Source organism: Aphanothece sacrum FPU1, assembly GCF_003864295.1.
GTDB classification, from domain to species: domain Bacteria; phylum Cyanobacteriota; class Cyanobacteriia; order Cyanobacteriales; family Microcystaceae; genus Aphanothece_B; species Aphanothece_B sacrum.
Map to the genome: position 1 here is coordinate 56,988 of NZ_BDQK01000007.1, position 55,528 is coordinate 112,515.

63 protein-coding genes and 1 pseudogene (1 of these 64 running past the window's edge) are annotated in these 55,528 nt (G+C 37.0%); 26 read left to right on the forward strand and 38 right to left on the reverse strand.

Annotation, left to right across the window (positions count from 1 at the left end):
* The 3 genes in view from cpcF to AsFPU1_RS08920 are tightly spaced (at most 47 nt apart) and all read right to left on the reverse strand, a layout consistent with a single transcriptional unit that may run on beyond the window.
* A protein-coding gene (gene cpcF, locus AsFPU1_RS08910) for a C-phycocyanin alpha-cysteine-84 phycocyanobilin lyase subunit CpcF (RefSeq protein WP_124971851.1) crosses the window boundary here: on the reverse strand, positions 1–552 show its 5' portion. 90 nt of this gene lie to the left of the window's left edge; only the first 552 of its 642 coding nucleotides appear in the window; its start codon is at positions 550–552; its stop codon lies beyond the left edge, outside the window.
* Between the two features lie 47 nt (positions 553–599).
* On the reverse strand, positions 600–893 hold the full coding sequence (locus AsFPU1_RS08915; RefSeq protein WP_124971853.1) for a type II toxin-antitoxin system RelE/ParE family toxin: 294 nt from the start codon (positions 891–893) through the stop codon (positions 600–602).
* A complete protein-coding gene (locus tag AsFPU1_RS08920) occupies positions 878–1,066 on the reverse strand; it encodes a hypothetical protein (RefSeq protein WP_124971855.1) in 189 nt (62 codons plus the stop codon). The genes AsFPU1_RS08915 and AsFPU1_RS08920 overlap by 16 nt, the downstream gene beginning before the upstream one ends.
* A 167-nt stretch (positions 1,067–1,233) precedes the next feature.
* Between AsFPU1_RS08920 and trpC the strand changes: the two genes are divergently transcribed.
* The 3 genes from trpC (at position 1,234) to AsFPU1_RS08935 (ending at position 3,963) form a co-directional block, all read left to right on the forward strand.
* The gene (gene trpC / locus AsFPU1_RS08925) at positions 1,234–2,121 is read left to right on the forward strand and encodes an indole-3-glycerol phosphate synthase TrpC (protein WP_124971857.1); all 888 of its coding nucleotides are present in this window, start codon (positions 1,234–1,236) and stop codon (positions 2,119–2,121) included.
* A 112-nt stretch (positions 2,122–2,233) separates the two neighbouring features.
* A complete protein-coding gene (locus tag AsFPU1_RS08930; RefSeq protein WP_227873372.1) occupies positions 2,234–2,524 on the forward strand; it encodes a DUF5340 domain-containing protein in 291 nt (96 codons plus the stop codon).
* A gap of 236 nt (positions 2,525–2,760) precedes the next feature.
* Positions 2,761–3,963 (forward strand): phosphoglycerate kinase, encoded by a 1,203-nt coding sequence (locus tag AsFPU1_RS08935; RefSeq protein ID WP_124971859.1) that lies wholly within the window; start codon positions 2,761–2,763, stop codon positions 3,961–3,963.
* A 122-nt stretch (positions 3,964–4,085) separates the two neighbouring features.
* On the opposite strand, the gene AsFPU1_RS08940 is transcribed toward AsFPU1_RS08935, so the two are convergent.
* The 13 genes from AsFPU1_RS08940 to AsFPU1_RS08995 all read right to left on the reverse strand — a co-directional run bounded on the left by AsFPU1_RS08940 (position 4,086) and on the right by AsFPU1_RS08995 (position 15,779).
* Complete coding sequence (locus AsFPU1_RS08940; RefSeq protein ID WP_124971861.1) at positions 4,086–4,454, reverse strand: hypothetical protein; 369 nt, start codon at positions 4,452–4,454, stop codon at positions 4,086–4,088.
* Positions 4,455–4,487: 33 nt separating this feature from the next.
* A complete protein-coding gene (locus AsFPU1_RS08945) occupies positions 4,488–4,862 on the reverse strand; it encodes a DUF433 domain-containing protein (RefSeq protein ID WP_124971863.1) in 375 nt (124 codons plus the stop codon).
* Between the two features lie 91 nt (positions 4,863–4,953).
* Entirely contained in the window at positions 4,954–5,295 is a 342-nt protein-coding gene (locus tag AsFPU1_RS08950; RefSeq protein WP_124971865.1) for a HepT-like ribonuclease domain-containing protein, read from the reverse strand.
* Positions 5,282–5,632, reverse strand: a complete 351-nt coding sequence (locus AsFPU1_RS08955; RefSeq protein WP_124971867.1) for a nucleotidyltransferase family protein — start codon at positions 5,630–5,632, stop codon at positions 5,282–5,284. Before AsFPU1_RS08955 ends, AsFPU1_RS08950 begins: the two co-directional genes overlap by 14 nt.
* Positions 5,633–5,662: 30 nt before the next feature.
* A complete protein-coding gene (locus AsFPU1_RS08960) occupies positions 5,663–6,460 on the reverse strand; it encodes a Uma2 family endonuclease (protein ID WP_124971869.1) in 798 nt (265 codons plus the stop codon).
* 311 nt (positions 6,461–6,771) lie between these two features.
* A complete protein-coding gene (gene moaA / locus AsFPU1_RS08965; protein ID WP_124971871.1) occupies positions 6,772–7,761 on the reverse strand; it encodes a GTP 3',8-cyclase MoaA in 990 nt (329 codons plus the stop codon).
* Positions 7,762–7,887: 126 nt separating this feature from the next.
* Positions 7,888–9,816 (reverse strand): APC family permease, encoded by a 1,929-nt coding sequence (locus AsFPU1_RS08970; RefSeq protein WP_124971873.1) that lies wholly within the window; start codon positions 9,814–9,816, stop codon positions 7,888–7,890.
* Positions 9,817–9,824: 8 nt separating this feature from the next.
* The gene (locus AsFPU1_RS08975; protein WP_124971875.1) at positions 9,825–10,943 is read right to left on the reverse strand and encodes a TRAP transporter substrate-binding protein; all 1,119 of its coding nucleotides are present in this window, start codon (positions 10,941–10,943) and stop codon (positions 9,825–9,827) included.
* Positions 10,944–11,165: 222 nt separating this feature from the next.
* Complete coding sequence (locus AsFPU1_RS23040; RefSeq protein WP_227873373.1) at positions 11,166–11,282, reverse strand: CU044_2847 family protein; 117 nt, start codon at positions 11,280–11,282, stop codon at positions 11,166–11,168.
* An 8-nt stretch (positions 11,283–11,290) separates the two neighbouring features.
* Complete coding sequence (locus tag AsFPU1_RS08980; RefSeq protein ID WP_124971877.1) at positions 11,291–11,677, reverse strand: type II toxin-antitoxin system VapC family toxin; 387 nt, start codon at positions 11,675–11,677, stop codon at positions 11,291–11,293.
* Complete coding sequence (locus tag AsFPU1_RS08985) at positions 11,674–11,913, reverse strand: type II toxin-antitoxin system Phd/YefM family antitoxin (RefSeq protein ID WP_124971879.1); 240 nt, start codon at positions 11,911–11,913, stop codon at positions 11,674–11,676. The genes AsFPU1_RS08980 and AsFPU1_RS08985 overlap by 4 nt, the downstream gene beginning before the upstream one ends.
* A gap of 319 nt (positions 11,914–12,232) precedes the next feature.
* Entirely contained in the window at positions 12,233–14,194 is a 1,962-nt protein-coding gene (locus AsFPU1_RS08990; RefSeq protein ID WP_124971881.1) for a protein-arginine deiminase family protein, read from the reverse strand.
* 361 nt (positions 14,195–14,555) lie between these two features.
* Positions 14,556–15,779 (reverse strand): vanadium-dependent haloperoxidase, encoded by a 1,224-nt coding sequence (locus AsFPU1_RS08995; protein WP_125061084.1) that lies wholly within the window; start codon positions 15,777–15,779, stop codon positions 14,556–14,558.
* A 364-nt stretch (positions 15,780–16,143) separates the two neighbouring features.
* Here AsFPU1_RS08995 and AsFPU1_RS09000 point away from each other — a divergent pair, with 364 nt between their 5' ends.
* The 4 genes from AsFPU1_RS09000 to AsFPU1_RS09015 all read left to right on the forward strand — a co-directional run bounded on the left by AsFPU1_RS09000 (position 16,144) and on the right by AsFPU1_RS09015 (position 19,698).
* On the forward strand, positions 16,144–16,767 hold the full coding sequence (locus tag AsFPU1_RS09000; RefSeq protein WP_227875713.1) for a TRAP transporter small permease subunit: 624 nt from the start codon (positions 16,144–16,146) through the stop codon (positions 16,765–16,767).
* A 9-nt stretch (positions 16,768–16,776) separates the two neighbouring features.
* On the forward strand, positions 16,777–18,123 hold the full coding sequence (locus tag AsFPU1_RS09005; protein ID WP_125061085.1) for a TRAP transporter large permease: 1,347 nt from the start codon (positions 16,777–16,779) through the stop codon (positions 18,121–18,123).
* A 385-nt stretch (positions 18,124–18,508) separates the two neighbouring features.
* The gene (locus tag AsFPU1_RS09010) at positions 18,509–19,402 is read left to right on the forward strand and encodes a CoB--CoM heterodisulfide reductase iron-sulfur subunit B family protein (RefSeq protein WP_124974151.1); all 894 of its coding nucleotides are present in this window, start codon (positions 18,509–18,511) and stop codon (positions 19,400–19,402) included.
* Positions 19,403–19,413: 11 nt separating this feature from the next.
* Entirely contained in the window at positions 19,414–19,698 is a 285-nt protein-coding gene (locus tag AsFPU1_RS09015; RefSeq protein WP_124974148.1) for an acylphosphatase, read from the forward strand.
* Positions 19,699–20,009: 311 nt separating this feature from the next.
* Here AsFPU1_RS09015 and dnaK read toward each other — a convergent pair whose 3' ends face one another.
* A complete protein-coding gene (dnaK, locus tag AsFPU1_RS09020) occupies positions 20,010–21,920 on the reverse strand; it encodes a molecular chaperone DnaK (protein ID WP_124974145.1) in 1,911 nt (636 codons plus the stop codon).
* A 576-nt stretch (positions 21,921–22,496) separates the two neighbouring features.
* Between dnaK and AsFPU1_RS09025 the strand changes: the two genes are divergently transcribed.
* Positions 22,497–25,079, forward strand: coding sequence for a DUF3536 domain-containing protein (locus tag AsFPU1_RS09025; protein WP_124974143.1), 2,583 nt, complete (start codon positions 22,497–22,499; stop codon positions 25,077–25,079).
* Positions 25,080–25,456: 377 nt separating this feature from the next.
* Positions 25,457–25,702 carry a DUF4926 domain-containing protein gene (locus AsFPU1_RS09030; RefSeq protein ID WP_124974141.1) on the forward strand — a complete coding sequence of 82 codons (246 nt, stop codon included), beginning with the start codon at positions 25,457–25,459 and terminating at the stop codon, positions 25,700–25,702.
* Between the two features lie 150 nt (positions 25,703–25,852).
* Here the strand turns inward: AsFPU1_RS09030 and AsFPU1_RS09035 are convergent, their stop codons facing one another.
* From AsFPU1_RS09035 to hisB, 3 genes are all read right to left on the reverse strand, one after another.
* The gene (locus AsFPU1_RS09035; protein ID WP_124974136.1) at positions 25,853–26,680 is read right to left on the reverse strand and encodes an inositol monophosphatase family protein; all 828 of its coding nucleotides are present in this window, start codon (positions 26,678–26,680) and stop codon (positions 25,853–25,855) included.
* Entirely contained in the window at positions 26,670–27,716 is a 1,047-nt protein-coding gene (gene hisC / locus AsFPU1_RS09040; RefSeq protein WP_124974187.1) for a histidinol-phosphate transaminase, read from the reverse strand. Before hisC ends, AsFPU1_RS09035 begins: the two co-directional genes overlap by 11 nt.
* A 190-nt stretch (positions 27,717–27,906) precedes the next feature.
* Entirely contained in the window at positions 27,907–28,557 is a 651-nt protein-coding gene (gene hisB, locus AsFPU1_RS09045) for an imidazoleglycerol-phosphate dehydratase HisB (protein ID WP_124974133.1), read from the reverse strand.
* Positions 28,558–28,731: 174 nt separating this feature from the next.
* Between hisB and AsFPU1_RS09050 the strand changes: the two genes are divergently transcribed.
* Positions 28,732–28,956, forward strand: a complete 225-nt coding sequence (locus AsFPU1_RS09050; protein WP_124974131.1) for a DUF29 family protein — start codon at positions 28,732–28,734, stop codon at positions 28,954–28,956.
* A 218-nt stretch (positions 28,957–29,174) separates the two neighbouring features.
* Positions 29,175–29,705: a DUF4330 domain-containing protein gene (locus AsFPU1_RS09055; RefSeq protein ID WP_124974129.1), complete on the forward strand. Its 531-nt coding sequence runs from the start codon at positions 29,175–29,177 to the stop codon at positions 29,703–29,705.
* A 17-nt stretch (positions 29,706–29,722) separates the two neighbouring features.
* Here the strand turns inward: AsFPU1_RS09055 and AsFPU1_RS09060 are convergent, their stop codons facing one another.
* The 4 genes from AsFPU1_RS09060 to AsFPU1_RS09075 form a co-directional block, all read right to left on the reverse strand.
* Positions 29,723–30,070 (reverse strand): hypothetical protein, encoded by a 348-nt coding sequence (locus AsFPU1_RS09060; RefSeq protein ID WP_124974127.1) that lies wholly within the window; start codon positions 30,068–30,070, stop codon positions 29,723–29,725.
* Positions 30,071–30,074: 4 nt separating this feature from the next.
* The gene (locus AsFPU1_RS09065) at positions 30,075–30,773 is read right to left on the reverse strand and encodes a DUF3226 domain-containing protein (RefSeq protein WP_124974125.1); all 699 of its coding nucleotides are present in this window, start codon (positions 30,771–30,773) and stop codon (positions 30,075–30,077) included.
* Positions 30,766–31,908 carry an AAA family ATPase gene (locus tag AsFPU1_RS09070; RefSeq protein ID WP_124974124.1) on the reverse strand — a complete coding sequence of 381 codons (1,143 nt, stop codon included), beginning with the start codon at positions 31,906–31,908 and terminating at the stop codon, positions 30,766–30,768. Before AsFPU1_RS09070 ends, AsFPU1_RS09065 begins: the two co-directional genes overlap by 8 nt.
* A 200-nt stretch (positions 31,909–32,108) precedes the next feature.
* Positions 32,109–32,825 carry a biliverdin-producing heme oxygenase gene (locus AsFPU1_RS09075; RefSeq protein WP_124974123.1) on the reverse strand — a complete coding sequence of 239 codons (717 nt, stop codon included), beginning with the start codon at positions 32,823–32,825 and terminating at the stop codon, positions 32,109–32,111.
* A gap of 313 nt (positions 32,826–33,138) precedes the next feature.
* Between AsFPU1_RS09075 and AsFPU1_RS09080 the strand changes: the two genes are divergently transcribed.
* The 4 genes from AsFPU1_RS09080 to AsFPU1_RS09095 all read left to right on the forward strand — a co-directional run bounded on the left by AsFPU1_RS09080 (position 33,139) and on the right by AsFPU1_RS09095 (position 35,316).
* Entirely contained in the window at positions 33,139–33,501 is a 363-nt protein-coding gene (locus tag AsFPU1_RS09080; RefSeq protein ID WP_124974121.1) for an STAS domain-containing protein, read from the forward strand.
* Between the two features lie 82 nt (positions 33,502–33,583).
* Positions 33,584–33,991, forward strand: coding sequence for a Mini-ribonuclease 3 (locus tag AsFPU1_RS09085; RefSeq protein ID WP_193951196.1), 408 nt, complete (start codon positions 33,584–33,586; stop codon positions 33,989–33,991).
* A 21-nt stretch (positions 33,992–34,012) separates the two neighbouring features.
* The gene (rlmB, locus tag AsFPU1_RS09090) at positions 34,013–34,939 is read left to right on the forward strand and encodes a 23S rRNA (guanosine(2251)-2'-O)-methyltransferase RlmB (RefSeq protein WP_124974117.1); all 927 of its coding nucleotides are present in this window, start codon (positions 34,013–34,015) and stop codon (positions 34,937–34,939) included.
* A gap of 92 nt (positions 34,940–35,031) precedes the next feature.
* On the forward strand, positions 35,032–35,316 hold the full coding sequence (locus AsFPU1_RS09095) for a DUF1816 domain-containing protein (protein ID WP_124974184.1): 285 nt from the start codon (positions 35,032–35,034) through the stop codon (positions 35,314–35,316).
* A gap of 68 nt (positions 35,317–35,384) precedes the next feature.
* Here the strand turns inward: AsFPU1_RS09095 and AsFPU1_RS09100 are convergent, their stop codons facing one another.
* Entirely contained in the window at positions 35,385–35,795 is a 411-nt protein-coding gene (locus tag AsFPU1_RS09100; RefSeq protein WP_124974115.1) for a GFA family protein, read from the reverse strand.
* A gap of 199 nt (positions 35,796–35,994) precedes the next feature.
* Here AsFPU1_RS09100 and AsFPU1_RS09105 point away from each other — a divergent pair, with 199 nt between their 5' ends.
* The 3 genes from AsFPU1_RS09105 to AsFPU1_RS09115 all read left to right on the forward strand — a co-directional run bounded on the left by AsFPU1_RS09105 (position 35,995) and on the right by AsFPU1_RS09115 (position 38,143).
* Positions 35,995–36,504, forward strand: coding sequence for a peptidylprolyl isomerase (locus AsFPU1_RS09105; RefSeq protein WP_124974113.1), 510 nt, complete (start codon positions 35,995–35,997; stop codon positions 36,502–36,504).
* Between the two features lie 106 nt (positions 36,505–36,610).
* Positions 36,611–36,835: a HigA family addiction module antitoxin gene (locus AsFPU1_RS23405; RefSeq protein WP_124974181.1), complete on the forward strand. Its 225-nt coding sequence runs from the start codon at positions 36,611–36,613 to the stop codon at positions 36,833–36,835.
* Between the two features lie 51 nt (positions 36,836–36,886).
* Positions 36,887–38,143 carry an MFS transporter gene (locus tag AsFPU1_RS09115; protein ID WP_124974111.1) on the forward strand — a complete coding sequence of 419 codons (1,257 nt, stop codon included), beginning with the start codon at positions 36,887–36,889 and terminating at the stop codon, positions 38,141–38,143.
* Here AsFPU1_RS09115 and AsFPU1_RS09120 read toward each other — a convergent pair whose 3' ends face one another.
* The 3 genes from AsFPU1_RS09120 to AsFPU1_RS09125 form a co-directional block, all read right to left on the reverse strand.
* Positions 38,144–38,338, reverse strand: a complete 195-nt coding sequence (locus AsFPU1_RS09120) for a hypothetical protein (RefSeq protein ID WP_124974109.1) — start codon at positions 38,336–38,338, stop codon at positions 38,144–38,146.
* Between the two features lie 175 nt (positions 38,339–38,513).
* Positions 38,514–38,669, reverse strand: a complete 156-nt coding sequence (locus AsFPU1_RS22575) for a hypothetical protein (protein ID WP_172957486.1) — start codon at positions 38,667–38,669, stop codon at positions 38,514–38,516.
* A 346-nt stretch (positions 38,670–39,015) separates the two neighbouring features.
* The gene (locus AsFPU1_RS09125; protein WP_124974107.1) at positions 39,016–40,635 is read right to left on the reverse strand and encodes a B12-binding domain-containing radical SAM protein; all 1,620 of its coding nucleotides are present in this window, start codon (positions 40,633–40,635) and stop codon (positions 39,016–39,018) included.
* Between the two features lie 109 nt (positions 40,636–40,744).
* On the opposite strand from AsFPU1_RS09125, the gene AsFPU1_RS09130 reads away from it, so the two are divergent.
* A complete protein-coding gene (locus AsFPU1_RS09130; RefSeq protein WP_124974105.1) occupies positions 40,745–41,185 on the forward strand; it encodes a hypothetical protein in 441 nt (146 codons plus the stop codon).
* 23 nt (positions 41,186–41,208) lie between these two features.
* Here the strand turns inward: AsFPU1_RS09130 and AsFPU1_RS09135 are convergent, their stop codons facing one another.
* Both AsFPU1_RS09135 and AsFPU1_RS09140 read right to left on the reverse strand, forming a co-directional pair.
* Complete coding sequence (locus tag AsFPU1_RS09135; protein ID WP_124974178.1) at positions 41,209–42,525, reverse strand: O-antigen ligase family protein; 1,317 nt, start codon at positions 42,523–42,525, stop codon at positions 41,209–41,211.
* Between the two features lie 60 nt (positions 42,526–42,585).
* Positions 42,586–43,416: a YaaW family protein gene (locus AsFPU1_RS09140; protein WP_124974103.1), complete on the reverse strand. Its 831-nt coding sequence runs from the start codon at positions 43,414–43,416 to the stop codon at positions 42,586–42,588.
* Positions 43,417–43,776: 360 nt separating this feature from the next.
* Between AsFPU1_RS09140 and rbp the strand changes: the two genes are divergently transcribed.
* Both rbp and AsFPU1_RS09150 read left to right on the forward strand, forming a co-directional pair.
* A complete protein-coding gene (gene rbp / locus AsFPU1_RS09145) occupies positions 43,777–44,088 on the forward strand; it encodes an RNA-binding regulator (protein ID WP_124974101.1) in 312 nt (103 codons plus the stop codon).
* Positions 44,089–44,332: 244 nt separating this feature from the next.
* Positions 44,333–44,932 carry a TetR/AcrR family transcriptional regulator gene (locus tag AsFPU1_RS09150; protein WP_124974099.1) on the forward strand — a complete coding sequence of 200 codons (600 nt, stop codon included), beginning with the start codon at positions 44,333–44,335 and terminating at the stop codon, positions 44,930–44,932.
* 340 nt (positions 44,933–45,272) lie between these two features.
* Here the strand turns inward: AsFPU1_RS09150 and AsFPU1_RS09155 are convergent, their stop codons facing one another.
* The 3 genes from AsFPU1_RS09155 to AsFPU1_RS09165 all read right to left on the reverse strand — a co-directional run bounded on the left by AsFPU1_RS09155 (position 45,273) and on the right by AsFPU1_RS09165 (position 48,044).
* Positions 45,273–47,036 carry a lipoxygenase family protein gene (locus AsFPU1_RS09155; RefSeq protein ID WP_124974097.1) on the reverse strand — a complete coding sequence of 588 codons (1,764 nt, stop codon included), beginning with the start codon at positions 47,034–47,036 and terminating at the stop codon, positions 45,273–45,275.
* A gap of 331 nt (positions 47,037–47,367) precedes the next feature.
* The gene (gene psaJ / locus AsFPU1_RS09160; protein ID WP_124974095.1) at positions 47,368–47,496 is read right to left on the reverse strand and encodes a photosystem I reaction center subunit IX; all 129 of its coding nucleotides are present in this window, start codon (positions 47,494–47,496) and stop codon (positions 47,368–47,370) included.
* 53 nt (positions 47,497–47,549) lie between these two features.
* The gene (locus AsFPU1_RS09165; RefSeq protein WP_124974093.1) at positions 47,550–48,044 is read right to left on the reverse strand and encodes a Photosystem I reaction center subunit III; all 495 of its coding nucleotides are present in this window, start codon (positions 48,042–48,044) and stop codon (positions 47,550–47,552) included.
* A gap of 149 nt (positions 48,045–48,193) precedes the next feature.
* On the opposite strand from AsFPU1_RS09165, the gene tsaD reads away from it, so the two are divergent.
* From tsaD to AsFPU1_RS09180, 3 genes are all read left to right on the forward strand, one after another.
* Positions 48,194–49,240, forward strand: a complete 1,047-nt coding sequence (tsaD, locus tag AsFPU1_RS09170; RefSeq protein ID WP_124974091.1) for a tRNA (adenosine(37)-N6)-threonylcarbamoyltransferase complex transferase subunit TsaD — start codon at positions 48,194–48,196, stop codon at positions 49,238–49,240.
* A 31-nt stretch (positions 49,241–49,271) separates the two neighbouring features.
* On the forward strand, positions 49,272–49,358 hold the full coding sequence (locus AsFPU1_RS09175; protein WP_227873489.1) for a hypothetical protein: 87 nt from the start codon (positions 49,272–49,274) through the stop codon (positions 49,356–49,358).
* 65 nt (positions 49,359–49,423) lie between these two features.
* The gene (locus AsFPU1_RS09180; protein WP_124974089.1) at positions 49,424–50,368 is read left to right on the forward strand and encodes a ribonuclease Z; all 945 of its coding nucleotides are present in this window, start codon (positions 49,424–49,426) and stop codon (positions 50,366–50,368) included.
* A gap of 332 nt (positions 50,369–50,700) precedes the next feature.
* Here the strand turns inward: AsFPU1_RS09180 and AsFPU1_RS23525 are convergent.
* From AsFPU1_RS23525 to AsFPU1_RS09195, 3 genes and pseudogenes are all read right to left on the reverse strand, one after another.
* Positions 50,701–50,935: pseudogene (locus AsFPU1_RS23525) on the reverse strand (transposase family protein); the annotation flags it as partial.
* Between the two features lie 96 nt (positions 50,936–51,031).
* Positions 51,032–51,394, reverse strand: coding sequence for a helix-turn-helix transcriptional regulator (locus AsFPU1_RS09190; RefSeq protein ID WP_124974087.1), 363 nt, complete (start codon positions 51,392–51,394; stop codon positions 51,032–51,034).
* On the reverse strand, positions 51,391–51,648 hold the full coding sequence (locus tag AsFPU1_RS09195; protein WP_124974085.1) for a type II toxin-antitoxin system RelE family toxin: 258 nt from the start codon (positions 51,646–51,648) through the stop codon (positions 51,391–51,393). Before AsFPU1_RS09195 ends, AsFPU1_RS09190 begins: the two co-directional genes overlap by 4 nt.
* A gap of 195 nt (positions 51,649–51,843) precedes the next feature.
* On the opposite strand from AsFPU1_RS09195, the gene AsFPU1_RS09200 reads away from it, so the two are divergent.
* Positions 51,844–52,278, forward strand: a complete 435-nt coding sequence (locus AsFPU1_RS09200) for a DUF29 domain-containing protein (protein WP_124974083.1) — start codon at positions 51,844–51,846, stop codon at positions 52,276–52,278.
* Between the two features lie 194 nt (positions 52,279–52,472).
* Here the strand turns inward: AsFPU1_RS09200 and AsFPU1_RS09205 are convergent, their stop codons facing one another.
* A complete protein-coding gene (locus tag AsFPU1_RS09205; protein ID WP_124974081.1) occupies positions 52,473–53,465 on the reverse strand; it encodes a CHAD domain-containing protein in 993 nt (330 codons plus the stop codon).
* Between the two features lie 75 nt (positions 53,466–53,540).
* Entirely contained in the window at positions 53,541–54,515 is a 975-nt protein-coding gene (locus tag AsFPU1_RS09210; RefSeq protein ID WP_124974079.1) for a 3'(2'),5'-bisphosphate nucleotidase, read from the reverse strand.
* Between the two features lie 291 nt (positions 54,516–54,806).
* Here AsFPU1_RS09210 and AsFPU1_RS09215 point away from each other — a divergent pair, with 291 nt between their 5' ends.
* Complete coding sequence (locus AsFPU1_RS09215) at positions 54,807–55,127, forward strand: hypothetical protein (protein ID WP_124974077.1); 321 nt, start codon at positions 54,807–54,809, stop codon at positions 55,125–55,127.
* Positions 55,128–55,528: the final 401 nt, after the last annotated feature.

Sequence of the window (55,528 nt, forward strand, 5' to 3'; positions counted from 1 at the left end):
GACAATTGAAAAAGCAAGGGGTTCCTGGGTCTGTTTAAGCACACTGAGCAAAGATTGTAACCCCACAACCGCCCCATAACGTACCACCCATTCAGGGTCTTGAGAAACACCAATTAGGGTATTAATAGCTTGATGTTGCGCTTCTACTAATTCTTCAGTGGGAAACTTGTCCCAACAAATATTACCCAAACCTCTGGCCGCTGCCCGACGAACACTTAAAGAAAAATCGCTGGTAGCGGCTTCTATTAAGTGATGGAGAGACTTAGGGTGGCCAATACCCGCTAAAGCACGAGTCGCCCAAGCTCTGGCCCCATAATTATAACCATCAATTTGTTCTAATAAGGCCGGAACCGCCACATCCCCTAAACTAATTAAACCATCTACGGCTGCTACAGCAGCCCCTGGATTGTTATAAGCTAACACAGTGATTAAAGTGCCAATAGACCCTTCATTAGTGCTATTGGCCAAATCTGTAACCGCATCCAATAACCCCTGAGATGAATCAGCCTTTTCAACCGATTGAATCAGTAAGTTAACGTCTTGATCTTTCATGGTTTACCCATCTTAAATTGTTCAATGTCCTCAAAAATAGGGAACAACTATTCATTAAACCCTAATAATCGTTTGGTATGAACGATCGCGGCTACCGTTACCTCGTTATCTTGGACACGGTAAATGACACGATAGGTATAAGCCAATTTATCTCTAAGGGTGGAATTATCCCCCTCAGAAATAATAGCCCCCGTTAAAGGGTCTTTTTCTAGTTGGCGGGTTGTTTCGATAATTTGGCGGACAACAGCCGCCGCATAAGAAGGCGAGTCGCGGGCTATGTAAGTCGCAATTGCATCCACATCCTCAACCGCTCTAGAAGACCAGATTACTCGATAAGCCATTTGTTTAGCAGCCCCTCGACTTCTTCCTGTTGTAAGATGGTTTCATGATTAGCAATATACAATCCTTGACGAACTTTTTCAAGGACATATAAATGATACTGAATATCTTCAATTGAACAATCATCCGGTAATTGATTTAAGATCGACTGAATTTTTTGTTTAATGGTATTCATAAAGGATATAAGTAGTTTTGATCGGGTTAGAAAGAAGTTAAGATTATTTTTCTTATTTTACCCAGATCTTTTAATCAGTTCCCTACTTTCCACAATTATCGATAGAATATGTTAAGTTCAATGAACCTGGAAACGGTTGCTTAAAACTTCTTAACTAATCAATCCTTATGGAAATCCGCCGACGACACCCCAATCCCTCTATAGAAGTTGAAATAGTGCGCTATCAGGCAACTGTCCCCGATGCTGAACCGCGACATATTCTGGAAGAAATTGTTTGGCATAAAGAAAAAGAAGTCACTCGTCTGCGGGAACGTCTTCCTCTCCTAGAGTTACGCAAACAAGTCAAAGATTTATCTCCCCCTAAAGATTTTTTAGGGGCTATTATCTCAGGTAAAACTCAACCCGCTTTGATCGCAGAAGTTAAAAAAGCCTCCCCCACTAAAGGTGTCATTCGAGAAGATTTTGATCCCGTTGCCATCGCCTCAGCTTATGTTAAAGGTGGGGCTAGTTGTTTATCGGTTCTGACTGATGCTAAATTTTTTCAGGGCAGTTTTGAGAACTTGTCCTTAGTGCGTCAAGCAGTAGATATTCCCCTACTGTGCAAAGAATTTATACTCTATCCCTATCAAATCTATCTGGCCCGCACCAACGGGGCCGATGCTGTTTTACTGATTGCAGCTATTTTAACAGATGTAGACATACAATATTTTGTTAAAATTGTCAAGGGATTGGGCATGACTCCTTTAATTGAAGTCCATTCTCTGACAGAACTTGATCGAGTATTGGCTATTGAAGGGGTATCTTTGATCGGCATTAATAACCGTAATTTAGAAACCTTTGAGGTAGATCTTAACACAACTACTCAATTATTAGCCAGTCGTCGAGATAAAATTGAAGCGTTAGGAATTGTTATGATTAGTGAATCAGGATTACATACCCCTGACGATCTGCAAAAAGTTTATCAGGCAGGTGCTAAGGGAGTGTTAATTGGGGAATCTTTAGTCAAACAACCCGATCCTGCTGGCGCGATCGCTGCCTTATTTTCTGGATTTTAGGGGGAATTTTCCGACAAAATTAGGAACAATTTCTTGCTTTTATTTATCTTCTTGGCAAGAATGAGAATGATATGTCTTTAAGCGACGCACCACTGATAACGAATAATTGCCAATGTCTCCTATGAACCCTCTTCCTTTACCCTCTCTAGTTCACTACGAATTATTACTACAATTGCTAGAACGCAAAACCTTATCTATTGCTTACGAAAAACCTGCCTTACAAGACCAGGTTCAACAACTAATTGTGTCTTTACGCAAGGCCAGAGCGCAACAAAAACAACTAGAAGCCATTTGTCAACAAACTCACATTCCGGTTGAACATCACTGGTCACTTAATAGTATTGATGCTAATTCAGAATCAGGAGAACCACCCTTAAACAGTCCCGAAACTTTGGGGGAATGACCAAACAACACTATAAAACATATTACACGAATAACACGAAAAGCGATCGCACACAATAATTAGCTAAATATTGAAACTAATTCTACTGATTCCTTATTAGACTAGACTGTACAGTTTGATTTTGTGGTAAGTCAGTCCAAACTCCGGATAATACATATATACAAAAAATGAGAACCCCTGGAAGAACCCCCAGGGGTTTAACATTAAGAATGTAATGCATTTAAAGGAAATTGACTATGCCTAAGAAGACTATAGCAAATTTGACAGAAGCTGACTTAGCTGGAAAGCGTGTTTTGGTGCGAGTTGACTTTAATGTCCCCCTTGATGGTACTACTATCACAGACGATACCCGAATTCGGGCCGCCCTTCCTACTATTAAAGATTTACTGTCTAAAGGGGCAAAAGTTATTCTCTGTAGTCACATGGGTCGTCCCAAGGGTAAAGTTGTCCCCAGCATGAGTTTAGGCACTGTAGCAGTCCGTTTATCGGAGTTATTAGGACAACCAGTGGTGATGTGTGATGACTGTGTTGGTGACGCTGTAGTGGCAACCATTGGTAAGCTACAAAATGGTCAGGTTGCTATGTTAGAAAATCTTCGTTTCCATGATGAAGAAGAAGCAAATGACCCTGAATTTGCTAAAAAATTGGCGGCTAATGCGGATTTATATGTTAATGATGCTTTTGGAACTGCTCACCGCGCCCATGCTTCTACTGAAGGGGTGACACATTATCTGAGTCCGAGTGTTGCGGGTTATCTCATTGAGAAAGAATTAACTTATCTCCAAGCTGCTATTGAAAACCCCAAACGTCCCCTAGCTGCTATTATTGGCGGTTCTAAGGTTTCTAGTAAAATTGGCGTCATTGAAACTCTCCTGGAAAAGTGCGATAAATTACTGATTGGTGGGGGTATGATTTTCACTTTTTACAAGGCCCGGGGCTTAAATGTTGGTAAATCTTTAGTAGAAGAAGATAAGTTAGAATTAGCGAAATCTTTGGAAGCTAAGGCCAAAGAAAAAGGGGTAGAATTCTTGTTACCTACTGATGTAGTTTTAGCCGATAATTTTGCTAAAGATGCTAATTCTAAAATTGCCAGCATTGAAAGCATTGAAGATGGTTGGATGGGATTAGATATTGGCCCAGATTCTATTAAAGTGTTTCAAGATGCTTTAGCTGAATGTAAATCCGTGATTTGGAATGGCCCTATGGGTGTATTTGAGTTTGATAAATTCGCTGCTGGAACTGATGCGATCGCTCATACTTTGGCGGGTTTAACGGGTACTGGAACTACTACTATTATTGGGGGTGGTGACTCGGTTGCTGCGGTGGAAAAAGTTGGAGTTGCTGAGAAAATGAGCCACATTTCTACGGGTGGTGGTGCAAGTTTAGAGTTGCTAGAAGGTAAAGTCTTACCAGGTATTGAAGCTTTAGACGAAGCGTAATTTTAGCCTATTCATCACTAATAGGTTTTCGGGGGTACTTGAGGTAAAGTCCCCCTTTTTAAGAGGGATTTAGGGGAATCCAGAAAATATAAAATTATAATTAGTAACCTTTTCCTAGTAGATTAATTTGTGTTTTCTAAGCGTTGAATACGACTTTCTAAACCCCTAATTCTTTCTTCAAGGGTTAAATGATCAGATTCATTCGTAATACTGTAGCCAATTAATTGTTCTATCCGTCTTTCATGACGATTAGAAATTTCCATTAATCGGGTCATTTCTTCTACCATGATTTGAAGGGTTTCTCTTTCCCGTTCCTGTCTGTCTTGTAATTGGATTTGACGTTCCTGTAATTGACGAGAAACAGCTAAAATTTGCTGAATTTGATCTCTGTCTCTGAGTTGATTTTCTTGCAGTTTTAGCTGTCCTTCTTGTAGTTGTCTTTGAACAGCTAACATACCTTCTATAGTTTTTTGTATTTCTTCAAAGGTCATCGATGTTACACTCCTATTAGATATATTTTGTAATTATTGCTTTTTGATTTCTCGCTGAGTTCTGCGTTCCTGAAGTTTGATTCGCACCGCTTCATATTCAGCGCGAGGGGAAGCAGCAGCAATACGCGCGAAGCGTTCACGGTTGCGATCTTCCCAATATTGGCGAGTTTCTTCGGCTGATTGCAAAATTGCTTGATACTCGGCTTCTATCTCTGTCTGATGCGCCTCAATGTAGGAAAGGGCAATCCGCAACTGCTCATCGGTGAGGTTCAATGCGTCACGAATGAATTTAGGGGGATATTGGGCTTTGAGATGATCCATTATATCATAAAGGGTTATGCGTGTCCCCGCGATCGCTAGTCCCCTTTCTGTGCGGACGATAGTTATTTGATTAGGTTGTGAAGTCATAGTCCTAAACCTCCAAAAATTACATATATATTACTTTGCTAAAAAACAAGCTAGGTAAGCTAACACTCATTTAAATTTTATATGATGAAATTTAGGAATCTTGTTGAGGAACAATTTTTGTGAGATTTACCACTAATTCAGGGATATTTATTTGAATAACTAACCAGACGAGTTGAAGATTAATTTCATGATAGTCATGAACTAATTTATTTCGCATTCCAATAATTTTACTATAGGGAATCTCTGGATATTGTTGTTGAAACTCTGGAGAAATACGTCGCATTGCTTCCCCTAAAACAGAAATCTCATAAAGAACAGCAGCTTGAGTTTTAAGATCATTAGCAAACATTTTTTCATCCATTCCAGAGGTAAATTCTAAAATGCGTTGAGCAAAAATTAGAGCATCTAAAATAGAAGCCTTATCTTTCTCCATAAATCACCTCTGCTGTTCCTAAAATATTACGTCGTCTAATCCAATTATGACTAATCTCAATACTATGCTTAAAAATAAGATCTATCTCTCTTTTTACCATTCTTTTTAGTTCTTCTTCGATCTCATCAATTTCAACTAATCCAATTTTTGCTTCTGGTGAGAAAGTTACCAAAAAATCAATATCACTTTCTGCATTAAAATCTTCTCGTAATACTGAGCCAAATAAAGCTAATTCGGTGATTTTTCGTCCTTGGCAAAATTTAGCCAATTCTTCTAAAGAAATGCCTAATCGCTGTTCAATCATTTGAGAATTTATTACTGGTTTTAATGTTGACATAATTTCATTCATCGTCATAAACTTATCAAATTAAATTGTCTCAGGATCAATGCCTTGTTCTCGTAAAAAAGCTGCTAATTTTTCCGCCCTTTGATGTTCCTGTTCCGCCCTTTGATGTTCCTGTTCCGCCCTTTGACGTTCTCTTTCCGCCCGTTGTTTTTCTTGATTAGCTAATTCTGAACCCCATAACAATAACTCTCCCTGTGCTGTCCACCATCTTAACCAATAGCCTGTTCTTTTTTCTCTAATTCCTTGCCATATTCCCAAATATAAATCTATTTGACTAATCCAATAACGTCCATCTTCATTGGCTAATTGTAATTGATATTCTCCTGATTCATTGAGTTGATAAAATTCTATTAATCCTTGATTTGGCTCAAAAATTACATAATTAGGAATTTGGAGAATCTTCTCGTAAAAGAACCATTTACCAGGAGGAAAAGTAGGTTTACAGGAATATTCTGACCCTTCTGTATCTGAGAGAAATTCCATTACTATTGTGGGAATATCTCCTTGAAAATGAGGGGTATAACTACGAATTACTTCTTCTCTAGGAACGCTAATATTAGCAATATAAGACCAATCTGGGGCTTTAACGACAAATTTATCGTTTAATCTGGTACAAATCCCATAATTAGTAGTTGTTAGGGTATTATCTGATAGTTTGCCAGCGATTTCTAGACTATCTGTCAAGGCTGCTGCTAGGGTAGGTTGATTAATATTATCCACGGGATCATCAGGTAAAATAAAATCATCGGGCAGTTTTTCCCAAGTAATTTGATGGGAAAGGTTTGTATTTAAAGAGTGGCTAATAGTTGCTTGAGTCATTATAATTTATCTGATAAAGTCGGCAAAATATTAAGTAGGGTGCGTTAGGCAAATTGTTATTATTGAATCATTCACTATTTTATCATGCCGTAACGCACCAATATTTATATGGAATCGCTAAATGTTTACTACAAATAAGATCGGCCGTAGGGGCGGGTTTTTACAACAGTTTATGCTTCTAACCAGGATATTAGATAAACCCGCCCCTATAGGACTTGTGTATTATTTTTTTCCATTTCACATTAGAAGTTTAGGTGCGTTACGCTATGCTAACACACCCTACAATTATCTACTTACTGCATCATAAATGTTTATCCTCCAATTTGAGACATTGTACGATGATAGGTTCCTGTAACTGTTCCTGATTCCCTTTGTTTAAAATTAATCTCTGGTTTAATCTCTAATAATTGATGAACTTGTTCTCTTAATTTTGAGATTTTTATGCCTTGACGTAAAGCGGTTTTTAAATCAATTTGTCCCGTTTCATTTAATAAACAAGGTCGTAACCAACCATCCGCAGATAAACGCACTCGGTTACAGCGATCGCAAAAACATTCTGACATCTGACTAATAAATCCTAATGTTCCTTTCGCCCCTGGAATTTGAAATACATCGGCAGGGCCATTTCCGGTTACATTGCCTTCATTTAATCCCCATTTTTGACGAATTTTATCTCTAATTTCTTCGGAAGGAACCCAAGCACGATCAGTAAATAATTCGGGATTTCCAATGGGCATAAATTCAATAAAACGAACGTGCCAATTACGGTCTATACTTAAAGCTGCCAAGTCTTCTATTTCTTGTTCATTAATACCAGGAATGACAACTACATTTAATTTTAAAGGATTAAATCCTACTTGATAAGCTGTTTGAATTCCTGCCCAAGTTTTTTGCCAACGACTACGCCCTCGACTGCCAATAATAAGATCAAATATTTCTGCATTAAGAGAATCTAAACTAATATTAATTCTATTTAATCCTGCATTATAAAGATCTTGGGCCATAGAAGATAATAAAAATCCATTAGTGGTCATAGATAAATCTTTAGTCTCTGATAAAGATGCTATATCTTTGACTAAATTGACAACTCCTGGACGTAATAAAGGTTCCCCTCCTGTTAATCTAAATTTATTAAATCCTAGTGGAATAAAAACCTCTTTTAAAAGAGTCATTATTTCTTCATGACTAAGTAATTCCTGACGTAAGATATAATCGAGTTCAGCTTGTTCAGGCATACAATATTGACACTGAAAGTTACAGCGATCAATGAGACTGATACGGAGATAGTCAACTCGGTTCATACAGTTAAAACTTATCCTAGAATCAGAAAAAATTTTTCTAGTTTATTTATTCTAACAAATTTTAACTCTCGTTGACCCCTACAAAACAAACAAAGGTTGCCTACCCAAACTATAATTTATTAATATTTAACCACCTACATGAATTGCTGGCCGCCATTCGGGGTTTCTCTCCGCTTTTCTTAATACTTCACGGGTGACAACCGCAATATCTCCTTCTCCAAATAACATAAACCGCATTAAGTATTGAATGGGGTTGCCTTCTACCCAACCAAAATAAGCGTGAGGGGGTTTACCTGTTTGCTCTCTAATACACAATAAAATAGCTGCGATCGCATTAGGAACTGCAGCACTATTTGTCCGTAAAATACGATAATTACCTACTGTAACTCCCGTCACATAAAGCTTTTCTGTAAATTCAGAGGGATCAGCTACTTGAATTTCTAAGAAAATAAGAGCATCTGTGGCCGGAATGTGATGATCTTCGCGTACCTGTTTTTCTTTGAGAGAATATTCTAATTCATCCCCTAAATTTCTTCGGTTAGCAATAACTCTAATAACTGTTTCACTGTCTTGTTGAATAAAACCAGATGCAGTTTTATCTAAAGTAACACCATCAACCCGTAATTCTGTAGAACGCCATACTCTCGAAACTAAGGAAGTAATAATAATTGCCCCAATAAAAAAGGCCGCAATGCGAATTCCTTCGGGTCGTTCTATAATATTAGTAATGGTGGTATAAATAAATACCAAGGTAATGATACTAAAGGCTAATGTAGCTTTAAAAGATCTGGCCGAACGAGAAGATAATGTAACAGCAAATGCTGCTGAACTCATTAACACTAATACCCCAGTTGCATAGGCCCCTCCTTGTGCTTCTACATTCGCTTGGAAAATGAGGGTAATAATAAAGGCAATTGCTGTATAAACTAAGACTAATGGTCGGGTAGCTAATGTCCAAGTGGGTGCCATGCCATAACGGGGCAAATAACGCGGTACAATGTTTAATAAACCTGCCATAGCTGACGCTCCAGCAAACCAAAGAATGGCAATGGTGCTAAGATCGTATATGGTGCCAAAAAACTCTCCTAAATAAGTATGAGCTAAATAAGCTAAAGCCCTACCATTGGCTTTACCACCGCTTTGAAATTCTTCTGCTTTAATTAATACGGTGGTAACAACACTGCTTGTAAGTAGGAAAAAACTCATAATAATGGCTGCAGTTGCCAAGAGTTTATGGGTGTTAAAAATACGTTGTTGAGGATGTTTTTCTGTATCTGTATTTTTCCCTTTTACTAGGGGCATTACCGCTACTCCTGTCTCAAAGCCAGATAATCCTAATGCTAGTTTTGGAAACAGTAATAAGGCAATGCCTACCATTAATAATGGATTACCATGATATTCTAACAGAGAGGTTTGCCAATTACTTAATGTTTCAGGATGATTAACAATTTGAGCAATACCAACACCGATGACAATTAAATTTAAAAATAGATAAATACCGACCAAGAAAACAGCAATTCCAATAGCTTCTTGAAACCCTTTTAAGAATACGGCCCCCAATAAAGAAACCAAAATTAGGGTGATAGGAACTGCTTGAAATTGTAACAGATTGTGAACGAAAGGATTTTCAATAATATGGGCAGTTGCATCGGCGGCTGATAAAGTAATAGTAATAATAAAATCTGTTGCTACAAACCCCAATAAACATAGAACAAAGAGTTTCCCTTGCCACCAAGGTAAAAGATGTTCTAACATAGCAATTGAACCTTCTCCGTGAGGGCTGAGGGCTGCTACCCGTCGATATATAGGCAATGCTCCAAAAAGGGTAACTAAGACTAAAATTAAGGTAGCTAGAGGAGATAAAGCCCCAGCAGCTAAAGCAGCTATTCCTGGTTGATACCCCAAAGTAGAAAAATAATCTACCCCAGTTAAACACATGACCTGCCACCAATGATATTGGGGATGTTTTCCGTGGTGAGAAGCTTGATTTTCCCTTAACAACCAACGGATAAGTCTTGGACGATTAGGTTTTGGGGAGACAATGGGGAGAACCATCTTTTTAGTTACTTAAGCTGTGAATAGACAAAATTGGTAAAACTTCCTTCATTGAGTTTATGCCAAGCATAGATGCGAGTACGAAACTGTTTCCACTGGTCATAAACTGCCTTAAAATCAGCATCTTTGACCGCAAATTCATCATACAAGGCAAACGAAGCTTTTTCGGCTGCGGTTAGGATGTCCTGACTATAGGGACGTACTTGAGTTCCACTGGCTAAAAGACGTTCCAGGGCTTCATTATTAAGAGCATCATAACGTGCTAACATGGTAACATTAGATTCATAAGCGGCGGTGGTAATGGCGGCTTGATATGGGGGGGGTAGTTTATTCCACTCCGTCAAATTAACCTGTAATTCTAAGGTAGCTCCAGGTTCCCACCAACCCGGATAGTAATAATATTTGGCGACTTTGTTGAGGCCTAATTTCTCGTCATCATAGGGGCCAACCCATTCTGCTGCATCAATGGCACCAGTTTGTAAGGCTTGGAAAATTTCTCCTCCGGGTAAGGTTTGTACGGTGACACCGAGTTTAGACATGACTTGACCACCTAAGCCGGGAATTCGCATTTTTAAGCCTTTGAGATCGTTGAGGGTGGCAACTTCTTTACGAAACCATCCTCCCATCTGAGTTCCCGTATTACCACAAGGAAATTGTATCACGTTGAATTTGCTGGCGTATATTTCTTGTAATTTTTTTAATCCTCCCCCTTCATAAAGCCAAGCATTTTGTTGTTGCGCTGTCAAGCCAAAGGGTAAGCAGGTACCAAAGGCCAAGGATGGACTTTTGCCTATATAGTAATAAGAGGCTGTGTGACCGCATTGAACCGCCCCTTGAGACACGACGTTAAGCACTTCTAAGGCGGGGGCTATTTCTCCAGCAGAACGGGGTGTTATCTTAAATTTACCGCCAGTTAGGGCAGCTACTCTTTCGGCTAATACTTGTGCGCCACCAAAAATGGTTTCTAGGGAAGGGGGCCAACTGGTGGCCATTTCCCATTGTATATTGGGTAAATTCGTTATTTTTTCGGAAGTTTGGGCAGTTTTTTGACATCCACCTACAATAGCAACTCCAGTAGCGGCGATCGCGCTTTGGGAAACGGTTTTAATAATTGAACGACGTTTCATAGACAAATAATTTCACTCTCTCACAATAAATCGTTTTAGTAGGATACCACAATCAGACTTAATTTGATAGGTACAGCGACTTGTAGGGGCTTAATAGTATTAAGCCCCCGAAATTTAAGGTTATATTTAGGGGGTTTGTGTAAGTTTTATCAAATTATAATTATCAATAAGATGGTTTTGGGTTTCGTTCCTCAACCCAACCTACAAGAAATTGTTTAAACATTATTGTTGATTTTCTGGAGTTTGAGGAAAAGAACATTCAACAGTAATTTTAATATGACTTTCTCCTGACCCTTCAGTTACATAAGGAATTCCTGATTTAGCTGCTACTTTTAGCATTGATTAGTTTACCATATTCTTTGCACAGGATAATTATCAAAAATTGAATCCTTACTTATAATCGGTAAATATTCTACCATAGCTTGAGCAATTATTATTCTATCAAAGGGATCACGGTGATAGAATGGTAAACTACCTATAACTTCTAGATGATCAAAATTAATCAGTAATAAATCAATATTATTTATCCTGATTTGTTCTTCAACAAATTCTCTAAAAGGACTATCAAAGTTGAGTTTACTGATACTATGCTTAATTGCCATTTCCCAAACACTAGCAATACTCAATAATTTATTATTATTACTATCAACAATTAATGCACGTATTTGAGGGTTAATCAGGGAATTTCCTTGAACGAACCAAAGAAAAGTATGAGTATCTAATAATAGTATCATTCCATGTATTCTTGAAAATCTTCTAAAGGTTCATCAAAATCATCTGATATCCAAACTCTATCTTTAGCACTACCAAAATAAGCAGGTCGAGGATGATGAATATTAGACTGAGATAAGGAGACTAATTTAGCGATAGGTTGATTAGCTTTAGTAATAATAATTTCCTCTCCTTGAGTGGTTAATTCAATTAATTGATCGATATGATTTTGTAACTCTTTGACTTCTATCATTTTCATGATTTTACCTCTCTATTATGAGTTGAGCTAAGACCTATTTTAAATATTTATTCGTGACACAGGCATAATTCGACAAGCGGTTATCGATGAAATTCAAAACACCTTACCATCTTTATATTACACTAAATCGTAAAATACGGTAATATAGAAAATCAATATACTTTAACTGAGTTATGGAACCAGAAAGATTATCATAGTTTAACCTTACATACTTATAACTATGTCCATGCCGTGTCCCTACCGTTTAATTTTCGTTTGGACACGGCGATATTAAATGGTTAGGTGAAACACAAAGTTGTTAATGCCGTGTCCCTACAGTTTAAACCTCCCACCACTTTTGACTAAAGGGTTTTCGTCGGGCATTTGTGCCACAATGAATTTCACCCCGTCCTAAAAAGTAAGGTTCCCAATCATCAATAAAATGACAGGTAAATCCTAACCATTCTAAACTTTTTCGGACGAAAAGTTCTAGTTGACATTCCCCTTTAATTTTAGGGCCAAAAGGTTTAGGAATCGCTAAATGTTGATTTAAAACCAACATATTAACCATATTAGGTGAGAAAGTTTCGGCACGTTTTTTGTTACCTGCTGCTTGATATAAACCAGGAAGATCAATAATATCTTCTTCGGTTAATCCTAATTCCTTTTTCAAGATATCTCGATTCCAATTAATATAAGTTTGGAAACGAGCATTATCTTGTTTTAATTCCTCATCTTTGAGCAGTTCACTAACGGTAATTTTTCCCTGGCGACTTCTTAATCGCAAATTTCCTTGATCCTGATTTTCTAAGGTTCTTAAAACCTCATAATATTTGTCTGTATTGGCCATAATTAATTTAAAACCTTTTCCTGTCTTAACAGGAACAAAAGTCATAAATTCATCAATGTGTCCTACATCTAACCAATCAGAAAATAATTCTACTGGACTTTGAATCTTTTGACCATAGAGAAAATCCCGAACAGTTTTCGCCATCTTCATCGAATATTGAGGTGCATTAGGATGATCTCCCCCAAACAAAATCCGTCCAAAAGGATAATTAACTCCATTAAATGTAACCGGAGGACTTACTTCTAAATTACCAAAAGAATCTAAAGTAGTAGCATCTTTATTGAGTCGAGTTACATGACCAAAATCAGTTCCGAGAAGTTCTTCTTCGGCAAAATCATCTAAACCGCGATCGCGGGGAGAATCTAAGACAACATACATGAAATGACCAGGACTTTCACTGTAACCGATTTCAATTTCATCTTGCATCCAGCGATCGCTACGATAAGGAAGGGGTGGCACAACTTCTAATTGTACGTTAGCTTCTCCTACAACTTGACGCAAATCTTCAATTAGATCACGATTTGAACCAGAAGAAGTGCGTAAAATATAGACAGTTTTAGGACTCAAAGTATTAGGAGTCATTATCCAAGGAGCAACTTCAAATCTAACCCGATCTGTGTACAATGTTTCATCATCTTTAACTAATGACAAGTTAACAAAAATTTCACCATCAAAGTTACGATCTCGATAATGAAGTCCTTCTGCTGCTAAAAACAAATCCTTATAAGTATCTCGTTTTCTTAGTCTACCTTCTTTACGTCCAGGTCCAACTAATTCATGACTTCCAGAATCTAATTCATCAAAAATACGAACATAATTTGAATTTTTTGGACTAACCCAGATAATTAACTCACATCCAGATGGGAGATCTTTCGGGCCAACTTGACGAACTACCATCAAGCTACAATCTCTTATATCTAGTAATCCATTGAGACGAGAATCTTCATAATTAGATTCACGATAAGAAGAATCTACATCCAGATCACTATTAACTAAAAGTATAGCTCCATAACCATTTTTTCCGGCTTTCCAATCAGCTTTATGGGGGTTATTTTCTTCTACCACTCCATCTCGATCTGCATCTACATCTAAACAGATCTGCAAAACTGTAAAAGAAAGATTGTAGGTAGCGATAATACGATCTTCCCCATCAAGTAAACTAATATCAAGAGTGCGATCATTTAATTTTTCGCTATAAGTATTAGCTTGTAGAATTAAAGGAGCGGAAAGATCTTCAGGAGAAAGGGATTTTTTTTGAGGTAGAGGAATCTCTGAATTAGACTTTCTTAGGGTTAATTCTCCCGTCATCTTAAGTTCAACTAAAACAGTCGAAGCAGAAAGGAGAGATTTAAGTGAAAGATTAATCGGTTCTCCTGTTACTAAGACATCTTGATGAACATAACGATTAACACGAGAATTCGAGGGAATGGGCGAAATTTTTAGAGTTCTCATCAGGATTGTCCTAGAATTTGACTAATACTACAATATTTCTAACATCAAAATCGATCTGTTTAATTAATCAAAATCGTTGATACAGTGGTAGCGTATCATAAAATTTACACGATAGGAAAAAATAATTGAGTTAATTTTTTTTCAGCATATTTTGAGATAAAAAAACACTTTGCCAATAGCATAAGTGTTCAAGTCGTAGGGGCGGGTTTTTTACAGGAGTTATGATGCTCACCAAAAGTTCCATAAACCCGCCCTTTTTCCCTGATTATAACCAAGATGTTCCATAAACCCGTTCTTTTTCCCTGATTATAACCAAGATGTTCCATAAACCCGCCCGTCTTCTTAGTAAAACCCTTGCTTTTTATACGGGTTGCAAAGACTGAGCAAAAACAAAATCAGCTAAGGCACTTCCTGACAAAAAGCCATGATCTCCATCCCATTGAAAATGAACGCCTAAATAAACTCGACTTCTGGCATTTTCTAGGGCAGCAGCCGTAAAACTATTAAAGGTACGTTTAACCCCTTCCACACTCGGATCATCCGTATCTGCTGTAAAGGTCACATTATCAGTGCCAAAAAAGTTACGCATAATACCTGAATGGGCAGCCCCAAAAGTCGCATGACCAGAGACATAAGCGGGGAAAGGTGGACTAAACCGTTGTCCCTGTTGATTGACAGAAAGGGGTTGCCAGTTGGGATCAGCTTCGGTAAATAAATTCCCATCCGTATCAGCTAAACGAACGGCACTTTCTGGTCGCCACAAATCAATCTCAGAGGAATATTTCGCATCCCAAGCCACAATACCTGCATCGGCTAAAACGATACCCACCAAGGCGAATAAACGGGCAGTTTCAATGAGAGATAGGTTACGTTGTTGAGCAACAATTTGGGTAATACGGTAAAGATGACCAGGGGGTTTATAGGTTCCATCGATATCATTGGCCCAGAAAAAAGCAATTTGGGTTTGTTCGGGGGTACGCGCTTGAGATGTGGCAGATCCCAACCGTTTCACCTCATTCAACTGAGCCGCATATTCAGCACTGCGTAACATGACTGCCTTGTTAGGATAGTTACCAGGTAGGGGAGGACGAAATTGAGTAATATTAAAGCCTGGGGTAAAGGGGGTTACACATGGCCATTGAGGGGTTAGAGCATCGCCAGAACCCGTTGGTCGCCAGTCTCCTGGTTTATTCCCTGGTGTGTAGCGTGGCAAAGCTTGAGAACCATCTCCTGTGCGCAGAGCAACGACCAGATCTCCAATAGTACGTCCAAAAGTCTCACCTGTGGTAGTTCCTATTCCTTCTAAAGAAACCTGAAGGGCCGCATCAAAATCATTAAAACGTTGAGGATAGACTTTAATTAATACCTGGTGCGCCGCATAAGCAGCCGCCGCTTCGGGTGATATTCCAGGATCAGGCGTGGGCAAACCGGACAAATAAGGCTGAAAAGCAGGGATATAACTGTTAATTACATCAAACATGGCAATGTGCATCATTGCACCAGCCCGCGCGATCGGACAGGGGGCCCCACCAATTTTACGAATGGCCTCTAACAAGACGTTATTCCATTCAATAATTACGTTCATGAATTAACTCCTAAGTCAGATAAAAGATTAAATTCGGCTATGGCCATTTTAAATTGTGATTAAAATGGTTTTCTAGATCCTATAAATCTAGGACAAGATCCCCTAAAAATAGGACAAAATTGCCTCTATCTCTCTCTAAAACAGCTTGAAAAATGGCATACTTTTATTGTTGCATTTTCACTGAGAAAACGACAACCGAAGTTTAGGAAGTTAAGCAAAAATCCTTAAACATCTTAAATTATCCTTGAGTACCCATTTTTTAGACAACATTATTCTTAAGTCTTTTTTCCGTTAAACTTAAATCAATTAACATCTAATGGCAGATTTTTGGTAAGATAGATTGTCTGTTTTTGGTAACTTCTAGATGCACCAATCAAGAAAATTTCCTCAAATGCGATCGCTGCTTAAGATTGCACATTGGATCGACAATTTCACCGAAAACTTAGGATTTCTCACTAACTGGGTTATTCTATTAACAGTTGGGGTCGGTTTTTTTAACGTTGTTGCCCGTTATATTGGGCGTTTTATTAGTCTAAATTTATCTTCTAATCGTCTTATTGAACTACAATGGTATTTATTCTCCATTGCTTTTCTTTTAGGATTTGCTTATATTCTTAAACATGGAGAAAATGTCAGAGTTGATTTTTTGTATGCTCACTGGACTGAAAAACAAAAAGCATTAGCTGACTTTTTAGGAACAATTATCTTTTTAATTCCCTTTTGTTTGTTGGGTATTTGGGTAACAATTAATCCAGTTTTACAGTCTTGGGGATATTTACCCAATGGAACTTGGGGAACTTGGGAAATATCATCAGATGCCAATGGTTTACCCCGCGCACCTATTAAAACAATGATTCCCATTGGGTTATTATTATTATTGTTGCAAAGTATTTCTCAAGCCATCAAATATTTAGCGGTGGTATTAGGATATGAACAAGTGGCGGAACAAATTCGTCTAGAAACATCAGATTATACTAATATTGAATAGGTTAAAATTATGGGTTATGAATGGTTAGCCATTCTCATGTTTGTTGGCTTTTTCTTCATTTTAATGACAGGTTATCCTGTTGCTTTCTCTTTTGCTGGAACTGCCATTCTTTTTGGTTTAATAGGGTTATCTGTTGGCGCATTTGATCTCAACCGACTATTATTATTACCGAATGTTTGGTTCGGTACAATGTCTAATTTTACCTTATTAGCTATCCCTTATTTTATCTTTTTAGGTTCAGTTCTCGAAAAATCAGGATTAGCTGAAGAATTATTAGAAACTATCGGCATGATTTTAGGAAGATTAAGGGGAGGACTTGCCTTAGCTGTGGTCATTGTTGGCACACTTTTAGCTGCGACAACTGGGGTAGTTGCTGCTACAGTTATTGTCATGGGAATGTTATCTTTACCTGTTATGATACGCTATGGTTATGATAAAAAATTAGCAGCAGGAGTAATTGTTGCATCAGGAACATTAGCCCAATTAATTCCCCCTAGTTTAGTATTAGTAATTCTCAGTGATCAATTAGGGGTTTCTGTCGGTGACTTATTTTTAGGTGCGTTGATTCCTGGGTTAATGTTATCCGGTTCTTACATACTTTATATTTTGGGTTTATCTATCGTTAGTCCTGAAAAAGTACCCCCTTTACCTCCAGAAATTATTCCCTTAAAGGGCCAGGCGTTAATTAGACAGATTTTTAAGGCAGTTGTGCCTCCAATTTTGTTAATTTTTATTGTTTTAGGTAGTATTTTCTTTGGGTTAGCAACTCCTACAGAAGCAGGTGCAGTCGGAGCAGTTGGGGCTTGTTTTCTGGCTTTTTTAAATAGAAGATTAACCCCTCAACTGATTAAAGATGCTTCCCACGCAACGGCGGTTATTACTGCTTTAGTTGTGATGATTTTATTCTGTTCTTCTTTGTTTAGTTTAGTCTTTGATGACTTAGGGGGTAAAACGTTAATTACTAGCTTATTAACAGGTCTTCCAGGAGGCAAATTCAGCTTTTTAATTGTTAGTAATATCGCTATTTTTTTGTTAGGTGTTTTTCTCGAATTCATCGAAATTTGTTTTATTGCCATGCCTTTATTTGTACCAGCAGCCCAAGCTTTAGGAATTGATATGGTCTGGTTTGGTGTAGTAATAGCGATTAATTTACAAACGGCTTTTATTTCGCCTCCAGTCGGTTTTTCTCTGTTTTATTTACAAAGTGTTGCCCCTAAAGAAGTGAGTACCCTAGACATTCATAAAAGTGCGCTTCCCTTTATGGTTATACAATTTATTATCTTGGTTATTGTGATGTTATTTCCTCAAACTGTACGTTGGTTAATTGAACTTTCTTCCGCTACAGGTGTTTCCTAATTTGAAAGTAGGCACAAAACACAATGTTCATTGATGTTAACTTAAACCCAAAAAGCTTATTAGATAAACTGTAGTAGGATGGGTTAGCGCAGCGTAACCCATCACCAGAAGATAATATATGATGGGTTACGGCACTTGGTTCTCTAAATTTTGGTTAGGTTCCGTAGGGGTTTAACATTGTTAAACCCCTACAATTCAGGTTTTATAGGACTTACGCAAAAAATAGTTAAATACGCTATAAATAGTGAGATGCGTTGGGAACACATCCTACGTTTAGTGTCCTTGCGTCAGTCCTATTTTATTAAGAAAAATCGATGACTTTGAGGATAGCTAACCATTCATTCGTTATGATTAAACAGTATCATTCCCAACTACCTAAAAATTAATGCTAAAATACGCTTATTATCCTGGCTGTGTTGCTCAAGGAGCCTGTAGTGAATTGTATTTATCTACTGCTGTATTAACTCAAGCTCTTGATATAGAATTAATTGAGTTAAAAAAAGCGGCTTGTTGTGGTTCAGGAACCTACAAAGAAGACTCTCAACTATTAGAAGATACGGTTAATGCTCGTAATATTGCCTTAGCTGAATCTCTTAATCTTCCTCTATTAACTCATTGTAGTACCTGTCAAGGGGTTATTGGTCATGTTGATGAACGTCTTAAAGAAGCACAAAAAAATGATCCTGCTTACCTTGAACAAGTTAATGGTTACTTAAAAAAAGAACATTGTTCTCCCTATAAAGGAACCACAGAAGTTAAACATTTATTATGGGCATTAGTAGCAGATTATGGACTTGATAAACTTAAAGAAAAAGTTAAAAATAAACTAACTGGATTAAATTGTGCGGCATTTTATGGCTGTTACTTATTACGTTCTCAAGATAATCTTGCTTATGATAATCCCTTTCAACCTGAATCATTAGAGAATGTTTTTCGCACAGTAGGTGCTAATCCTATTTATTATAAAGGAAGAACTCAATGTTGTGGTTGGCCCCTTTCAAGTTATGCGACTGAACAATCATTTAAGATGGCAGGAAATCATCTTCAAGAAGCCATTGAAGCAGGAGCAGATTGTTTAGTAACTCCTTGTCCTTTATGTCACTTAAATCTCGAATCTCGACAACCAGAAATAGAAAAAGTGATCGGCAAAAAATTAAAATTACCTGTCTTACATTTACCTCAATTAGTTGCATTAGCTTTGGGAATTTCTCCCGACAAATTAGGTTTAAATCGTCATGTTGTTTCAAATAAACCAATCTTAGAAAAGTTAGGATTATAGTTATTAAAATCATGATAAATACCAAAATTATTTGTGTTCATGTGTTTATTTCTGGGAAAGTTCAAGGAGTTGGTTATCGTTATTCAACGGTAAAAGAAGCACAAAAATTAGGACTAACAGGATGGGTGCGTAATTTAAGTGATGGTCGTGTTGAGGCAGTTTTTGAAGGGGATCAACTAAAGGTTGATAAAATGATTAAATGGTGTTATATAGGTACAAAAACTGCAAATGTAACTGAGGTTGAGCTAGAGAAAAAAGAGCCAGAATTTAGTCAAGAGTTTGAGGTTATATATTAAGAAAATCAGCGTTTATTACTGTAAAATAAAATTTAATTAGAGCAGACATTTTCTCATGTTTTGCTCATACATTCTGTATCTTTGGGTTCTATCGGACAAACTATGCTAAATTAATAATTAATGACAGACTCAAGTCTGATCCTATAAAGACTAAGTCCGCCTGCGCGGACACCCATTCTAGGTTGCGTAGGCAACATTTGTTTGTAGACCTTAACTATATCTTAAAAAAAGAGCGTCATTATTGACGCTCTCTACACCGATAAATTAAGTTAAACTATCTTAAATGTCCCGATTTTAGAGAATAAAATCAGTTACTTGGTTTCGGAAAATTCGGCATCAATGACATCATCTCCACCCTCAGAAGAACCACCGCTACTGGGACTACCATCAGCACCAGGAGTAGGGCCGGTGGGGCCTCCAGCTTGTTGATACATACTCGTACCGATGCTGTATAGGGTTTGTTGTAACTCCTCGGTTAAAGTTTTGATCTTGTCGTCATTATCTTGGGCGATCGCTTCTTTGAGGTCTTTAATTAATCCTTCTACCTTAGTTTTATCAGCCCCAGAGATTTTATCAGCAAGTTCACTAAGTTGTTTCTCAGCTTGATAAACTAAAGAATCAGCCTGATTTTTACGATCAATTTTCTCCCGTCGTTCTTTATCGGCAGAAGCATTGGCTTCAGCTTCTTTCACCATGCGCTCAACTTCTAGATCAGGTAAAGTAGAAGCCCCAGTAATACTGATAGACTGTTCTTTTCCTGTTCCTTTATCTTTGGCAGTAACATTGAGAATACCGTCAGCATTAATATCAAATGTTACCTCAATTTGAGGAACGCCACGAGGCGCAGGAGGAATACCATCTAAACGGAACAAACCTAAGTCTTTGTTATCTTTGGCCATTTCCCGTTCCCCTTGCAGAACGTGAATTTCTACATTGGTTTGACCATCAACTGCGGTTGAGAAGACTTCTGAGTTTTTCTTGGGGATGGTGGTATTACGCTGAATAATTTTAGTCATGACACCGCCTAAAGTTTCTACCCCAAGAGACAGAGGAGTCACGTCTAATAGGAGGATATCTTTAACTTCTCCTGCTAATACACCCCCTTGAATGGCTGCACCTACTGCTACGACTTCATCAGGGTTAACGCTTTGGTTGGGGTCTTTGCCTAAAACTTTTTTGACTAATTCTTGTACGGCGGGAATACGAGTAGAACCCCCAACGAGAACCACTTCATCAATATCACTGTTACTGACTTTGGCATCCCGCATGGCATTTTCCACGGGAATACGACTACGATCAATTAAGTCAGAACAAAGTTCTTCAAATTTAGCTCTGGTTAGGGTTGTATTGAGGTGTTTAGGCCCTTCAGCAGTAGCTGTAATGAAGGGTAGGTTAATTTCTGCTTGGGTGACTCCAGAAAGTTCGATTTTGGCTTTTTCGGCGGCTTCGGTGAGACGCTGTAAAGCTTGTTTATCTTGTCGAAGTTGGATACCTTCATTTTTTTTGAAGTCTTCGGCTAAGTAGTCTACAATTTTTTTGTCAAAGTCGTCTCCCCCTAAGTGGGTATCCCCAGAGGTAGCTAATACTTCAAATACACCGTCACCTACTTCTAGGATAGATACGTCAAAAGTACCACCCCCTAAGTCAAAGACTAAGATTGTTTCGTTACTTTTTTTGTCTAAACCGTAGGCTAAAGAAGCGGCTGTTGGTTCGTTAATAATACGTTTAACTTCAATTCCAGCAATTTTCCCGGCATCTTTTGTGGCTTGACGTTGGGAGTCGTTAAAATAAGCGGGAACGGTAATTACTGCTTCAGTAACTTTTTCCCCTAGATATTTACTGGCATCATCGACTAATTTTCTCAGGACTTGGGCCGAAATTTCTTCGGGGGCAAATTGTTTGCCTTGAACCGGACAATCTAATTTAACATTGCCATTGCCATCCCGTAGTACCTGATAAGAGACTTCGGTGGTTTCGGTGGTTACTTCGTCGTGTTTACGTCCAATGAAGCGTTTAACCGAATAAAAGGTGTTTTGTGTGTTCATTACCGCTTGACGCTTAGCAATGTTTCCTACTAAGAGTTCGCCATTTTTGGTATAAGCTACTACTGATGGAGTAGTCCTAGCACCTTCTGCATTGGCTATTACGGTGGGTTTTCCTCCTTCCATTACGGCCACACAAGAGTTTGTGGTACCTAAATCAATGCCTACAATTTTTCCCATATATCTACTCCAAGATCACTATAACAACTACTGGAATCGGTTTTTTTGTAAGTACATAAAATAACAGGCTCAAGATCAATCCAGTTACTCATATCTATAGTGACGGTCAGGGGTCGTTATTAGGTAGTGTAGTTTTCCGAACCTGTTTTGACGGGTTTTGAGGGGAGTGGGGAGTAGGGAGCAGATTGTAGGATGGGTTAGGCACAGCTATTTGAAGGAACATAACCGAAATTTAGGGAACCAAGTGCCGTAACCCATCATTTATCATCTTCTGGTGATGGGTTACGCGGCCCTAACCCATCCTACAAGTTTTATCTAATAAGCTATTCGCTCAGTTTTTTGTTAACAAATCACTTCTTAACATCTAGAATAATTATTAAGAAAATCTTAAAGTTTAATTCATAATTTCCTAAAATTTAGACTGAAATTATGGTAAACTAATTTTTAGGGAAGTGTTTTTTGTGATTAATTATGTCATCATTCGTTTACATCAATAAATTCCCTCAAAACTTACTAAACTTTCATCCTCATCTATCACAGTTTAACTGACATAAACAGGTTTAATTGGAGATTTTTATGACTTATATTGTTGAACATTCTACCCCGACGGCTGCGGATTTTGTCCAAGAAACAATTAATCCTTTAACCACTGCCACTGGTGTATATGTTACAATTCACGGACATTTCTATCAACCACCGCGAGAAAATCCTTATTTAGATACTATTGAAAGACAAGCAAGTGCCTATCCTTTCCATAATTGGAACGAAAGAATTCACCATGAATGTTATCGCACTAATGCCTTTTCTAGAGTTCTAAATTCTCAAGGAGAAGTAATTGGAATTGTCAATAATTATGAGTATTTAAGCTTTAATATTGGCCCTACATTAATGTCTTGGTTACAGTCTCATGATCCGGAAGTTTATCAACGTATAATAGACGCAGATCATAAGAGTTGCCAACGTCTTAATGGTCATGGAAATGCTATTGCTCAAGTATATAATCACATTATTTTACCCTTAGGGAATGAACGAGATAAATATACTCAAATTCGTTGGGGTAAAGAGGATTTTCGGAATCGTTTTGGACGTAACCCGGAAGGAATGTGGTTAGCTGAAACCGCCGTTGATTATGATACTTTAGAAGTATTAATTAATGAAGAAATTAGCTTTATTATTTTAGCTCCTTCTCAAGCAAAACGGTGTCGTCCTTTTGCCACAGAAGAACAACCATCACCCCAATGGCATGAAGTAGGAGGCGCACAAATTGATCCTACCCGTCCTTATCGTTGTTTTATCAAAGATGGACGTTATATTGACATTTTCTTCTATGATGGGCCCATTTCTGGAGATATGGGTTTTGGGGATGTTTTAGAGAGTTCTGGACATTTTGCCGCACGTATTGGACGGGCAGTAAAAGGAGATCATCGTCCCTCTCAAATTATTAGTGTAGCTACCGATGGGGAAACTTTTGGTCATCATAAAACCGGAAAAGAAAGATGTTTAGCCTATGCTTTTACGGTAGAATTTCCTCAACGAGGTTGGACAGTTACTAATTATGCCCATTATCTAAGTTTATGTCCTCCCAGTTGGGAAGTAGAACTCAAACCCGTTACCGCTTGGAGTTGTGTTCATGGGGTTGATCGTTGGCAAGATGACTGCGGTTGCGGTGGAGGTGGAGAATGGCATCAAAAATGGCGACGACCCCTACGAGATACATTAAATTGGTTACGGGATCAATTAATTCCTATCTATGAACAAACTGCTAGTCAATTATTACATGATCCTTGGCGGGCTAGAGATGAGTACATCAACGTTATTTTAGATCGGTCAGTCGAAACTGTTGAAGAATTTTTGAGTCGTCATCAACATCATCCTCTTTCTCCTGCTGAACAAATTGATGCTTTACGTTTGTTAGAAATACAAAGACATTCTTTGTTAATGTATACCAGTTGTGGCTGGTTTTTTGAAGAAATTTCTCGCCCCGAAGGAACTCAAATTTTACGTTATGCAGCCCGCGCTTTACAATTAGCTGGAGAAGTGGCTGGGGCCAACTTAGAAGAAGAATTTATTTCCCGTCTTTCCTGGGCCCCTAGTAATGTTAAAACTTATCAAAATGGGGCGGATGTTTATCGTCATTTGGTAATTTCTGCTCAAATTGATTTTAATCAAGTGGCGGCCCATTATGCTATTAATTCTCTGTTTAGTTCTTATTCTCCCCAACAACAGGTTTACTGTTATGAGACTCAACAGTTAGACTATCAAAAGCAAAATATGGGGGCTTTAACCGTAGCGGTAGGACAACTACGTTTGACCTCAAAAATCACTTGGGAAAGTCATCATTTTGTTTTTGCTGTCTTACATTTAGGGGGTTGGGACTTCCATTGTTGTATTCAACCTTTTGTCGGACGTTTGGCTTATACAGAGGTCAAAGAAAAGCTATTTGAAGTGTTTAAACAAGCTAGTGCTGCCCAAACTATTTTAACTATGGGTAAACTATTTGGGGAACAATCTTTTAGTTTACAACACCTGTTTGCGGAAGAACGTCAGCGTATGATGAATTTGTTGATGACTAAAACTAAGAAACAACTTGATCAACTTTATACCCAAGTTTATCGAGATAATTATAGCATTTTAGTGGCGTTTCAACGGGATGAATTACCTGTTCCTAAAGAGTTACAAGTAGCTGCTGAAATTGCCCTATCTCATCGCTGTTTAATCACTGTTCAAGCTTTAGCAGAAACTATCCATAACCCTCAAAAAACTGACACTCATTTAAGTGAGTTAGAAGCGATCGCAACTGAAGCTAATAATTTGTGTTGTAATTTAGAGATTCCTGATGCTAAAAACACTCTAGAAACTCTAATTTTACAAAATCTTTCTCAGATTTTATACAAGAGTGATCCCGATGAGATTAACAGTCAAATTGAGAGATTGAGTAAGATTATTGAGGTAGGAAAACAATTAAATCTTGGACTATCTTTAGATAAGGCGCAAGAACTTTATTACTCTTTCCTCTATCAACAAATTATTCCTCAATGTCTTAACAACAATGATCAGCAAAATAGTGATGCTACTTGTCATTGGACACCTTCTCAACTGTGTCCCCTGTTGAATTTTGGTCACACATTGAGTGTTGATGTTAGTCCTTGGTTACAATAATTAGGACTTAAAATGTGGCACGCCGCATCTTGCCTGTGAATACCCCTTAACGGGCAAGATGCCAGTTCCACATTTATAGATTGTAGGTTGGGTTGAGGCACGAAACTCAACAAACCGCCAATCCTAATACACCAAATTAGCAGCAAACAATCTAGTAGTAACATAACACATTTAATGATGACTTTAATGAACCCTTAAGCAAGGTGTTAGGAAAAGACCATCCTTGGACAATTAATGTACAAAATAATTATCAGATAATGCTGAATGAGATTGGTTAGGAGTTCGGAGTGATAATTTTTCGTACTTTTGGATTATTGATAAAGAAACTAAAGAAACGAGATTTGTTACTTTACTACCTAATTAATAAGGAGTTTATCATGCAATTACCTCTATTCTCAGAAGTTAGATTAACCACCGATTTACCTAACTATAATTTAAACAAAGGTTGTTCAGCTATTATTGTTGAGCATTTTCAAAATAAAGAAGAAAAAGGTTATTTATTAGAAGTGTTAGATGAGAATAATCAAGGATATAGGATAATTGCCGTAACTCCTAATCAAATTGAGCTAATCAACTCGTATCACAAAACTAAAGAAACCGCAATTTATTTAGGACAAATATAATGAAATATAATTATGACTTTTCTCAAGGAAAAAGAGGTGCAGTTCAACCTATTTCCCCTGATAAACCTGTCCTGGCTGTGTTGGGCAAGGCGAAGTATTAATATTTTGTCGGGGTGTAAATGATTTTCTAATGCCTTGCCCCTACATAAATTATACATTAGTCCCTTGTGCGATAATCTTTAATGCTTGTTGATGTAACATAGAATTAGAAGTGGCTAAAACTTCTGTTGATTGACTATTTAAAGGATTTCCTGACCAATCTGTTATGATGGCCCCAACACCTTCTATAATGGGAATTAAGGCGCAAAAATCATAATATTTCAAATCTGATTCGAGTATGACCATTGGCATCGAACTCCAACCAGTTGCTAAAGAGACATAATTATAACAATCTCCTCCAAATGCCGTACGTTTACAGACTTTTTGTAATTCTAACGCGATCGCTTGTTGACGTGGAGTGACAAACATTAGAGGGGTAGTAGAAGTTAAACAAGCATCTTTTATTTGACTGTCTATTTGTTGAGAATAAGGGTTCTCAAATACTTGTCCATTTAAGTAGGGAGAATGTCCTTTTATTCCTAACCATCTTTCTTGCAAAATAGGTTGATTAACACAGCCTAATAAGGTTATATTCTCGTCAAGATTAACTAATCCAATTAAAGTCCCAAAAATAGGTAAGCCTTTTACAAAAGAAGACGTTCCATCAATGGGATCAAGTACCCAATAATAACCATTTTGAGAAGGAATATTTTCTCCTTCTTCTCTAATGATACCATCTTGGGGAGCTTCTTTTCTAATTAGATCAACCATGGCATCTTCTGCTTCACGATCAGCAATAGTCACAATAGAAGATCGTTCAAAAATTTTCGTTTCAGTAACAAGGTTAGGTTGACGAAAATATTTTTTAATCACATCTCCTGATGCTTGGGCGAGTTTATTAGCTAATTTTATTTTAGTAGCTAATTGTTCATTTGTCATTTTTTAGGTTCCCAATTTCTTCTAAAAGACGATCAATTTGTGTATTTGTACCAATCGTGATTCTTACATAATTATTAATGAGAGGATGTTTAAAGTGTCTCACTAATACTTTTCGTTCTTTTAATTTAGTATAAAGGTCTAAAGCTGTCATCCATTGAGGAGAAGCAAGGACAAAATTAGAGTCAGAGTCAAATACTAAAAACTCTAGGTTTCTCAGAGAAGTAATGAGACGGTTACGAGTTTGACAAACTTGTTGCCAAATTTGCTGATAATAGTCTTGAAATTCAAACGCTTTAGCCCCTAAAAATTGAGCCAGACGATCTAAATTATAAGAATCTCTTACTTTATCCATTTGTTCAATAATAGCAGGAGAAGCAATGGCAAATCCGACTCGCATTCCGGCCAGACTATAACTTTTAGACATGGTACGAGAAATAATTACATTGTCATATTTATGAATAAAATCTAAGTGATTATCCTCAGAAAAATCTACATAAGCTTCATCAATTAAAACGACTCCTGTTGCTTCTTCACAAGTTTTTTCTAAATACTCTCTGTTAAGGTGTTTACCCACAGGAGGGTTAGGAGAAGCAAGAAAAATAAGCTTTGCTTCTGAACAAATAAGAGGTTGATCTAATTCAAGATTATGATTAAGAGAAATTTCAATAATGGATGACCCATGTACCCTAGCAATCGTATCATACAAAGAATAAGTTAAGTCTAAAAATGCAACGGTTTCTCCAGGATTAACAAATGTTCGTAAAGCAATATTTAAAATATCATCAGAGCCGTTTCCGGCTAGAATATTCTCAGGAGAAACACCAAAAACTTGAGCCGCAGCTTTTCGTAATTTGGTAGAAACAGGATCGGGATATAATCTAACTTTTTCTAATTCTTGTTGTAGTCCCTCGAAAATTTCTTGAGGGGGAGAATAGGGGTTTTCATTCGTATTAAGTTTAATATAATCAGTTGTTTGCGGTTGTTCTCCAGGTACATAACCTGGGGTTTGACGAACACATTCTCGAATAGGTAACATAGGCATAAGTTTAATGGTTATATTCTGTTAGTATAGCTTAAAATTAGTCAAAACTTTCTTAAGGAAAGATTAGAAAAATAATAAATATAAAATAGTTCGTTGAATAATTTTGCTGTCAATGATAACAAAATTTATAGCTTACTTTTAAACTATTGTAGGGGATTAAAAATGTATTTTACCCCTACTTTAATTAGGCCATTAAAACCCCTTTAGAACTAGGAATAGAATTAGTGCGACGAGGATCAATTTCTAAAGCCATTCTCATCGATCTAGCAAAAGCTTTAAAAGTTGCTTCAATGATATGATGAGAATTAACTCCATCTAATTGACGAATATGTAAAGTCATTTGACTATGATTAACAACTGCAACAAAAAATTCTCTCACTAATTGTGTATCATAATTTCCAACTCTTTGGGTAGGAATTTGTAGACCATAACTTAAATGAGGTCGTCCCGAAAAATCCAAAGAAACTTGAACTAAAGCTTCATCTAATGGGGCGATAAAATGACCAAAACGAACAATTCCTTTGCGCTCACCTAAAGCTTTTGCTAATGCTTGACCTAAAGTTATTCCTACATCTTCATTAGTATGATGATCATCAATATGAATGTCTCCTGTAGACTTAATTTCTAAGTCAATTAATCCATGAGAAGCAATTTGATGTAACATATGATCAAGAAAGGGAATTCCTGTCGCTGCATCACAGTTTCCTTGACCATCTAAATTCAAGGTTACTTGAACATCTGTTTCCTGAGTTGTGCGGCTAACGGAGGCGATTCTAGGAGCAAAAGATGGTATAATAAGAGGAGAAGAAGGGAGATGAGTATTTTGAGTTTGCATAGGTTCATCAGAAATGAATAGTCAGGACAACCTCTGTGAGTTTCCCTCTCTTCAGGATATCAAATTAGGGTTCAATTTGTTTCTCAAAAATTACAATAAATGAAAATTTAGTATAAGTAGGTAGACAAAATTAATTACACAAAATTTGTAGGGGCGGGTTTTTTACATAAATCAATGATTCTCAACAAAAAACTAGATAAACCCGCCCTTACTGCCTTTGTTAATCAACCATTACGATTATATCAAAACCCGCCGGAGGCAGTTAAATATGTTATCATTAAGACAAGTTTAGATAAAAGTATTTTTCCTAATGATTGTCCTTATAGTCTAGAGCAATTATTAGATGAAGATTGGTTGCCTATACAAAAAAAATATAATATTTGCTTATATTTTCAATAGTTAAATATTAGTTAAACACAAGAACTAACTCTCATAATATTAATTTCAACAAATTTTGGGATACTTTTAAGCTAATAATGCGTCATCCATGTTGAGAAAGGGAAAGGCATTATGATAGAATTGCTGAAATTTGTCATTTCTACCTAAACACCAGATAGTTGACATCCCTTTTTAACCTTGATTGTTCCTCATTTTCACACTGATTGAGTTATTTATTTATGAAAATATTAGATTCTAAAGGCCGTTTATTTGGAAAAGTTAGTATCCTAGACTTAGGGGCTGCATTAGTGATTTTTTTAGTTATCGTGGGTATTTTTCTTGTCCCTGGTAAGTCGGGAAGCAGTACCATTGCACAAGTTATTAATAAACCCATTGAAGTTGATGTTATTGTACGAGGTCTTGGGGTACTTGATCCAGAATCTCTAATTCGTCAATTTGAGGATACCAAAAAGACTAATATTGTGATTCGTAATCAACCTGCGGGAGAGTTTGGAATCAAAAAGGTTCAAACTATTCCAAGAACCACTCTTGTTCCTCAACAGGACGGTACGGTTAAAGCCTTACCTGATCCTAGCCCACAAGCTAAATTTTATCAAGATATGATTATCACTTTAGGAGGAGACGCACAAGTTACAGAAACGGGTGCAGTTGTTGGTCAACAAAAGGTTAAAATTGGCACTTTAATTGAGTTAGAAGGAAAAGAATATAACTTTAATACAAGTACCATTGCTGTGAGAGTTCTCAAGTAATTTAACTAAAAATATCACTATCGTTTTTCAATTTGAGTCATGCGCTTTTCTAAGTTCATGACTCTTTCTTTTAATTCTATCACTAAGGTTGATAATCTTTCAAATAAGGGTTCGCTACGTCCGATAGCTTCTCCTTCAATAATAGGGGGAGAAGTACCAATAGAAGATTCTCTAATACGGGAATTACTTTGTTGTTGTCTTAGATCAAGAATAGCAGTTTCTAAGCGACTAACTCGCGCATCTAAACGGTTAATATCTCCACGAATAATATTATCATCACTAGCATAAATAGGAGATATTTGAATTATTATTATTATAATAATTAATACGATAATTGTGATTAGGAGTAGTTTGCGATCGCTCATTTTCTTAGGTTTCCGTTTCAAATAGGTTTAAAAACATTTTTAAGTCTTCTAAAATAGGATGTTCAAAGTTCCAGATATCTAGTTTCTTTTTCATAATGTAGTCAAAACTATTCATACTGCACTTTCTTCCTGCTTGTTTTTGTTCCTGTTTAGAACAAGTATCATATCTTAAGTAAATACTAATCCAAAATTTATCAAAGTCTTTATCAGTGGGTTTATATCCATTTTTTTCCATACATTTTCTCCATTCTATTAAACAGTCAGCATGGGGAGAATTTTTAGTTTTAATTGCTTTAAGAACAGTTTCTAATTCCCCTTTATTATCTACATTAGTAAAATAACAAGCGATTTCTATTTCATTTTGATAGTCGGTAGGTATTGTAATTAACTCTGAGGTATTAGGCAAAATTTCTGTATTATTAAAAACACTTTTAACACATTGATTAACCATTTCTAGTCTGTTTTCTATTCCTTGATCATCAATATCAATCACAATACCAATTTTTTCTATTCCTCTTTTTGGTATATCTGCTTTTAATGCTTTTAAAGTTTTAATTAGTTGTTGATTATTTAATCCTTCTAAACATTCATAGTCATCAATACAAATAGGTGTATCAACTTTAATATCATAATTTAGATGATTGATCAAAGCTTCAAGAAATATTTTATCATTCTTACTTTCGACTACTAAAATATTACTCACCTCTGACTCCTTTTGCATGTTCAATGGCATAATCTAAGGTTTCTAAGTCTCTTTTAATACCAATAATTTGACCAGTTTTATAATGTCTTGCCATCTCAAAATAAGCACCACTATCGGGATAATATTTAAGTCCAATGTCTCTAAATGCTTTAATCATTTCTAAACTATGAGTAGTAGCGAAAATTTGTACATTAAGTTCTTTTGATAATTCAAATAATGCTTTCCAAAAGTCTTTATGATTAGTGTAATGTATTCCGTTTTCAATTTCATCAATTAAAAGTGGACTACTTTTATTATTAATAAAACATAATATTATTTCAACAATTCTATTAATAGCATCACCAAATAAAGATATAGGTAAATAGTTTTCATTTTTCCTTTTTAAGTACAGTTGTGGCTGTCCAATACTAAAGGTTTTCATTGTCTCTAAAGAACTATCTATGATCTTTAAACAATCTAAAATAATGGATGATCTATTTTCTACATCTGCTTTATCATATTCTTGAGCTAACATATCACTACTCATGCTTAAGGAAGATGTTATTAAATCATTGATTTTAGGTGAATTTTTGGAATGTTTGGTGTAAAAAATCCCTGTATCGGTAGAAATTAATTGTATATCACTCCCCTTAATATTTATCACTTCTCCTAAACTATTTTTTTTCTGAATATTTATAATTAATTTTGAACCGGTATCCTTATCAAATAAAAGTGAAGAGATATTTTTCTCGTCAAAATTTCTCGGTGTTATTTTTTCAAAATTCAAATTTCCTGTTTTAAATAGTTCTAAAAGTTCATATAAATTTATTTCTTTTGTTACTGAGAAACTAATTGCTTGAGTATTATTATCTAGGGATTTAGTGATGATTTTAACTATTTTTTCTGTTTGATTGTTTAAAAAAAAGTTGTCCCAAGTTTTTTTAGGAGATGCTTTACTAAAATCTTCACTTTCCCGTCTAAGTTGTCTTAATAAAAAGATGGTTTTTGATTGAGGAGACTGATTTAATAATATCGCTTCTAATAAAGCAGTTTTACCAGAATTATTCTTACCACCAATTAAATTAACCCGTTCAAAACCTTCTATCTTAGTATGTTCAAAACATCTAAAATTCTCAATCTCAATATCCTTAATCATTTCTTGTTTTCCTCCTTTGCGTCTTTGCGCGAAATTTACTATAAATATAAATCTTTTAGATCAAGATATACTAAAAAACCAATAAAACTAATCCTGAAAACTTGACAACGACTGACATCACGCAATCAAGCTTTCAGGATTATTAAACCTTATGGTTTTTATTAGTCTAGAAGTGAGTTAAACTTAATAACCCCTTTTCTTTACTTAACCGTGACTAATTCGGTGCTACCACCACTACGACGACGGGTTAAAGTATTAAATAACATAATACCAATCGCCTTAATAAGATTGCCTTCAAGTTCCATGAACATCTTCATATTCATGCCAAAAGCAGCATTAGCTTCCTCAACAATTACATCAGCCGTAGCTTGATCAATCGGTAAATCATTTAAAGCTTGACGATATTCATTTTTGAAGGCTTTTTCATCAGGAATTGTCTCGAATTCATAAAAAGCTGTGCCGCCATTTTCTCCTAAATTCATCGCCCGTTGAGCAATGTTTTTGAGAATTTGTCCCCCTGATAAATCCCCTAAATAACGGGTATAAGAATGAGCCGCTAACAGTTCTGGTTGAGTGGCTGCGATTTCTCTAATCCGTGCTACATAAGCTTGGGCAGCGTTAGAGGGGGCTACTTCATTGCGCCAATTTGTCCCATAATAGAAATATAAATCTTTCTCTAGAGACTGTTTACGATGCAATTGAGGAAAGTAAATTTTGGAAACAATTTTATGGTCGCGCAATTTTTCCATTTCCTCTTCCATGGCCGAATACACAAAATAAAGATTAGCCACTAAGGTTCGATAGGAATTCTTTTCAACAACCCCTTTCAAAAAGCACTTGACAAAACCAACATTCTCTGCCATTGTGTGGGATTTTTTAGTACCTTCCCGTAACATGGTTGCTAAATTAACGCTCATGCTATACTTTCCTCTTTTTTGAGTGATTACTGGATCAATGACTTGTCACAAAAGCTTAAAAAACTGTCTGATATGGTAGATTAAACTGATTTGTTACCATTTTTTATTAAGAATTCTTACAAGACTATCGAGCCAAAGCCAAAAATTGACCGGTAAAAAGTAAAGTTTTGTAAAATTTTCAAGATTAACGTAAAAGTAAAGAAATTAATGTTCAGTGTCGTCAAAATTTCCCAAATAAGCTATGCTATAGTATTGACTTAGCAAAACAGTTAATGTTAAGGAGGAACCTATTCCTGATCCACTAAACCTAACCGTGAGTTTACGCGGGACTCGCGAAGTTAAAGAGAATTACCAAATTTTTCGCCTAACGGGCCTATTAGACGCTTTTTCCGAACCCACTTTCCGCAAAGTCATCGGAAACCATATTGAGGAAGGACCCGCAGACGTGATCTTAGTTCTGTCTCAAATCGATTTTATCGATAGTTCGGGACTAGGGGCATTAGTACAGTTAGTAAAAAAAGCGCAAGAACAGGGGGGAAGTTTACAGGTGGTGACAAATCCCAGGGTGACACAAACTGTCAAGTTAGTGCGACTGGAAAAATTCTTGTCCCTACGAGATAAAATAGAAGAGGCACTCGAGCATCTGGTCAAGGAAAAGGACAACAAGAAAAAATAGCAACCCTGATGATAACGGTGTGAACTTATCAAATTCTGATGGGACCGAGTCTCTAACTTCCTCTAAAGTCAGCCCAAGCCACCTGGGGGTTAACTTTAATGTTGTTTTGGGAGTGGATGAGGTGGCGTTAAGTCGGCAGTTGTCTCCCGCTTTCTTGGCTTATTTAGGGGATGGGGTCTATGAACTGTATGTTCGTACCCATTATCTATTGCCTCCGCGACGACTGACCGACTATCATAATCAAGTGGTGGCACAAGTAAGAGCCGAAACTCAAGCCGCCTCATTGCGTAATCTGACTCCCCATCTAACGGAAGCTGAAAGAGAGATTGTCAGACGGGGAAGAAATGCTGCCACAGGAATTCCTAGACGATTATCAAGGGAAGTTTATCAACAAGCTACTAGTCTCGAAACTTTAATTGGTTATCTTTACTTATATAACCCTGAGCGTTTACAACAATTACTAGAAAAACTAAGTGTAGATTTTACCTAAATTAAAGCCTAAAGTTTAATTATGAATGAACATCCTCGTCCAATTCCCTCGGCTGATACTCGTCAGTCTCATTCTCCGAAGATTAAGCCTAAATTTTCCTCGTCTTCTCCTATTCCAACTAAAAAAGAGATTCAAGAACCTGATGAGGAGTCCCAAGATTTAATTTATGGCCGTCATTCTGTATTAGCTGTCTTAGAAGGCGATCGCCAGTTAAATCGAATTTGGGTCACAGATCGACTGCATTATGATCCCCGTTTTCACTCCCTGCTGCTGGAGGCCAAAGGGAAGGGAACCGTCATTGATGAAGTGGATATGCAACGGTTAACCCAAATCACCGCAGGAGGCAATCATCAGGGGATAGCAGCCCAAGTTGCGCCTTATACTTATCATGATTTAGATGAATTAATTGCTCAAGCTAAGCAAGTCAGTGATGAACCGATTATTATCATTGCTGATGGTATTTCTGATCCTCATAATTTAGGGGCGATTATTCGCACGGCAGAAGCTATGGGGGCCCAAGGTTTAATTATTCCTCAAAGACGAGCGGCTGGGATAACCTCAACGGTGAGTAAAGTAGCGGCTGGGGCTTTAGAATCTTTTCCGGTGGCCAGAGTTGTTAATCTGAGTCGGGCCTTAGAACAGTTGAAAAAAGCCGGATTTTGGATTTATGGGACAGCCACAGATCAAGGTAAGCTATTACACCAGGTTAACTTTCGTGGTGCCATAGGATTAGTGGTAGGCTCAGAAGGCAGTGGGTTAAGTTTATTAACTCAACGCTGTTGTGATGAACTTGTTTCTATTCCTCTAACGGGAAAAACCCCTAGTTTAAATGCCTCAGTTGCCTCGGCCATCTCCCTTTATGAAGTGTGTCGTCAACGTTGGTCAGATAAGTTGTATTTAAAGTCTGTATCTGAGAATACTGCACCCAACCCAAACAAAAGAGTATAAATAAAATATAAGAACAATCACAGAATGTAACAAAATTCTCAAAACTTAAGGTTAAAATAACATAGTTAAAAGCTAATTATTAGGAAACCATGATGAAAGAACCCATACTTAAAGTTTTGGATGTTTTAGGACTAGCTTACTGGGTAGAGATTATTACAGACAATCCCAAATGTACCTACTACTTTGGCCCATTTGTTAGCAAAGAAGAAGCACAGACATCTTATGGAGGTTATGTAGAAGATCTTTATGGAGAAGGAGCCAAAGACATCAAAGTACAAGTTAAGCGGTGTAAGCCCCATAAATTGACGCTTTTTGATGAAGTAGAAGACATTAAAAAATTTAAAAGTATTCCTAGCTTGAGTGGTCAAGCCTTGTAAAAGAAACTTTTAGAGAATATTCAAGGTTCCCCTGCTCTCAGGGGTATTTTTTTGAGCCAGACGTAATGTTATATTTCTTTAGTTGGTGCAAATTTGGCGAAGACTTCTGCTTCTGTCAAATTCAAGGTTTGATTGGCAAATTCATAGTAACTAGGTTTTCTGTCGATAAAAATTTGTTCTGTGAACTCAAATTCAATTCCATTCTGAAAAAGACCTGCTGGGACAAAATATTGATTAGTAGACAATAATCTGTAGAAAATATGGGTACCACATTCACCGCAAAAACCTCTTTGGGCCCATTCTGATGAGTTATAAACTTTCAGTTTATCAACACCCTCTATCTTCACATCTGAGCCACAAGATACACCTAATGCTGGCCCGCCTCCCCATCGCCGACACATCCCACAATGACAAGCATCTATGCTATTTTTATCGGGCGTTTTGACTGTTATTGCACCGCAAAGACACTGACCATCCATTTCTATTGCCTCTATTCTAAATTTTATAGTTTATTATAACCCAATTGAGGGGTGTTGGGGACTTCTAGCACAACAAAGGAGTCCGGCGTTGCCAAATTGTGAGATCTTGCTTAAACCATTGTAAATGTTAAAATAATTCTGGGAAATTACCAAAAATCCAATTTTCTTATTCCCAATTTTAAACAATGGAGCTTGCACGATGACAAACCCGATCGTATTTTTTGATGTTGAATACCAGGATAAGGATGGCGAACATACCGGCCGTATAGAATTTGAGCTTTTTGCTGATATCGTCCCGGAAACAGCCGAAAATTTTCGTCAATTATGTACTGGAGACGCGGGTTTTGGCTACAAAAATAGTGCTTTTCATCGCATTATCCCTAACTTTATGATACAAGGGGGAGACTTTACTCGTGGTAATGGCACAGGTGGAAAATCCATTTATGGCGACAAATTTAAGGATGAAAATTTTCAACTAAAACACACGGAACCTGGGATTCTTTCTATGGCGAATGCTGGGCCAAATACCAATGGTTCTCAGTTCTTTATTTGTCTTGTTCCTTGTCCCTGGTTAGATGGTAAACACGTGGTTTTTGGACAAGTATCCAAAGGTTTAGATGTTGTAGAAAAGCTAGAAAAAACGGGATCATCATCGGGAACTATAGTGTATCCAAAAAAACCGACAATTACTAATTGCGGTCAACTTTAGCATTAAACCCACGCTCCAAAAATGATCTAGGCTGCGTGGGAATACGGCTCTTTCGGCATTTAGTGGTAAAATGTAGCTGTCGCTAAATTAGTTAACAAAGCCTTGAATAAAATCCGCCGCGCAAGTCCTTCAGGTGTCCCGTCCCGCTTTGTCAAGTCTGTTGAATGGCAAGACTGATTTATCGGGTTCTATGGCATTGCGACTTGAAAAGGCTTTTGGCGTGAAAATGGATACACTTATGCGGATGCAGTCTTCTTACGACATTGCCCGCACCCGTGAACGGGAAAAAGAAATCATGGTTCGGCGTTTCCAATCCTCAGAACCACGTTAGATTAAGAATAGTTAAGCTGTTACTCTCAAAAATCCTCGCCTAATTTAGCCTGTGAATGCCCTGAAAACCTTTAAGTCCCTTGAATTAGAAAAACAACAGAGCTTCCTGCTGTTATTAGCCATTGGGTTATTATTTTGGATGAGTCTAACTGCCCTTTTACCGACCTTACCCACCTACATTAAATATCTTGGTGGTACTAATTCTCAAGTCGGATTCGTCATGGGCAGTTTTGCCATTGGCCTATTAGGTTCTCGTACTTTGTTAGGCCATTTAGCAGATACTCATAGTCGTAAGTTGGTGGTTCGTATCGGAACTTTGGCCGCTGGAATTGCTCCTATTGGTTATCTACTAATACATTCTGTTTTTCCCTTGATCCCAGTTCGTGCAGTACATGGTATTAGTGTTGCGGCCTTTACCACAGGTTATAGTGCTTTAGTGGTGGATTTATCTCCAGTCAAACAACGGGGAGAAATTCTCGGTTATATGACCTTAGTTGCTCCCGTAGGTATGGCTATTGGGCCAGCTTTGGGGGGATGGTTAGAAAGTTTTGTGGGTTATCCTCCCTTATTTATCACAACCACAATTTTAGGGTTCTCTGCCTATTTTTTGGCCGGTTATGTTCAAGAAAAGCCTCGTTATCTTGAGTCTGATACTCATTCAGAAGTATCTCAGAAACCCTCCCGTAGTTTTTGGCAATTATTGTCAAATCCTTCCTTATTAATCCCTTCCCTGCTTTTACTGCTCATTGGGTTATTATTCGGGACTCTGGTAACGTTTTTACCCCTATTTGCTGGTGAAAGCGGTTTAGGGTTAAATGCTGGACTATTCTATACTGTCGCTGCGTTAGCGAGTTTTTCTTCTCGCATCTTTTCGGGTCAAGCGTCTGATCGTTACGGCCGAGGGTTATTTATTAGCTTGAGTTTGCTATGCTATATGCTTTCTATGCTACTATTAACCCAAGTTAATGGTCAAAGTACCTTCCTTCTGGCCGCTTTATTGGAAGGAACTGGTTCGGGTATTCTAATTCCCATGCTCCTAACCTTAATTTCTGATCGCTCTTCTTCTCAAGAAAGGGGCCGAGTCTATTCAGTTTGTCTAGGGGGGTTTGATCTGGGAGTGGCGATCGCAGGGCCAGTCTTCGGAATATTAGCAGAAATCCTAAGTTACCGTCATTTATTCGGTTTAGCGGGTAGTTTAGCCCTCATAGCTTTACTATTATTTTTCAGTCAGTCCAATGGCACATTTAAACAATCTTTCCGTTTTGCTTGGGGACAAGGAAAAGATTTATATGCTTTTGAAGAGTCTTAATCACCGAGTTTGACGGGAAGCCAACTTTTCAACCACTGCTTGAGTTTCTTGTAATAATTGTTGACGAGGATCGTTTGTTTGAGTGAAGGGAGGCATCAAATTTCTCGCCTGTAGGGCCATGTGTAGTTGTAGTTGGGCCACATAATCTCTAATGCTTTCTTGCATTGTCTCTTGGTGCGTTGGCATTATTTCCATAGTTAAACTGTCCTCTTACTCTCAATATAACATCCTAACCTTTAAAACCCTATCATGACTAGCGGGGTCTTGAGCGAAAAAAGACAAAACTTTACATATTGCTCTCATTGAAAAATATGCTATAGGTAATTAGCCCGCTTTTGCGGGCTTAATAGTCTGTTTTTGCTACTTTTCCTTAAAATACTCCCATTAACACTGCAGTGGTAAATAACAAAAAGAGAACCATAATCACCATGAAAATCCCAAAGTAGGGGGCATGATTTATTTGCTCTAAATATTGATTTCTTTTGCGATCTTTATCCGTTAAGGGTTTGAAGTGCATATCATGCATAATTCTTTACTCTCCATCGCTCATAAAATAGCTACCAGATCTAGCTAAACGAGCCAATATTTGCGGTTGCAGTCATTCCCAACCAGAGATTTATGGCTGAAAAAATTTAGTATTAGTTATTTATTAACTAGGTTGGCAAACTCAGGCTCATTGTCCTATTATGTTAGGGCTGAAATGGTATTCATTAATAATTCTATTATAATAATTTATGGGCTGTTTAGCCAACAATTATTATGAATATTTATTAAGCTATTTGGCTTGATTTTTGTATCTAGGATTTACCCACAGACCCTATCGGTAGGGGTCAACGGCTGTTGACCCCTACAAAAAAAACAATATTATTAGTTTAGCATAGCAAGTCCAGTGGAACCGTCATGGCTTCTTCTAGATGTTTAATTAGAGTAGCTTGAGGTAAAGGTCCTTTCAAATGATGCCAGGGTAATATTTGCTCAGTTTTCCAGTTATCATGAACATAAAATTCTAAGGGAGGTAATTTTCCTTTTAATTCTTTAAATGCCCTTTTATAACTGCCTAAAGAATCTCCATAATGACGAGTTAATTCTAATAATTGACTCAAACGGCGATCGCCTCTAGAAATTAAAGCTTGTATCACTGACCAATTATAACTTTCTGGACGAAATTCTATGTTTTTTTTGCCTAATTGTTTTTCTAAATATTGAAGCTGTTTTTTAGCTGTTTTATTCACTCCTAACCATTGAAAGGGAGTATGGGATTTAGGGACAAAAGTGCTACAACCAAAAGTTATTTTTAATCCTGGGGCTGCTTTTTTAACAGCATCTAACATGAGAATAGTTTCTTCAATATCGGTATCTTCTTCCCCTGGAATTCCTGCCATACCATATAATTTAATTCCTTTAAGTCCTCCTGCTTTAGCATTAATAGCAGCTTGAATAATTTCATCATTGGTTAGTTTTTTATTAATAATTTTCCTGACTTTTTCTGAACCACTTTCAACGGCAATAGTAATAGATTTTGTTCCTCTATTAGCAAGAGTTTTAGCTAATTTTTCACTCACAGTATTGGTGCGAACTGAGGCAATACTAACACGAATATGATCATATTTAGGTTGAGATAAATAGTCTAATAAGCTTTCAAATTCAGGATGTTGAGTAACAGATGCGCCTAATAATCCTATTCTATTTGTCACCGTTAGGCCTTTTTCAATAGCAGGAATTAAAGAACTTTCTAAACTGGCTGTGCGGAAAGGTAAAGTCAAATAACTCGCCAAACAGAAACGACACATTTCGGGACAACTTCTGACTACTTCTACCATATAGATACTTTCCCAAGCAGCTTTTTCAGTGACTACAGTTGAAGCAGATAAAATATTGCTACGATAAGTTTGTTTTTCAATAAAAGAAGGAATGGTATTATCAAGAGGAATAATTGATTTAATTTCACCATCAACACTATGATAAGTCACTTCATATAAACTGGGAATATAGACACCAGCAACCGTAGCTAAATGGCGTAATTTTGCTCCTCTATTAGCATTTCTAACTTCTTGATAAGCTCTAATAAAATCCTTAATTAGATTTTCACCATCTCCTAATAAAATGATATCAAAAAAAGCAGCAAATGGTTCAGAATTTGCTGTTAAAACGGGGCCACCGCCAAAAACCAAAGGATGATTATTATCTCGTTGATCACTTTGGAGAGGAATGTCTAATAATTCCAGAATATTCAGAATATTAACATAATCTAATTCCCAAGAAAAAGAAAAGCCTAATAGTTCAGGGTTTCTCGGTAAAGGTTCTTGAATATCCGTAAATAAGCGACTTACAGAAATCTCTGGATAGCTGGCAAAACTTGCCCAAATAATTTGATAACCTAAACTGGTAATGCCTACACTATACTCATTAGGAAATGCAAAAATCACGGGAATAGCATCTGAGTTAGGAGATACAGGATTAAACAATAAACGTTCTTGGTTAAATATAGTCATTAAAGCCGTTATCACTTATAGGTTATTTTATGATAACATTAACCTGAGTTCAGAGTTAGGAGTTCATAGTCAACTCCTTTCAAGAGTCTTTAAAGTGGAAATATTTAAAATGCTAATCAAAAGAAGAATAAAATTACCAAGTTTACCAGTAAAGCTAGGGTTAAGTTTCAGCTTACTTCTTATCGGATGTAACTCTAAAGTCATCGATTCAACAGAAAATACTTATCAACCAATAAATTTAGCTGAAGTCAAAGGAATATTAATAGGAAATGATCCTGAAGCATTGACATTAGACTTATTTGGGAAGAAAGAAACGATTGAAGGAAAGTTCTCCCAAGAAACAAAGGTGTTGAAAGAAGGAGGTTTTGAGAAAACGGTGATTTTAACCCAATTGAACCTACCCGATGACTCCGTTAAGGGAATACGTTACCGACTTAAGTTTCAATTTGATCAATCTATTGGAAAATGGCGTTTAAAAGAAGTAGGTCGTCAACAGTCTTGTCAACGAAGTGACTCCTCAACTCATTGGACAATAGAACCCTGTCCTTAAATTCTAGAATTAAAGATTTAATTCTAGAATAACTGAAGTCTTCTTTGATAACGATAAACAATTCCTGCGATCGCCGATAATAATATCCATCCAGGAAGATTCAAACGTAAATCAAAAATACTGATATCAAAACAATTAAAAAACACAAACATACTAAAAGTCACCAAATAAGTAAACAACAATAAATGTTGTCGCTGTCGTCGTTGATAAAATAGATCATTAGACAGTAAATTAGATTTATGTAATGAATAACTATCTTTCGACCATAATATTAATAATTTTACACCGCCAAACAGAATATATCCTACCACTCCCCCCAAAATTAACAACCCTGGAATACCAATTTCAGCCAATAACATTAAGAATAAATTGTGGGGGTGTCCCATCCAAACATTCATCTCAATTTGATAAACTGGGGTAAAATTACGCAAGCCCCATCCCAACCAAGGTCTTTGTAACATCATTTCCCATGCTACTTGCCATTGAGTCGTGCGTAAAGCCGTCACATAACGATCATCGTATAATTGATCCGTTAGTCTGGTCCAAAAGTAAGCAGGGACAATTTGACGTAAAGTGTCTTGTCCCCAGGGAATCCAAGCGGCCCAAAAAATAGCCCCAATGGCGATCGCTACTCCCCCCAGAACCCAATACCAACGTAAGTACAAAGCAAAGGCCATTAACCCCAATAAACCTAAACCCCAAGCACTGCGAGAATTGGTTAAAATTAGTCCAATACCGTCCCCAACCACAGCTATAGTTAAAATTCCCAGGGGTAAAAGTAGTCTTTTTTTGCTATCCTGTCGCCAGACTTGATAAGTATCTATCCACAACCCCAAGGCCAAAACAAAAGTCATCAATAAATACATAGCTAAAGTGTTAGCATACATGAGTAGAGAGGACATACGACCATCAGGGTTGCCATAGGCAATTAATTGAATCCCAAGAGGTCTAAAAAAGAAAGGAGTTTCCCAGCCCCAAACTAACTGCATTACCCCCAAAAACACTAGAGGAATAGAGGTTAAAATTAGCCACCAAGCTAACTGATGCAAGCGAGCAAAATTATTAAAGAAAATAGTAAAAGCAGCCAATAAAGCTATACTAGGCAGAAAATTAAATATTCCTTCTAAAGCAAAAATGGGTTTAAAAGCGAATAAGGTAGTAAAGATAAGCCAAAAAGTAAATAAGCCTAAGCCCCAATGTAAGGGATAAGCTGAAATTTGACGATAACGTTGCTTCCAGATTCCCAATAAAGAAAAGACTAAAGAGGTTGCCCCTAAATCCGCCGAAAAAGGTAAGATACAAACCCCAAATTTAACGCAGTTTTTAACCCACTGGGGCATACTTTCAGTAGTTTTTGAGGGAGATAAAACAGATTTCACAATCGCTAATTAATCAATAGTTTAAGCAGGTTCCCAACAGTCGGTGCGAGTCAGACGAATTTGAGCTAAAGCAAAAATGACCGGAATAATGCGACCATAGTTAGTAGCCACCGCTCGCCAGCCTAAATCAGCCAGAAACCAGCCCCATAAAACAGGTCCCAAAAAGGCAAAAACGCTTCTAACTGCCCCATAACGAGCCGCACTTGTAGCCATACCTCGTTTAGCCGTATTAACAGCCAATTCGCCAGCTAAAGCGGCACCACCTCGCACTAAGGCTTGTTGCGCTACCTGATAACGGGCAAAATGGAGGGCAAATTGTTGGGCAATTTGTTTGAGAAGCCAAGGTTTGACCAGAGAATTAACAGCGAAGGCACTGCTACCTTTTAAAAAAAGATTAATAGGATTATGTTGAAAGTTGACAGGTAAAGCGTCAGGTAAAGTGGATTTAGCGAAAGATTGTTGAATGTGAGTAGTCAGGCTTTCTTGTTCATTTATGGGAAGGCGTTTCCAAGCTTTACCGACCAAATGGAGAAAGATTTCAGCCTCGATATCAGTAGTGGCCATTTGATTAGAATAAGGAATTTTTATGTAATGACAGACACGAATCAATGTTTGACGATAGCTGACGTTTTTGGTCTTATTTTGTAGGACAGTGAATCCATCAGCTGCTAGGTAACGAAATCGATGTTCTAGGGTGTCTAACCATTGATTCCAATCTTGACTTTCTACTTCAATGGGGTCAGGGGTTTGTAAATAATCAAGGGGGTTGAATTTACGACAGAAGAGAATTTGGGTTAAATGACGAAGCTCGTCTTCTGTGGCTAGTTCTAATGCTGCTCGTAGTTCATCCAAAGTCTTAACCTCCATCAAAGGGAGTTTGAATTTTGCTTATGTTACTTATTTTAATATTAGCTTTGCATTTAGTCTCTTTTACCTTATATCTCATTGACATACTCCCACGGCAAAAATTAATCTCACCGCTAACAAGCTCGGTGTAGCGGGAGTCCTCTTTTTGCATTTTTAAAGATAGACCCTAAGATTGATTGAAAGTTTCCCGAAAAAGTTATCTTGTGTTATAATGAAGACCGAGACAATTAAGTATCGGTAGAAGAGTTTGTTATTAGCAGCAACAGGTATTCCCCCGTTTAGCCTTGGCATGATCTCTCCGACCACTCGATCTCTACAACAAGTTCTAATCCCAGGAGACACTCCATGTCGATTTATGTAGGCAATCTTTCTTATGACGTATCTGAGGCTGACCTCAGTTCAGTTTTTGCTGAGTATGGTGCCGTTAAGCGTGTACATCTTCCCACTGACCGCGATACAGGTAAGGTTCGTGGCTTTGCTTTCGTCGAAATGGATACCGCTACTCAAGAAGATGCTGCCATTTCCACCCTTGATGGTGCTGAATGGATGGGACGCACCTTAAAAGTAAACAAAGCTAAAGAACGTGAAAGCAAAGGCGGCGGCGGCTTTGACCGCGGTGGACGCGGTGGCGGTGGTGGCCGTGGCGGTCGTTACTAAAACCATTGAATTTTTTAGGGGCCAATTCCCCTATATGAACTAATCAAAGCATTTTCCCCCATTCTAACTATAGGTTAGGGTGGGTTTTTTCTTAGTAGGGGTCATTTCAGTTATCAGTTATCAGTAAAGAATGATGTGTTTATCCTTGATAACTGTTTACTGTTCAGGTGTTCACTGAAATGCTCCCTAAATTTGCTTAGCTAACCGCGATAGAATGGACTGTACAGTATGATATCATCCAAGCATGAAAGAACCCGTTTTATATTCCCTTCCTACTAGCGAGAAAGCCAGACAAATTTTAGGAGGAGCTTTACCAGAGTTCTTAAAAAATGGCTATGCTGCGACTACGATGGACAAAATAGCCTCGTCAGCCGGAGTTTCTAAACAAACCCTTTATAGTCACTTTTCTGATAAAGAGCAACTATTTACTACTTTAGTCCAACGGATGGCTTGTGAGAAGTTCCGCTTAGTCTGGTCTCAACCTTTGGCCGGAGAACCCCAGATAGTGTTAACTCAATTAGCTGAACGTATTCTTAAACAAGTCAATGATACTGAACATTTGTGTTTTGTTAGACTAATTATTGCTGAATCAGATAATCATCCTGAATTATCTCAATTATTTTTACGAAACTTTGCTCAACCTGCTAATAATATTTTGACCAACTATTTAAAAGAACATTCAGAACTTAATATTAGTGATCCTGAAGTGATCGCTAGAATTTTTGTCGGGACACTTATTCATCATTTATTAACTCAAGAAATGCTACATGGACAAGAAATTATGCCCATGTCAGCCGACAGATTAATTAGTAATTTAGTTAGTTTAATTGTGACAAATAAATAAAATTTGATTCTACCGGAGTTGTTATGCTAAATTATCACAAATAATATACTTTAACTCTCAAGAGTTAAGCTATATAAACAAGGGTTGCCTACGCAACCCATAATGGCAGTCCGCGCTCATCGTACTTTGTTTCTATAGGATTAGCCTTTTATTAATTAGGTTCTACGGGACAAGTTATGCTAAACTTTAGCATAACTTGTCCCGTAGAACCATTAATTATTAGTTTAGCATAGTTTGTCCGGTAGAACAGGGCTTTTTATCAATTATTTAATACTAAAAACAAGTAAGCCCGCGAAGGCGGGCTTTGTTTTCTTAGCTGCACCTTTAAAGGTGTCAGCATCTAAATAGCGATACTTTGGGGAATATGAGAAGGGAGCAAATAAACATAAGGAATTTGACCTGCTTCTTCTAGCTTTTTATTGCGTTCTTGAAGTTGTTTTTCGATCTCTTTTAACCGTTGTTTAAAGTCTTTAAAAGCTTGTTTACTGGGGTCAGTTTTAAAAGGATTTCCCAGAGTTAGAAGACTTTTACTCGTATAGGGAGGAAGGATGGTTAAAATCTTAACTAAAACAATTTGCTTGATTGTTTGTTGTCGATCTGGCAACCATTGTAATACTTTTTCTTCAAGCTTGGTAACATCTTCAAGGATAGATTTAAAAGGTTGATAAAGAGCAAAAGGCATATTAGGAACCCAAGCCCCATAATCATATTGCCCAAAATTAACCGCAGCGTGTTGAGAAGTGGCGGTAAAAATCATGTTAGTAACAATGTCAATGAGATCATCTAAGTTATTAAGTTGACCGTCTAATTGTTCTTGTTTGTCAGGTGAAAGTAAGCCTTTAAGACTGCCACCTTGAGGAGAAATTAGTTCATTTTTCCAAGCTTGTAATTGACTATCATTAACTAAACTATTAACATCTTGATAATGATTAGTCAAGACATTAGTAACATAAGTTTTTGTAGCTTCCCAAAGCAACGTTGCATCGTCACGATAATGATAATTAGGTAACTGTGAAACGTCACGAGATTCTAATTGATAAGGGAAGGCTTTTTTATAGAATTCCCAAGGTTCTCCTTGATATTCAATGTGTATTCCTTCCCCTCGATAACCTCTGTTTAAAAGTTCATTAGAGCTAGTATAGCCTAAGGCCCCGGTTGCATCAAAAAATCCTCCTCGTCCTAAAAAGACACTACGAGCCATAAAATTAATGGCTAAAGTATTAAAAAAGTGAGGTTTGAGAAGTTGATAAAGGATATGATCGGGGGATAAAGTTCTGTAACTGCTAACTGCAAAAATTTCAGCCACTAAATGAGTATCAAGTAAATGAGCGATAATTCCTTGATAAGCAATATCTGCAGTTGATACAGCTAATTTAGCGGCTGACCATTGAGGAGATTTCGGTGTAAAAATTGGTGCGCCAATCTCTTGAGTTACTTTAATCGCAATGGGTAACAATTGGTCTTGATCATTGAGATATAATAAACAAAGAGGTGCGTTACTATAACGACCTAATTGATCTTCTAATTCTTCGGTAATAATGCCATCAAACAATTTATAATCTAGGAGATATAATTGATGTTTTTCCCAAGCTGATTCTAAACTAAAATTATCTCCTAAATCTGCTTTAAGTAATTCATTAGTGACAGGAAATTTCCCCTCAATGGATAGATCTTCTGGGTGACACTTTTTAATTAAAACAGGATTAAGTCCTCCTAGTCTTTGACGACCAAATTCTATATCTTGATCCCATTTATCAGCCACAATAGGTTTAGGTAAACAGGCGGGAAACCGAAAAAAGCTCCATAAATCTTCTGGTTTTTCCCATTTATTAGTTTCGGCTAAAATACTCAATAATCCTAAATCAGCTACTCCTTTAAGTTGAGGTTTATTTTTCCAGAAATATGAGATAATATGGAGAATTTGAGCAAACAGTAACCCTAAAAACGTTTTGATGGCAGTGAAATCAAAGATAATGATTTTCCAAGGACTAAACCCTTCTCCTTTAGGAAGACCAATAACATAAGGAGGTGCGCCAGGATACCTTTCTTCTTCACTTATCCATTGATATTTATCTTTGGCTGAATTGTTAACATTACTTGACATATTGATACTCCTTGAAGGTTTAGATGTTGACTACAAGTTTACACTATGAGATTACGTATTTATAATTCATCTGAGTTCGGAGTTCGTCGTGGATGATTTTTTAAACGAGAGAATAAGAGTTGCTAGACTCCTACTTGTGGCGAGTTTTCCACAAATTACTTTATGTCGAACTCAGGTAATTCATAATTCATAATTCATAATTCATAATTCATAATTCATAATTTATAATTCATAATTCATAATTTATAATTCATAATTTAATAGAAAGAAACTGACAGAAATTATTATCCCTGTCAGTCCTTTTCTATTAGTTAAAAAATTGAGTTATCTTCTATCCTAAAGGATGGAATAAAAGATCGGGATAAAAACGATTGAATTCAATCAAGATCCCGGCGGTAAAAGTCAACAACGCCATGATTAAAACAGGCGCAGTAGAAAGAAACTTTGTCAAACCTTCCATGAATAGTTCTCCCAACGGTAATAATGGATCAAACAATGCAAACGGACAGCAAATTAACGAGGGGAAACTGGAATTTCGCTATCTTTAGCAATTAATTTTCCAGAAGTAAATTCGCCAACAGCAGCTAAAGGCCAAGCGAAACCCGTTAACATTTTACTAAGAGCTAAAGGAACATCAATGACGATCTCTTTCATCTCAGCATCTTTGTCATCGCGGATAGCAATTAAATAAGCTCGGCCAACCCAACCGATCCAACCCGCAATATAGAGAAACAGAATACCAGGAATGGTAAAATCCCCAATGTGGCTCAAGTTACCGTCTACAATTAGGTGAGGATAGCCTTCAGGGCCACAAAGAGCTTCTGCATAGCGTTCAGCACGTTTTTTGCCTGAAGTGGCATCATCAGTGGTATTCAAGAAAGTTTTAGACTTTGCTTGAAACGCAGCAGACTCGCTACAGGGGGTTAAATTGGAATATTCTGCCGATGCAGAAGGAGCGAAATTAAACCACAGGGTTGCAATCAGGATTAACGCGAACAGTCGTTTCATAAGAAATATTTCCTTTTGTTACAAAAGACTAAGTTTTTTGTACAAAAGATCAAACAATCTGTTGTACATCCAAGACATCTTACTCTGACAAGTTCATCGAGTAAAGTTGAAATTACAAAAAGTAGTCTTTCGTTTCAAATTATCAGATAATGGCGACAGTATTAGCAATTGAAACAAGTTGTGACGAAACCGCAGTCGCAATTGTAAATAATCGTAATATTTGTAGTAGTGTTGTGACTTCTCAAATCACACTCCATCGCGTTTATGGGGGTGTGGTTCCTGAAATGGCATCCCGTGAGCATTTATTGACTATTAATCCCTGTATTGAGCAAGCTTTCCTCGAATCTAAGCTAAATTGGTCAGATATTGATGGAGTAGCGGCTACGGTGGCCCCTGGGTTGGTGGGGGCCTTAATGATAGGGTCAACGGCGGCTAAAACATTGGCTATTCTCTATGATAAGCCTTTTATTGGGGTTCATCATCTAGAGGGGCATATTTACGCGACTTATCTGAGTGATCCGACCTGGGAACCGCCTTTTTTATGTCTTTTGGTATCGGGGGGTCATACCAGTTTAATTTATGTTAAGAATTGTGGCGTTTATGAGCAATTAGGGTCAACTCGTGATGATGCGGCCGGGGAGGCTTTTGATAAGGTGGCCCGGTTGTTAAATTTAGAGTATCCAGGGGGGCCAATAATTGATCGATTAGCGAAAACGGGGAACCCTAAAAGGTTTATTTTACCGGAGGGTAAAGTGTCGTTACCAGAGGGAGGATATCACCGTTATGATTCGAGTTTTAGTGGCTTAAAAACTGCAGTATTACGATTAGTTGAACAGTTGAAAAAAGAGGGACAAGAACCTTTACCTGTGGCCGATTTAGCGGCTAGTTTTCAGGATACTGTCGCGCGATCGCTGACTAAAAAAACCATTGCTTGTGCTTTGGATTATGGTATCAAAAAAATTGCGATCGGGGGAGGTGTTGCGGCTAATAGTGGATTGAGACAACATTTACAAGAAGCGGCAAAAGAGCATGATTTAATCGTTCATTTTCCTCCGTTAAAGTTGTGTACTGATAATGCAGCAATGATAGGTTGTGCTGCGACGGATCATTTGCAAAGGGGACACATTTCTGCTTTAAGTTTAGGGGTTAGTTCTCGACTGAATATTACGGAGGTTATGAAACTTTATGAAAGCTAATTAATTATGATGCGCTTTATATCATAAAGATATTTGTCATTACTTTGTCACTCGTACAACAAATGGAAAAATGGAAAGACTTAATAATAAGATAAAATTGATTCTTCGTCAAAGTTAAGGAACAACACAGAAATCAGGGTAGAATAGACAAATAAAACCCAAAGTCAGTAACAGTAACCCATTGTGGAGATAACCTTTTTAGGAACCAGTTCCGGTGTACCTACACGCTCACGTAATGTCTCTAGTGTAGCCCTTCGTCTTCCGCAACGGGCCGAAGTATGGCTATTTGACTGTGGAGAAGGAACCCAACATCAATTATTACGTAGCGATGTCAAAGTCTCCCAATTGACTCGTATTTTCATCACCCATATGCACGGCGATCACATTTATGGGTTAATGGGATTATTAGCTAGTTGTGGGTTAGCCGGAAATGCCCAAGATATCGAAATTTATGGGCCGCCAGATTTATCATACTATTTAGAAGCTTGCGCTAAATATTCTCATCTTAAACTTTCCCATCGGGTTCGGGTTTATGGGGTCAGTCCTGGTTTACTGCACGAAGATGAGGAGTTTAAGGTTAGTTGTGGCTTACTGAAACACCGTATCCCTGCTTTTGGGTATCGCATTGTGGAAAAAGACCGTCCTGGGCGTTTTAATGTGGAAAGGGCGAATGCTTTGGGTATTCCTTCTGGCCCTATTTATGGTCAACTGAAACGGGGAGAAACCGTGACGTTACCGGATGGTCGTCGTATTCGGGGAAAAGAGTTATGTGGGGAGACGGAAACGGGACGTAAGGTTATTTATTGTACGGATACGGTATTTTGTGAAGGTGCTGTAGAATTAGCTCAAGATGCAGATGTGTTAATTCATGAGGCGACGTTTGCTCATCAGGATGCTCAATTAGCGTTTGATCGTCTTCATTCTACCTCAACAATGGCGGCGCAAGTGGCTTTAGCTGCGGGTGTTAAACGCTTAATTATGACTCATTTTAGCCCTCGTTATGCCCCAGGAAATAATCTACAATTAGAGGATTTATTAGCAGAAGCAAAAGCTATTTTTCCTAATACTATTATGGCACGGGATTTTATGAATTATGAAGTCCCTAGACGTTTAAATTATGAATTATGAATTATGAATTATGAATTATGAATTATGAATTATGAATTATGAATTATGAATTATGAATTATGAATTATGAATTATGAATTATGAATTATGAATTATGAATTATGAATTATGAATTATGAATTATGAAATCGCTAAATGTTTGCTACTAATAACAGGTGGGTAGGGGCGGGTTTTTTACAGAATTTCTAGATTCTCACAAGTATGTTAGATAAACCCGCCCCTACAGGGTATTTTGTTTATCATTATTTTTTCCATTTCATGGTTATTTTAATTCTACCTATCAATTATCGACGAACAAGAACAGAAGAACGATTGCTATTACTTTAATCAGGACAAATAAATTGACGACGAGGTACTTTTAAATAAACTCCCTGACCACATATTGATAGATCTCTCACTAAAATTGGGCGAGTTTGATGAAGATTATCGGTATAAGTTTGACAATGAGGACAGATAATACCTTCATTTAAAAGTTCTAATGTTAAGAGAAGAAAACCAACATGGTTGTTGATAAGTTAATACGGTAATATTGGGAAGATGTAGAATGGTATCGAGATGAAAATCCATAAATTGACCAGAAAGAAAATGTAGTTATCACTAAATTACCTTAATCTCTAATATTCCCTAAATAACGCCCTTTCGCAATGACAGAAAAAACAGAATCTAACTAATCATCTCAATATCAACATCAAGAGAGGCCGCAATTAACTTAATAATTTGTTCTGAAACTGTTTGATTATTGCTTTCAACTTCTGCTAATTCGTCAGTAGAAATTATTCCTACTATTTCTGCTAATTGTTGTTGACTTAACCCCCGATACTCTCGTAAAACCTTGATAGAATTTTCGCCTTTAATCGTCATTCTATAAACAACTTCTGAGGGAAAAAATTCTTCTTGATGTGCTTTTACTTCATCATAAAGTTTTATATCAGAAAGCATTTCTGAATCCTCTAAAAGCTTTTCATACATTTCGTAAGGAATAATAACATGGGGTTTACCTTCTTTTTGAATGATCTCAATGTTCATGAGTAAATTTTTCCTCTTGTACCAATTTCTAATACCAGAATCTTCAATTTTTCGCCATCAATTTCATAAATAATGCGCCAATCTCCTACTCTTAGTCTATATCCTGGCCGGCCAATTAGTTTTTTAACATTGTTATGCTTACCGTAAGGATTAGATGCTATTTCTTGTAGTTTTTCTGCAATGCGCTGACTCCAATTAATAGGTAAATTTCGTAACCGTTTAATTGCTGTTTTGCTAAATTCAATATCATACATAAACTAATGTAGCAAATATAAATTAGTTTACCACCATACATCAACCTTGAACCTGGCTAAATCCCTAGAATTCCCTCCTCTAAATTATACCCAAATATTTACAGATGAATGGTATTAAGCCCCTAAAAATGGTTGTCCGGCGCATCAGTCTGATTTTGTATTATACTGAATATAAAACTAACAAAATCGTTACAGATGACTAATTATGATAGCGATTTAACGATCTGGGCAAAAGATACTGCTCAACTATTGCGAGAACGTCGTTGGGATGCCATAGATTGGGATCATCTCATTGAGGAGGTTGAAGATTTGGGCAAAAGTGAACGAAGCGCGATCGCCTCTCAAATGGAACGAATCATGGTGCATTTGCTTAAGTGGCAATATCAGCCTCAACGCCACTCTGATAGTTGGTTAGACTCTATTAATGATGGACGTTCCCAAATTCGCCGTAAGCTTGAGGATAGTCCTAGTTTGCAGAGTTATCCCCAAAAAATTCTGGAAAAGGAATATATCAGAGCGCGTCGAGAGGCAGCCCGACAAACTCGCTTAGATATCGGCATTTTTCCTGAGTTATGTCCCTATATTATTGAACAAGTAATTGACGATTGGTTGCCTGATGATGAGCGTTAATATAGATTCTTCTGAGGTTAGTATCAAATCTGGCGGGCTTAATATTAATGTTATACCATCATATTAAGATGATCAAACTGTAAACAAATTTCCCGTAATCTTGCAACATTTTTCGCTCTAGTTTCAGCATCAGGAATGTTTTTGTCAGTATTCATGATAAATTATCAGTAAAAGCTACAGAATAATCTCAATTTTCAATTTTTGACCTCAGAATTTATTAACTCCGGTTTAAGAATAGTAAAATGGAAATCTTTACGGAATTTACTCTTAATAAATTTTCGTTGTAGTTGTTCCCATTCTTGCCAATTTTTATAACGATTTGCTCCTATCTTATTCGATAAATTAGGCATAGTTTGAGTAATATCTTCCTTAAATACTTCAGCCAGAAAATTCACTAAAACAAAACTATCTTGAATCTCTCCTAAGACAGTTTGTATCATTTTAACATCTTCTAAATATTGCTGATAACTGTCTCCGTAAAACTGAGTAAATAGTTCCATATTATAACGACATCTTTTAGCTTCCTTGCGTAAATTATGTAATATTAAATCTTCATTATCTAAAAGGGTTTCTACTTCTTTTTGGGATAAACCATCAGGAAAGTATGTCTCACCTTGACTAAATTTTACCCCTATTAACCACCCTGGATGCACTAATAATCGACTCACTTCAGGCAAAAGAAGATCAGGCAAAACAGTCTCAATTGAAATTTCAGAAATAGGTTGATATTGAGGCTCATTTAACCAGTCAGTAAACGATTGTTTTAAATCTAAATACTTCTCAGAAATTAACAGTTCTTTGACTTTTTTAAACGTTTTTTTTCGTTGTTTATCTAAATCATTGATAACTTCTTGTAAATGCTTTTGCTCATCTTTAGGCAAATTTGGTTGATATTGATTTTTTAGGGAATCTCCTAAAACATCCAGATCACGCAATTCACCTAATATTTTAGCTACCTTACCCACTCTTTTTTCTTGAGCATATTTAGGTAAATTTAAAGCCGGTAAAAAGCCAACAATGGTACTTCTTAAACGTCGCATCCCAACCCGCATTTGATGTAATTCTTCGGGATCTTTATCTACGATAACTTCAATTTCATGCTTAATAATTTTATCAAAATGTTTAGCAATTCCTAAATAAGCCCAATCTCCAAAAGTTTGCGGTTCATGGTCTAAATGATGTTTCATCTTTTTCCTTGTTCTTTACTTCTATATTTTAAAGTGATTCATAGTTAAAAGTACATAACTGTTTAAAAAACTTAATTAAATGTCATTAATTTCAGCAATGATGTCTAAGATCTTTTGATGAATTACCCCATTAGTTGCTAAAATTCCCCGGTTATTACTTAATTTAGATCCCACAGAAAAATCTAAGAATTTACCATCTAAATCTGTCACCTTTCCTCCAGCTTCTTCTACTATAATTACCCCCGGTCCATGATCCCAAATATTCTCTTTTTTTGTTATAAATTGAGGCACAGGAACCCTCGTATAAATATCAGCGTCACCTCTTGCTAAAGCCCCATATTTTGCCAAAGAATCCATTTGTTTTGCCGGACGAACTAACCCTAATTTACGATCTAATTTAACTTGTTGAGTGCGATCACTATGACCTGATTCTACGCTCTCAATACGACATAATTGCTGTACATCATCCCAAGAATTAATCCGTATTTGTTGAAGTTTTCCACCCTCTAAAGGCATTTCCCAGGCCCCTTGACCTTCCATTGCAAAAAAAATCACCCCTTTGCTATTCCCTTCCCTAGGAAACACTGGACAAGCGAGGATACCTAATCTAACCTTACCCTGTTCTATCAAAGCAAGGGCGATCGCATATTGATCCCCACGAATAAAGCCTTTTGTGCCATCAATTGGGTCTAAAGTCCAGTATCTCGGCGCAATTTGACCATTTCCCCAATTAATCCAGTCAATAATATCTGATTCGGTCGCATCTGGTCTAATCTGTTGTACTTGATGGGTGATTAGTCCTAAAATGGGCGATAATTCTGGTTTTTGCAAGATAGAAGCATCTTCTTCACCAATAACGGGATCATTGGGGAATTCTTGGGCTAAAGCTTGACAAATAATCGCTTGGGCCCCAAAATCAGCTACAGTGACAGGACTGGTATCTGCTTTGGCTAAAGTTTGGGCCGCCTTGGTTTCTTGGACTTGTTGACATAATTTGGCAGCAGTGGTGACGGCCGCGATCGCTACTTCTATTTCTTGATTTTTAAGCATCTTTCTCTTGATTTTTATCTATTTATTCTTAACTCTTTAGATGACTTTAACATTAATAACTACTTAATCTATTATATAATATTATAATTGAGCAAAAGGTAATATAGCAATGAATAAAATTAATCATTAGTGATAGAATTTTCTATCTTAGGTTAATTCTATTCAATTTAGTGAGCTACATCTCGATTTTTTTAGAGTCCTGAAAACGAGAAAACTCTGTGTCTCACTAATATGACAACTGCGATATAATAATAGAGAGTGTATCAGAAAGTAAATTAATCACAAAATACTATGAGTCATCAAAATCCTCAAGATTGGGAACAACGTATCAAAGATTTAGAAGCGGAAATCAATGGAGAAACAGAACCGATTCCTGTCCGTCCTTTTAATCCTAATGAAGAAGCACAGAGTGTTTTTATTAAAGTACGAAAATGGTATCAAAGGTTAGCAACTCCTGCTAAAGTTGGGGTAGCTATTATTGGGGTTGTCCTTAGTTTATCTGTGTTAAATGGTATTTTACGCCTCGTCTCCTCGTTAATCACTATTGGAATTTTAGGGGTAGTTCTGTATGGAGTATACAAGGCATTCTTAGCAAATAAATCTTATAAATGAGGTGAGATTTAAAATTGATTATCAGTCAATATAATTATCTTTACTAATCTAGCTTAATCGGATGTTAAAACAATCTCTTGAGACTGCAAATAAGACCTATGATGTTATTCTTTAGTTCCTCTTAAAAAAATGATGGAACTAACAAAAGAAAGTTGATTAAACAATAGAATTGACTTTTTGAATTATTCCAATGAGAAAAACACCTGGGAGTCTTTCCGTGTTTCGACCCCAAGTGCTTTTCTACAAAATTTTCTCACACCACACACACAAAACCGATTTGCATCGATTTAAAACAACCATAAAGCCTCTATTTTAGTAATTCAAGGGAAACAGGACACTTTAATAATTGTCACCCTCTTAGTGATAGTTTAACCCAAGACTTCAATAAAAAACCCCGTCCG

What these genes read in the sequence shown, in the direction of transcription:
- AsFPU1_RS08915 (WP_124971853.1), bottom strand. Translation starts at nt 893, where the DNA reads ATGGCTTATCGAGTAATCTGGTCTTCTAGAGCGGTTGAGGATGTGGAT.
- AsFPU1_RS08920 (WP_124971855.1), bottom strand. Translation starts at nt 1,066, where the DNA reads ATGAATACCATTAAACAAAAAATTCAGTCGATCTTAAATCAATTACCG.
- trpC (WP_124971857.1), top strand. Translation starts at nt 1,234, where the DNA reads ATGGAAATCCGCCGACGACACCCCAATCCCTCTATAGAAGTTGAAATA.
- AsFPU1_RS08930 (WP_227873372.1), top strand. Translation starts at nt 2,234, where the DNA reads ATGTCTCCTATGAACCCTCTTCCTTTACCCTCTCTAGTTCACTACGAA.
- AsFPU1_RS08935 (WP_124971859.1), top strand. Translation starts at nt 2,761, where the DNA reads ATGCCTAAGAAGACTATAGCAAATTTGACAGAAGCTGACTTAGCTGGA.
- AsFPU1_RS08940 (WP_124971861.1), bottom strand. Translation starts at nt 4,454, where the DNA reads ATGACCTTTGAAGAAATACAAAAAACTATAGAAGGTATGTTAGCTGTT.
- AsFPU1_RS08945 (WP_124971863.1), bottom strand. Translation starts at nt 4,862, where the DNA reads ATGACTTCACAACCTAATCAAATAACTATCGTCCGCACAGAAAGGGGA.
- AsFPU1_RS08950 (WP_124971865.1), bottom strand. Translation starts at nt 5,295, where the DNA reads ATGGAGAAAGATAAGGCTTCTATTTTAGATGCTCTAATTTTTGCTCAA.
- AsFPU1_RS08955 (WP_124971867.1), bottom strand. Translation starts at nt 5,632, where the DNA reads ATGTCAACATTAAAACCAGTAATAAATTCTCAAATGATTGAACAGCGA.
- AsFPU1_RS08960 (WP_124971869.1), bottom strand. Translation starts at nt 6,460, where the DNA reads ATGACTCAAGCAACTATTAGCCACTCTTTAAATACAAACCTTTCCCAT.
- moaA (WP_124971871.1), bottom strand. Translation starts at nt 7,761, where the DNA reads ATGAACCGAGTTGACTATCTCCGTATCAGTCTCATTGATCGCTGTAAC.
- AsFPU1_RS08970 (WP_124971873.1), bottom strand. Translation starts at nt 9,816, where the DNA reads ATGGTTCTCCCCATTGTCTCCCCAAAACCTAATCGTCCAAGACTTATC.
- AsFPU1_RS08975 (WP_124971875.1), bottom strand. Translation starts at nt 10,943, where the DNA reads ATGAAACGTCGTTCAATTATTAAAACCGTTTCCCAAAGCGCGATCGCC.
- AsFPU1_RS23040 (WP_227873373.1), bottom strand. Translation starts at nt 11,282, where the DNA reads ATGCTAAAAGTAGCAGCTAAATCAGGAATTCCTTATGTAACTGAAGGG.
- AsFPU1_RS08980 (WP_124971877.1), bottom strand. Translation starts at nt 11,677, where the DNA reads ATGATACTATTATTAGATACTCATACTTTTCTTTGGTTCGTTCAAGGA.
- AsFPU1_RS08985 (WP_124971879.1), bottom strand. Translation starts at nt 11,913, where the DNA reads ATGAAAATGATAGAAGTCAAAGAGTTACAAAATCATATCGATCAATTA.
- AsFPU1_RS08990 (WP_124971881.1), bottom strand. Translation starts at nt 14,194, where the DNA reads ATGAGAACTCTAAAAATTTCGCCCATTCCCTCGAATTCTCGTGTTAAT.
- AsFPU1_RS08995 (WP_125061084.1), bottom strand. Translation starts at nt 15,779, where the DNA reads ATGAACGTAATTATTGAATGGAATAACGTCTTGTTAGAGGCCATTCGT.
- AsFPU1_RS09000 (WP_227875713.1), top strand. Translation starts at nt 16,144, where the DNA reads ATGCACCAATCAAGAAAATTTCCTCAAATGCGATCGCTGCTTAAGATT.
- AsFPU1_RS09005 (WP_125061085.1), top strand. Translation starts at nt 16,777, where the DNA reads ATGGGTTATGAATGGTTAGCCATTCTCATGTTTGTTGGCTTTTTCTTC.
- AsFPU1_RS09010 (WP_124974151.1), top strand. Translation starts at nt 18,509, where the DNA reads ATGCTAAAATACGCTTATTATCCTGGCTGTGTTGCTCAAGGAGCCTGT.
- AsFPU1_RS09015 (WP_124974148.1), top strand. Translation starts at nt 19,414, where the DNA reads ATGATAAATACCAAAATTATTTGTGTTCATGTGTTTATTTCTGGGAAA.
- dnaK (WP_124974145.1), bottom strand. Translation starts at nt 21,920, where the DNA reads ATGGGAAAAATTGTAGGCATTGATTTAGGTACCACAAACTCTTGTGTG.
- AsFPU1_RS09025 (WP_124974143.1), top strand. Translation starts at nt 22,497, where the DNA reads ATGACTTATATTGTTGAACATTCTACCCCGACGGCTGCGGATTTTGTC.
- AsFPU1_RS09030 (WP_124974141.1), top strand. Translation starts at nt 25,457, where the DNA reads ATGCAATTACCTCTATTCTCAGAAGTTAGATTAACCACCGATTTACCT.
- AsFPU1_RS09035 (WP_124974136.1), bottom strand. Translation starts at nt 26,680, where the DNA reads ATGACAAATGAACAATTAGCTACTAAAATAAAATTAGCTAATAAACTC.
- hisC (WP_124974187.1), bottom strand. Translation starts at nt 27,716, where the DNA reads ATGTTACCTATTCGAGAATGTGTTCGTCAAACCCCAGGTTATGTACCT.
- hisB (WP_124974133.1), bottom strand. Translation starts at nt 28,557, where the DNA reads ATGCAAACTCAAAATACTCATCTCCCTTCTTCTCCTCTTATTATACCA.
- AsFPU1_RS09050 (WP_124974131.1), top strand. Translation starts at nt 28,732, where the DNA reads ATGATTCTCAACAAAAAACTAGATAAACCCGCCCTTACTGCCTTTGTT.
- AsFPU1_RS09055 (WP_124974129.1), top strand. Translation starts at nt 29,175, where the DNA reads ATGAAAATATTAGATTCTAAAGGCCGTTTATTTGGAAAAGTTAGTATC.
- AsFPU1_RS09060 (WP_124974127.1), bottom strand. Translation starts at nt 30,070, where the DNA reads ATGAGCGATCGCAAACTACTCCTAATCACAATTATCGTATTAATTATT.
- AsFPU1_RS09070 (WP_124974124.1), bottom strand. Translation starts at nt 31,908, where the DNA reads ATGATTAAGGATATTGAGATTGAGAATTTTAGATGTTTTGAACATACT.
- AsFPU1_RS09075 (WP_124974123.1), bottom strand. Translation starts at nt 32,825, where the DNA reads ATGAGCGTTAATTTAGCAACCATGTTACGGGAAGGTACTAAAAAATCC.
- rlmB (WP_124974117.1), top strand. Translation starts at nt 34,013, where the DNA reads ATGAATGAACATCCTCGTCCAATTCCCTCGGCTGATACTCGTCAGTCT.
- AsFPU1_RS09095 (WP_124974184.1), top strand. Translation starts at nt 35,032, where the DNA reads ATGAAAGAACCCATACTTAAAGTTTTGGATGTTTTAGGACTAGCTTAC.
- AsFPU1_RS09100 (WP_124974115.1), bottom strand. Translation starts at nt 35,795, where the DNA reads ATGGATGGTCAGTGTCTTTGCGGTGCAATAACAGTCAAAACGCCCGAT.
- AsFPU1_RS09105 (WP_124974113.1), top strand. Translation starts at nt 35,995, where the DNA reads ATGACAAACCCGATCGTATTTTTTGATGTTGAATACCAGGATAAGGAT.
- AsFPU1_RS09120 (WP_124974109.1), bottom strand. Translation starts at nt 38,338, where the DNA reads ATGGAAATAATGCCAACGCACCAAGAGACAATGCAAGAAAGCATTAGA.
- AsFPU1_RS22575 (WP_172957486.1), bottom strand. Translation starts at nt 38,669, where the DNA reads ATGCATGATATGCACTTCAAACCCTTAACGGATAAAGATCGCAAAAGA.
- AsFPU1_RS09125 (WP_124974107.1), bottom strand. Translation starts at nt 40,635, where the DNA reads ATGACTATATTTAACCAAGAACGTTTATTGTTTAATCCTGTATCTCCT.
- AsFPU1_RS09130 (WP_124974105.1), top strand. Translation starts at nt 40,745, where the DNA reads ATGCTAATCAAAAGAAGAATAAAATTACCAAGTTTACCAGTAAAGCTA.
- AsFPU1_RS09135 (WP_124974178.1), bottom strand. Translation starts at nt 42,525, where the DNA reads ATGCCCCAGTGGGTTAAAAACTGCGTTAAATTTGGGGTTTGTATCTTA.
- rbp (WP_124974101.1), top strand. Translation starts at nt 43,777, where the DNA reads ATGTCGATTTATGTAGGCAATCTTTCTTATGACGTATCTGAGGCTGAC.
- AsFPU1_RS09150 (WP_124974099.1), top strand. Translation starts at nt 44,333, where the DNA reads ATGAAAGAACCCGTTTTATATTCCCTTCCTACTAGCGAGAAAGCCAGA.
- AsFPU1_RS09155 (WP_124974097.1), bottom strand. Translation starts at nt 47,036, where the DNA reads ATGTCAAGTAATGTTAACAATTCAGCCAAAGATAAATATCAATGGATA.
- psaJ (WP_124974095.1), bottom strand. Translation starts at nt 47,496, where the DNA reads ATGGAAGGTTTGACAAAGTTTCTTTCTACTGCGCCTGTTTTAATCATG.
- AsFPU1_RS09165 (WP_124974093.1), bottom strand. Translation starts at nt 48,044, where the DNA reads ATGAAACGACTGTTCGCGTTAATCCTGATTGCAACCCTGTGGTTTAAT.
- tsaD (WP_124974091.1), top strand. Translation starts at nt 48,194, where the DNA reads ATGGCGACAGTATTAGCAATTGAAACAAGTTGTGACGAAACCGCAGTC.
- AsFPU1_RS09190 (WP_124974087.1), bottom strand. Translation starts at nt 51,394, where the DNA reads ATGAACATTGAGATCATTCAAAAAGAAGGTAAACCCCATGTTATTATT.
- AsFPU1_RS09195 (WP_124974085.1), bottom strand. Translation starts at nt 51,648, where the DNA reads ATGTATGATATTGAATTTAGCAAAACAGCAATTAAACGGTTACGAAAT.
- AsFPU1_RS09200 (WP_124974083.1), top strand. Translation starts at nt 51,844, where the DNA reads ATGACTAATTATGATAGCGATTTAACGATCTGGGCAAAAGATACTGCT.
- AsFPU1_RS09205 (WP_124974081.1), bottom strand. Translation starts at nt 53,465, where the DNA reads ATGAAACATCATTTAGACCATGAACCGCAAACTTTTGGAGATTGGGCT.
- AsFPU1_RS09210 (WP_124974079.1), bottom strand. Translation starts at nt 54,515, where the DNA reads ATGCTTAAAAATCAAGAAATAGAAGTAGCGATCGCGGCCGTCACCACT.
- AsFPU1_RS09215 (WP_124974077.1), top strand. Translation starts at nt 54,807, where the DNA reads ATGAGTCATCAAAATCCTCAAGATTGGGAACAACGTATCAAAGATTTA.